Origin of the sequence: Streptococcus parasanguinis (genome assembly GCF_001073155.1) — a bacterium.
Taxonomy (GTDB): domain Bacteria; phylum Bacillota; class Bacilli; order Lactobacillales; family Streptococcaceae; genus Streptococcus; species Streptococcus parasanguinis_D.
On record NZ_JVEE01000052.1, the window covers coordinates 57,672 to 109,505 of the forward strand.

54 protein-coding genes (1 of these 54 cut by a window edge) are annotated in these 51,834 nt (G+C 43.2%); 46 read left to right on the plus strand and 8 right to left on the minus strand.

Annotated features, from left to right (window positions below):
- From lacB to proC, 13 genes are all read left to right on the plus strand, one after another.
- Nucleotides 1–90, plus strand: partial view of a galactose-6-phosphate isomerase subunit LacB gene (lacB, locus tag ADH92_RS09680; RefSeq protein ID WP_003002763.1) — the 3' end only. The gene continues 426 nt to the left of window position 1, outside the view; 90 of the gene's 516 nt are visible here — the last part of the coding sequence; its start codon lies off the left edge, out of view; the stop codon is at nt 88–90.
- A gap of 10 nt (nt 91–100) precedes the next feature.
- Complete coding sequence (locus ADH92_RS09685) at nt 101–1,030, plus strand: tagatose-6-phosphate kinase (protein ID WP_049498246.1); 930 nt, start codon at nt 101–103, stop codon at nt 1,028–1,030.
- Nucleotide 1,031: 1 nt separating this feature from the next.
- Nucleotides 1,032–2,012 (plus strand): tagatose-bisphosphate aldolase, encoded by a 981-nt coding sequence (gene lacD / locus ADH92_RS09690; protein WP_049498247.1) that lies wholly within the window; start codon nt 1,032–1,034, stop codon nt 2,010–2,012.
- A gap of 309 nt (nt 2,013–2,321) precedes the next feature.
- On the plus strand, nt 2,322–3,155 hold the full coding sequence (locus tag ADH92_RS09695) for a PRD domain-containing protein (RefSeq protein ID WP_049498248.1): 834 nt from the start codon (nt 2,322–2,324) through the stop codon (nt 3,153–3,155).
- Between the two features lie 34 nt (nt 3,156–3,189).
- Nucleotides 3,190–3,507 (plus strand): PTS lactose/cellobiose transporter subunit IIA, encoded by a 318-nt coding sequence (locus tag ADH92_RS09700; RefSeq protein WP_049498249.1) that lies wholly within the window; start codon nt 3,190–3,192, stop codon nt 3,505–3,507.
- Nucleotides 3,507–5,207: a lactose-specific PTS transporter subunit EIIC gene (locus ADH92_RS09705; protein WP_049498250.1), complete on the plus strand. Its 1,701-nt coding sequence runs from the start codon at nt 3,507–3,509 to the stop codon at nt 5,205–5,207. The genes ADH92_RS09700 and ADH92_RS09705 overlap by 1 nt, the downstream gene beginning before the upstream one ends.
- A gap of 213 nt (nt 5,208–5,420) precedes the next feature.
- Nucleotides 5,421–6,827 carry a 6-phospho-beta-galactosidase gene (gene lacG, locus ADH92_RS09710; protein WP_049498251.1) on the plus strand — a complete coding sequence of 469 codons (1,407 nt, stop codon included), beginning with the start codon at nt 5,421–5,423 and terminating at the stop codon, nt 6,825–6,827.
- A gap of 126 nt (nt 6,828–6,953) precedes the next feature.
- Nucleotides 6,954–7,856 carry a LysR family transcriptional regulator gene (locus tag ADH92_RS09715; protein WP_003011186.1) on the plus strand — a complete coding sequence of 301 codons (903 nt, stop codon included), beginning with the start codon at nt 6,954–6,956 and terminating at the stop codon, nt 7,854–7,856.
- Nucleotides 7,857–7,859: 3 nt separating this feature from the next.
- A complete protein-coding gene (gene lspA, locus ADH92_RS09720; protein WP_003001852.1) occupies nt 7,860–8,321 on the plus strand; it encodes a signal peptidase II in 462 nt (153 codons plus the stop codon).
- A complete protein-coding gene (locus ADH92_RS09725; RefSeq protein ID WP_003001835.1) occupies nt 8,311–9,201 on the plus strand; it encodes an RluA family pseudouridine synthase in 891 nt (296 codons plus the stop codon). The genes lspA and ADH92_RS09725 overlap by 11 nt, the downstream gene beginning before the upstream one ends.
- A gap of 73 nt (nt 9,202–9,274) precedes the next feature.
- Complete coding sequence (gene proB, locus ADH92_RS09730) at nt 9,275–10,384, plus strand: glutamate 5-kinase (RefSeq protein WP_049498252.1); 1,110 nt, start codon at nt 9,275–9,277, stop codon at nt 10,382–10,384.
- A 10-nt stretch (nt 10,385–10,394) separates the two neighbouring features.
- Nucleotides 10,395–11,642, plus strand: coding sequence for a glutamate-5-semialdehyde dehydrogenase (locus ADH92_RS09735; protein ID WP_049498253.1), 1,248 nt, complete (start codon nt 10,395–10,397; stop codon nt 11,640–11,642).
- Between the two features lie 3 nt (nt 11,643–11,645).
- Nucleotides 11,646–12,461: a pyrroline-5-carboxylate reductase gene (gene proC, locus ADH92_RS09740; RefSeq protein WP_049498254.1), complete on the plus strand. Its 816-nt coding sequence runs from the start codon at nt 11,646–11,648 to the stop codon at nt 12,459–12,461.
- A gap of 34 nt (nt 12,462–12,495) precedes the next feature.
- Here proC and ADH92_RS09745 read toward each other — a convergent pair whose 3' ends face one another.
- Nucleotides 12,496–14,019 (minus strand): ATP-binding cassette domain-containing protein, encoded by a 1,524-nt coding sequence (locus tag ADH92_RS09745; protein WP_049498255.1) that lies wholly within the window; start codon nt 14,017–14,019, stop codon nt 12,496–12,498.
- 319 nt (nt 14,020–14,338) lie between these two features.
- Between ADH92_RS09745 and hemW the strand changes: the two genes are divergently transcribed.
- The 16 genes from hemW to ldcB all read left to right on the plus strand — a co-directional run bounded on the left by hemW (nt 14,339) and on the right by ldcB (nt 29,795).
- Nucleotides 14,339–15,469 (plus strand): radical SAM family heme chaperone HemW, encoded by a 1,131-nt coding sequence (hemW, locus tag ADH92_RS09750; protein WP_024055621.1) that lies wholly within the window; start codon nt 14,339–14,341, stop codon nt 15,467–15,469.
- Between the two features lie 3 nt (nt 15,470–15,472).
- Complete coding sequence (locus ADH92_RS09755; protein WP_049491865.1) at nt 15,473–16,228, plus strand: acyl-ACP thioesterase domain-containing protein; 756 nt, start codon at nt 15,473–15,475, stop codon at nt 16,226–16,228.
- Nucleotides 16,218–16,904, plus strand: coding sequence for a hypothetical protein (locus tag ADH92_RS09760; protein WP_049474586.1), 687 nt, complete (start codon nt 16,218–16,220; stop codon nt 16,902–16,904). Before ADH92_RS09755 ends, ADH92_RS09760 begins: the two co-directional genes overlap by 11 nt.
- Nucleotides 16,905–17,675 (plus strand): TIGR01457 family HAD-type hydrolase, encoded by a 771-nt coding sequence (locus ADH92_RS09765; RefSeq protein ID WP_049498256.1) that lies wholly within the window; start codon nt 16,905–16,907, stop codon nt 17,673–17,675.
- Nucleotides 17,668–18,288, plus strand: a complete 621-nt coding sequence (locus tag ADH92_RS09770; protein ID WP_049498257.1) for a TIGR01906 family membrane protein — start codon at nt 17,668–17,670, stop codon at nt 18,286–18,288. The genes ADH92_RS09765 and ADH92_RS09770 overlap by 8 nt, the downstream gene beginning before the upstream one ends.
- Nucleotides 18,285–19,268 (plus strand): CPBP family intramembrane glutamic endopeptidase, encoded by a 984-nt coding sequence (locus ADH92_RS09775; RefSeq protein ID WP_049498258.1) that lies wholly within the window; start codon nt 18,285–18,287, stop codon nt 19,266–19,268. The genes ADH92_RS09770 and ADH92_RS09775 overlap by 4 nt, the downstream gene beginning before the upstream one ends.
- Before the next feature lie 201 nt (nt 19,269–19,469).
- A complete protein-coding gene (gene uvrC, locus ADH92_RS09780; protein WP_049498260.1) occupies nt 19,470–21,305 on the plus strand; it encodes an excinuclease ABC subunit UvrC in 1,836 nt (611 codons plus the stop codon).
- Nucleotides 21,306–21,315: 10 nt separating this feature from the next.
- Nucleotides 21,316–22,158 carry a metallophosphoesterase family protein gene (locus ADH92_RS09785; protein WP_049498262.1) on the plus strand — a complete coding sequence of 281 codons (843 nt, stop codon included), beginning with the start codon at nt 21,316–21,318 and terminating at the stop codon, nt 22,156–22,158.
- A 148-nt stretch (nt 22,159–22,306) separates the two neighbouring features.
- On the plus strand, nt 22,307–22,912 hold the full coding sequence (locus ADH92_RS09790; protein ID WP_003001591.1) for a nitroreductase family protein: 606 nt from the start codon (nt 22,307–22,309) through the stop codon (nt 22,910–22,912).
- Between the two features lie 34 nt (nt 22,913–22,946).
- Entirely contained in the window at nt 22,947–24,353 is a 1,407-nt protein-coding gene (gene pepV / locus ADH92_RS09795) for a dipeptidase PepV (protein ID WP_049498263.1), read from the plus strand.
- Between the two features lie 52 nt (nt 24,354–24,405).
- A complete protein-coding gene (locus tag ADH92_RS09800; RefSeq protein WP_049498265.1) occupies nt 24,406–24,990 on the plus strand; it encodes a uracil-DNA glycosylase family protein in 585 nt (194 codons plus the stop codon).
- Nucleotides 24,991–25,002: 12 nt separating this feature from the next.
- Nucleotides 25,003–25,494, plus strand: a complete 492-nt coding sequence (locus tag ADH92_RS09805; RefSeq protein ID WP_049498267.1) for a prolyl-tRNA synthetase associated domain-containing protein — start codon at nt 25,003–25,005, stop codon at nt 25,492–25,494.
- A 20-nt stretch (nt 25,495–25,514) separates the two neighbouring features.
- Complete coding sequence (locus ADH92_RS09810; protein WP_049498268.1) at nt 25,515–25,799, plus strand: rhodanese-like domain-containing protein; 285 nt, start codon at nt 25,515–25,517, stop codon at nt 25,797–25,799.
- Nucleotides 25,800–26,191: 392 nt separating this feature from the next.
- Nucleotides 26,192–27,151 carry a DUF6574 domain-containing protein gene (locus ADH92_RS09815; RefSeq protein ID WP_049498269.1) on the plus strand — a complete coding sequence of 320 codons (960 nt, stop codon included), beginning with the start codon at nt 26,192–26,194 and terminating at the stop codon, nt 27,149–27,151.
- 66 nt (nt 27,152–27,217) lie between these two features.
- Nucleotides 27,218–29,005, plus strand: a complete 1,788-nt coding sequence (locus ADH92_RS09820; RefSeq protein WP_186823071.1) for a TcaA second domain-containing protein — start codon at nt 27,218–27,220, stop codon at nt 29,003–29,005.
- A 10-nt stretch (nt 29,006–29,015) separates the two neighbouring features.
- Nucleotides 29,016–29,795 carry an LD-carboxypeptidase LdcB/DacB gene (ldcB, locus tag ADH92_RS09825; protein WP_003007645.1) on the plus strand — a complete coding sequence of 260 codons (780 nt, stop codon included), beginning with the start codon at nt 29,016–29,018 and terminating at the stop codon, nt 29,793–29,795.
- A gap of 314 nt (nt 29,796–30,109) precedes the next feature.
- Here the strand turns inward: ldcB and ADH92_RS09830 are convergent, their stop codons facing one another.
- The 3 genes from ADH92_RS09830 to coaA all read right to left on the minus strand — a co-directional run bounded on the left by ADH92_RS09830 (nt 30,110) and on the right by coaA (nt 31,951).
- Nucleotides 30,110–30,619 carry a DNA topology modulation protein gene (locus ADH92_RS09830; RefSeq protein WP_049498272.1) on the minus strand — a complete coding sequence of 170 codons (510 nt, stop codon included), beginning with the start codon at nt 30,617–30,619 and terminating at the stop codon, nt 30,110–30,112.
- Nucleotides 30,620–30,685: 66 nt separating this feature from the next.
- Nucleotides 30,686–30,934: a 30S ribosomal protein S20 gene (gene rpsT / locus ADH92_RS09835; protein ID WP_003007640.1), complete on the minus strand. Its 249-nt coding sequence runs from the start codon at nt 30,932–30,934 to the stop codon at nt 30,686–30,688.
- Nucleotides 30,935–31,030: 96 nt separating this feature from the next.
- Nucleotides 31,031–31,951, minus strand: a complete 921-nt coding sequence (gene coaA, locus ADH92_RS09840; RefSeq protein ID WP_049498274.1) for a type I pantothenate kinase — start codon at nt 31,949–31,951, stop codon at nt 31,031–31,033.
- Between the two features lie 90 nt (nt 31,952–32,041).
- Here coaA and ADH92_RS09845 point away from each other — a divergent pair, with 90 nt between their 5' ends.
- From ADH92_RS09845 to ADH92_RS09910, 14 genes are all read left to right on the plus strand, one after another.
- On the plus strand, nt 32,042–32,635 hold the full coding sequence (locus tag ADH92_RS09845; protein WP_049498275.1) for a class I SAM-dependent methyltransferase: 594 nt from the start codon (nt 32,042–32,044) through the stop codon (nt 32,633–32,635).
- Entirely contained in the window at nt 32,632–33,909 is a 1,278-nt protein-coding gene (locus tag ADH92_RS09850) for a pyrimidine-nucleoside phosphorylase (RefSeq protein ID WP_049498276.1), read from the plus strand. Before ADH92_RS09845 ends, ADH92_RS09850 begins: the two co-directional genes overlap by 4 nt.
- Nucleotides 33,910–33,926: 17 nt before the next feature.
- Nucleotides 33,927–34,589, plus strand: a complete 663-nt coding sequence (deoC, locus tag ADH92_RS09855; RefSeq protein ID WP_021153359.1) for a deoxyribose-phosphate aldolase — start codon at nt 33,927–33,929, stop codon at nt 34,587–34,589.
- Nucleotides 34,576–34,965: a cytidine deaminase gene (locus tag ADH92_RS09860; protein ID WP_049498278.1), complete on the plus strand. Its 390-nt coding sequence runs from the start codon at nt 34,576–34,578 to the stop codon at nt 34,963–34,965. The genes deoC and ADH92_RS09860 overlap by 14 nt, the downstream gene beginning before the upstream one ends.
- A 75-nt stretch (nt 34,966–35,040) precedes the next feature.
- Complete coding sequence (locus ADH92_RS09865; protein ID WP_023918305.1) at nt 35,041–36,102, plus strand: BMP family lipoprotein; 1,062 nt, start codon at nt 35,041–35,043, stop codon at nt 36,100–36,102.
- Nucleotides 36,103–36,237: 135 nt separating this feature from the next.
- On the plus strand, nt 36,238–37,773 hold the full coding sequence (locus tag ADH92_RS09870; RefSeq protein ID WP_023918304.1) for an ABC transporter ATP-binding protein: 1,536 nt from the start codon (nt 36,238–36,240) through the stop codon (nt 37,771–37,773).
- A complete protein-coding gene (locus ADH92_RS09875; protein ID WP_049489017.1) occupies nt 37,766–38,827 on the plus strand; it encodes an ABC transporter permease in 1,062 nt (353 codons plus the stop codon). The genes ADH92_RS09870 and ADH92_RS09875 overlap by 8 nt, the downstream gene beginning before the upstream one ends.
- Entirely contained in the window at nt 38,827–39,783 is a 957-nt protein-coding gene (locus ADH92_RS09880; RefSeq protein WP_021153355.1) for an ABC transporter permease, read from the plus strand. Before ADH92_RS09875 ends, ADH92_RS09880 begins: the two co-directional genes overlap by 1 nt.
- Nucleotides 39,784–40,058: 275 nt before the next feature.
- The gene (locus ADH92_RS09885; RefSeq protein WP_049498280.1) at nt 40,059–40,661 is read left to right on the plus strand and encodes a hypothetical protein; all 603 of its coding nucleotides are present in this window, start codon (nt 40,059–40,061) and stop codon (nt 40,659–40,661) included.
- Nucleotides 40,662–40,682: 21 nt separating this feature from the next.
- Nucleotides 40,683–41,318, plus strand: a complete 636-nt coding sequence (locus ADH92_RS09890) for a copper homeostasis protein CutC (protein ID WP_021153351.1) — start codon at nt 40,683–40,685, stop codon at nt 41,316–41,318.
- Nucleotides 41,319–41,421: 103 nt separating this feature from the next.
- Nucleotides 41,422–42,087 (plus strand): MmcQ/YjbR family DNA-binding protein, encoded by a 666-nt coding sequence (locus tag ADH92_RS09895; RefSeq protein ID WP_049498282.1) that lies wholly within the window; start codon nt 41,422–41,424, stop codon nt 42,085–42,087.
- A 1-nt stretch (nt 42,088) separates the two neighbouring features.
- Entirely contained in the window at nt 42,089–43,843 is a 1,755-nt protein-coding gene (locus tag ADH92_RS09900; protein ID WP_049498284.1) for an ABC transporter ATP-binding protein, read from the plus strand.
- Nucleotides 43,830–45,584: an ABC transporter ATP-binding protein gene (locus ADH92_RS09905; protein WP_049498286.1), complete on the plus strand. Its 1,755-nt coding sequence runs from the start codon at nt 43,830–43,832 to the stop codon at nt 45,582–45,584. The genes ADH92_RS09900 and ADH92_RS09905 overlap by 14 nt, the downstream gene beginning before the upstream one ends.
- A 247-nt stretch (nt 45,585–45,831) precedes the next feature.
- Nucleotides 45,832–46,080 (plus strand): hypothetical protein, encoded by a 249-nt coding sequence (locus tag ADH92_RS09910; protein WP_049498288.1) that lies wholly within the window; start codon nt 45,832–45,834, stop codon nt 46,078–46,080.
- An 18-nt stretch (nt 46,081–46,098) separates the two neighbouring features.
- Here ADH92_RS09910 and ADH92_RS09915 read toward each other — a convergent pair whose 3' ends face one another.
- The 3 genes from ADH92_RS09915 to ADH92_RS09925 all read right to left on the minus strand — a co-directional run bounded on the left by ADH92_RS09915 (nt 46,099) and on the right by ADH92_RS09925 (nt 48,589).
- Nucleotides 46,099–47,403, minus strand: coding sequence for an aminotransferase-like domain-containing protein (locus ADH92_RS09915; RefSeq protein WP_049498290.1), 1,305 nt, complete (start codon nt 47,401–47,403; stop codon nt 46,099–46,101).
- A 63-nt stretch (nt 47,404–47,466) separates the two neighbouring features.
- A complete protein-coding gene (gene trhA, locus ADH92_RS09920; protein ID WP_049498292.1) occupies nt 47,467–48,114 on the minus strand; it encodes a PAQR family membrane homeostasis protein TrhA in 648 nt (215 codons plus the stop codon).
- A complete protein-coding gene (locus ADH92_RS09925; RefSeq protein ID WP_049498294.1) occupies nt 48,089–48,589 on the minus strand; it encodes a DUF1836 domain-containing protein in 501 nt (166 codons plus the stop codon). The genes trhA and ADH92_RS09925 overlap by 26 nt, the downstream gene beginning before the upstream one ends.
- A gap of 66 nt (nt 48,590–48,655) precedes the next feature.
- On the opposite strand from ADH92_RS09925, the gene yaaA reads away from it, so the two are divergent.
- A complete protein-coding gene (gene yaaA, locus ADH92_RS09930) occupies nt 48,656–49,381 on the plus strand; it encodes a peroxide stress protein YaaA (protein ID WP_049498297.1) in 726 nt (241 codons plus the stop codon).
- A gap of 117 nt (nt 49,382–49,498) precedes the next feature.
- On the opposite strand, the gene ADH92_RS09935 is transcribed toward yaaA, so the two are convergent.
- On the minus strand, nt 49,499–49,945 hold the full coding sequence (locus tag ADH92_RS09935) for a MarR family winged helix-turn-helix transcriptional regulator (RefSeq protein WP_003001765.1): 447 nt from the start codon (nt 49,943–49,945) through the stop codon (nt 49,499–49,501).
- Nucleotides 49,946–50,302: 357 nt separating this feature from the next.
- On the opposite strand from ADH92_RS09935, the gene ADH92_RS09940 reads away from it, so the two are divergent.
- Together ADH92_RS09940 and ADH92_RS09945 are read left to right on the plus strand one after the other, a co-directional pair.
- Nucleotides 50,303–50,650: a cell wall elongation regulator TseB-like domain-containing protein gene (locus ADH92_RS09940; RefSeq protein WP_239681870.1), complete on the plus strand. Its 348-nt coding sequence runs from the start codon at nt 50,303–50,305 to the stop codon at nt 50,648–50,650.
- Between the two features lie 16 nt (nt 50,651–50,666).
- Nucleotides 50,667–51,834: pyridoxal phosphate-dependent aminotransferase (locus tag ADH92_RS09945; protein ID WP_049498298.1), on the plus strand; the 1,168-nt coding region annotated here is incomplete at its 3' end.

Consider the following 51,834-nt stretch of genomic DNA (forward strand, 5'->3'; position numbering starts at 1 on the left):
CATGTGGAAACACATAATGCTCATCAAGCGGATGCTGATTTCTTTACAGAATTCCTTGAAAAATGGGACCGTGGTGAATACCACGACTAAGAGGTGACGTATGATATTAACGGTCACGATGAACCCTTCGATTGATATTTCTTATCCTTTGGATGTACTCCAGTTGGATACAGTCAATCGTGTGGCTGAGGTGAGTAAGACAGCTGGTGGGAAAGGTCTTAACGTTACTCGTGTACTTTCTGAGATAAAGGATCCAGTGGCAGCGACTGGCCTACTTGGTGGTCGAACAGGGCAATTCATTCTCGATCATTTAGGAGAAGGGATAGAGGAACGTTTCTTTGAAATTGCTGGAGATACACGTAATTGTATCGCCATCCTTCACGAAGGCAAGCAAACAGAAATCTTAGAAAAAGGTCCAACCATTTCTGAGAAAGAAGGGAAAGACTTTCTAGACCATTATCGTCACTTGGTTGAACAAGTAGAGGTTGTTGCCATCTCTGGAAGTCTTCCTGCTGGTTTACCAGTGGACTACTATGCTAGCCTTGTCAAGATTGCAAGGGAAGCTGGGAAACCAGTCGTACTCGATTGCTCGGGAGCTTCTTTAGAAGCTGCCATTCAAGCAGCTGTCAAGCCTACGGTCATTAAACCAAACAATGAAGAATTATCACAGTTGTTAGGAAAAGAAGTGAGTAAGAATGTGGAAGACTTAAAAGAAGTTCTTCAGGATTCTCTCTTTGATGGCATCGAATGGGTGATTGTCTCCCTTGGTGCAAATGGCGCTTTCGCTAAGCATGGGGATGTCTTCTATAAGGTAGATATTCCTAAGATCGATGTCGTCAATCCAGTCGGATCTGGTGATTCGACTGTTGCAGGGATTGCATCTGGTCTCTATCATCATGAGAGTGACGCAGACTTGCTTAAGAAAGCAAATGTTCTTGGAATGTTAAATGCGCAAGAAGCGCAAACAGGACATGTCAACATGGGGCACTATGATGCCTTGTATCAACAATTAATCGTAAAAGAGGTATAAAATGGTATTAACAGAACAAAAACGCAACTATTTGGAACGTCTTAGTACAAAAGACGGTGTCATTTCAGCTTTGGCCTTCGACCAACGTGGAGCTTTGAAACGCTTGATGGCCAAATACCAAGACACTGAGCCAACTGTAGCACAAATGGAAGAATTAAAAGTCCTTGTAGCTGATGAATTGACAAAATATGCTTCATCTATGTTATTGGACCCAGAATATGGTCTACCTGCTACAAAAGCCTTGGACAAAGATGCAGGACTCTTGCTCGCATACGAAAAGACAGGCTACGATACTTCTAGCACCAAACGCTTGCCTGACTGCTTGAACCTTTGGTCAGCAAAACGCATCAAAGAACAAGGCGCAGATGCTGTGAAGTTCTTGCTCTACTATGATGTAGACAGTGCAGATGAACTCAACCAAGAAAAACAAGCTTATATCGAACGCATCGGTTCAGAATGTGTGGCAGAAGACATTCCATTCTTCCTTGAAATCTTGGCTTATGATGAAGGAATTGCAGATGCAACCTCTGCTGAATATGCAAAAGTGAAACCTCGTAAAGTCATTGAAGCTATGAAAGTCTTCTCAGATCCTCGTTTCAATATCGATGTATTGAAAGTAGAAGTTCCTGTCAATGTCAACTACGTGGAAGGTTTTGGAGAAGGTGAAGTTGTCTATAGTCGTGAAGAAGCTGCTGCCTTCTTTAAAGAACAAGAAGAAGCAACCAACCTTCCATACATCTACCTCAGTGCGGGTGTATCCGCAAAACTCTTCCAAGAAACTTTGGAATTTGCTCATGCATCAGGTGCTAACTTCAACGGTGTTCTTTGTGGACGTGCGACATGGGCAGGTTCAGTAGAAGCTTACATCAAAGATGGAGAAGCAGCTGCTCGTGAATGGCTTCGTACAGAAGGTCGTCAAAATATTGAAGAATTGAACGCAGTCTTGGCTAAAGTGGCAACACCTTGGACAGAACGCGTGTAAGAAACAAATTGTTATTGCCTCCTAAAGCAACATTTAGAACATTGGAAGGAAGAAATTCCTTCCAATGTTCTTCATTATTTTTAGGCTTTGTTTATTTTTTATAAAAAATGTTTAAAAATTTTCGCTGTAAGGGTTTACAAAATAAAAAACTTATGATAGAATAAGTTCATAAGTTAAATAGCAGTGAGCGTTACTAAGTTAGATTAGGCGTGACCACAAGTAGATTGAATGATTAGCATAGGCTAGTTTTTTCAGTTGCTTCGTGGTCATTTTTATTTGCTTTTAACAAATTTCACAAAGGAGAGCCTCATGTATCGTATTATCCATCCAATGAACAATAATGTTGCTTTGGTTCAAAATGAACTACAACAAGAGTTAATTGTTATTGGGAGTGGGATTGCTTTTGGGAAAAAGAAAAATGATCTAGTGGCTGATGATAAGGTCGAAAAAGTATTTCGTTTAAACACGGATGAGTCAAGAGAAAACTTTATGGCCCTTCTAAAGGATGTTCCTCTTGATTTCATTACAACCACTTATGAAGTGATTGATACCTTGTCTAAGAAATATGCTTATCCTGTTCAAGAATATATCTATGTGACACTAACAGATCACATCTTTTGTTCTTACCAGGCAGTTCAACAGGGAAGATATAAACACAGTGATCTTCCTGATGCGTCTGCTATGCATCCGATCCCCTATAAAATTGCAAAAGAAGCGATTGAAATCTTTCGAGAGCGGCTCTTGGATCAATTTCCTGATGACGAAGTGAATCGTATCGCCTATCACTTCATCAATGCACAAGGGGAAGTCATTCATGAGCAGGATCCTGATGTCCAAGATCGCCAAGCGATTTTGAAAGCTGTAGAGGAAAAATTAGCTCAAAATGGATTGAAACGAAAAGAAGAGAACAGTCATTTCTACGATCGCTTTATGATCCATCTTAATTATTTCCTTGACTCCCTAGATAAGGGAAGAGAGGATCCTGAAGGCTTGAGCGAGATGGAACAACTGATCCAGCTAAGTTATCCAAAGGCTTATGAGATTAGTCATCAGATCTACCAAACCATCGCTGAACAGACTGGAGCTAAGATATCTCCTAATGAAAAAGTCTATTTAGCCTTGCATATTCAACGTCTATTATAAAAATTTTCAAAAGGTATCATAAGGAGGAACCAACATGAATAAAGAAGAAGTCCAATTACTTGGGTTTGAAATTGTCGCTTATGCCGGTGACGCTCGATCAAAATTAATAGAAGCATTAAAAGCTGCTGAAAATGGTGATTTTGCGAAAGCAGAATCCTTAGTAGAAGAAGCAGGGTCCTGTATCGCTGAGGCTCACAAATCTCAAACGACCATGCTAGCGCAAGAAGCTGCAGGAGAAGAAATCCCCTATAGCATCACCATGATGCATGGTCAAGACCATCTCATGACAACGATCTTATTAAAAGACGTGATTCACCATCTGATTGAACTATATAAAAGAGGAGCAAAATAATGAATAAACTGATTGAACTAATTGAAAAAGGGAAACCTTTCTTTGAAAAGATTTCTCGTAATAAATATTTGCGAGCGATTCGGGATGGTTTCATTGCAGGGATGCCTGTGATCCTCTTCTCATCTATCTTCATCCTAATTGCGTATGTACCAAACGCTTGGGGGTTCCATTGGTCTAAAGATATTGAAACTTTATTGATGACTCCATATAGCTATTCTATGGGCATCTTGGCCTTCTTCGTTGGTGGGACAACGGCTAAGGCTTTGACAGATTCAATGAACCGTGACCTCCCAGCAACCAACCAAATAAACTTCATTTCAACAATGTTGGCTTCTATGGTTGGCTTCTTGCTCATGGCTGCTGAACCTGCTAAAGAAGGTGGATTCTTAACAGCATTCATGGGGACTAAAGGGTTGTTAACAGCCTTTATTGCTGCATTCATTACTGTTAATGTTTACAAAGTCTGTGTGAAAAACAATGTGACCATCCGCATGCCGGACGAGGTTCCACCAAATATTTCACAAGTATTTAAAGACTTGATTCCATTTACATTATCAGTTGTACTCTTGTACGCACTTGAATTAGTTGTTAAAGCAAGCCTTCATGTAACGGTTGCTGAATCAATCGGTACCCTTCTTGCTCCACTATTCTCAGCTGCTGACGGTTACCTTGGAATTACAATTATCTTTGGTGCTTATGCCTTCTTCTGGTTTGTAGGTATCCATGGTCCTTCAATTGTTGAGCCAGCTATCGCAGCGATTACTTATGCAAATGCTGAAGTAAACTTGAAATTGATTCAACAAGGAATGCACGCAGATAAGATTCTTACTTCAGGTACTCAAATGTTTATTGTTACTTTGGGTGGTACTGGTGCGACTCTTGTTGTTCCATTTATGTTCATGTGGTTAACGAAATCAAAACGTAACCGTGCAATTGGACGTGCATCTGTAGTCCCAACATTCTTTGGTGTTAACGAACCAATCTTGTTCGGTGCTCCATTGGTATTGAACCCAATCTTCTTCATTCCATTTATCTTTGCTCCAATTGCAAACGTTTGGATTTTCAAATTCTTTATCGATACACTTGGAATGAACTCATTTACTGCTAACCTACCATGGACAACTCCAGCCCCACTTGGTCTAGTTCTTGGTACTAACTTCCAAGTTCTTTCCTTCATCCTTGCTGTACTTCTTGTTGTAGTAGACGTGATCATTTACTACCCATTCGTAAAAGTTTACGATGAACAAATTCTTGAAGAAGAACGTTCTGGTAAAGCTAACGACAGCTTGAAAGAAAAAGTAGCTGCAAACTTCAATACAGCGAAAGCTGATGCTGTTCTTGAAAAAGCTGGTGTTGAAAATGAACCAGCTCAAAACAATATCACAAAAGAAACAAACGTATTGGTTCTTTGTGCAGGTGGTGGTACAAGTGGTCTTCTTGCAAATGCTTTGAATAAAGCTGCTAAAGAATACAATGTTCCTGTAAAGGCCGCTGCTGGTGGTTACGGTGCTCACCGTGAAATGTTGCCAGAATTTGACCTTGTTATCCTTGCCCCTCAAGTAGCTTCTAACTATGAAGACATGAGGGCAGAAACAGATAAACTAGGCATTAAATTGGCTAAGACAGAAGGTGCTCAATACATCAAATTGACACGTGATGGTAAAGGCGCTCTTGCATTCGTTCAAGCGCAATTCGATTAACGATAGGGACTGTGAAACAGTCTCCTATCGTAACGGAAATCGCTATGGCGATTTTCCTAATCGACTTGTTAATTCGTCGGTAAAAATATATCGTTTTTACCTCCTCATGTCACAATTCGGTGGCTTGGAACAAGAAGTGAGATGGAGATGGATGGCTCACTAACTCCTCTCCGCTCACTTTTCATTTGGTTCAATTAAGAAATAGGTGAAAAAATGACAAAAACACTTCCTAAAGATTTTATTTTTGGTGGGGCGACAGCTGCCTACCAGGCAGAAGGTGCGACTCATACAGATGGTAAAGGACCAGTTGCATGGGACAAATACTTAGCAGACAACTATTGGTATACTGCTGAACCAGCAAGTGATTTCTACCATAAATATCCAGTAGACTTACAGTTGGCTGAAGAATATGGCGTAAACGGAATTCGTATTTCTATTGCTTGGTCACGTATTTTCCCAACTGGTTATGGTGAAGTCAATCCAAAAGGGGTAGAATTCTATCATAAGTTATTTGCAGAATGCCATAAACGTCATGTAGAACCATTCGTAACTCTTCACCACTTTGATACTCCTGAAGCTCTTCACTCAAATGGAGACTTCTTGAATCGTGAAAATATCGAACACTTTGTAGATTATGCTGCCTTCTGTTTTGAAGAATTCCCAGAAGTCAACTACTGGACAACCTTCAATGAAATTGGCCCAATCGGTGATGGTCAATACTTAGTAGGTAAATTCCCACCAGGTATTCAATATGACCTTGCCAAAGTCTTCCAATCACACCACAATATGATGGTTTCTCATGCACGTGCTGTGAAATTGTACAAAGACAAAGGGTATACAGGTGAAATCGGGGTTGTTCATGCTCTTCCAACTAAGTATCCATTGGATCCTAAAAATCCTGCAGACGTACGTGCTGCTGAGTTGGAAGATATCATTCACAACAAATTTATCTTGGATGCTACTTACCTCGGTCATTATTCAGATGAAACCATGGAAGGGGTAAACCACATTCTTTCAGTTAATGGTGGTAGTCTGGATCTTCGGGACGAAGACTTTGCAGCACTTGAAGCAGCTAAAGATCTAAACGACTTCCTTGGAATTAACTACTACATGAGTGACTGGATGGAAGCCTTTGATGGTGAAACTGAAATCATCCACAACGGTAAAGGGGAAAAAGGAAGCTCTAAATACCAAATCAAAGGTGTTGGACGTCGTGTAGCTCCTGACTATGTACCTCGTACTGATTGGGACTGGATCATCTACCCTCAAGGTTTGTATGATCAAATCATGCGTGTCAAGAAAGATTATCCAAACTACAAGAAGATCTACATCACTGAAAACGGACTTGGATACAAAGATGAATTTGTGGACAACACTGTTTACGATGATGGCCGGATTGATTATGTGAAGCAACACTTGGAGGTCTTGTCTGATGCGATTGCAGATGGTGCTAATGTCAAAGGTTACTTCATCTGGTCTCTCATGGACGTCTTCTCTTGGTCTAATGGTTATGAAAAACGCTATGGTCTCTTTTATGTGGACTTTGAAACCCAAGAGCGCTATCCAAAGAAATCGGCTCATTGGTACAAGAAAGTAGCTGAAAGCCAAGTGATTGAATAAGTATCAACTGGAACTGTTTTAGTTCCAGTTTTTTATTTTCACTTGATGAGTGTCTCTTAAACGGATCTCTTCTTTCAGCCCCTAATTTATGGTATAATAGATCGATACTGTAATAAGGAAAATAGAATGAATATACAACAATTACGATATGTAGTGGCGATTGCCAACAGTGGTACTTTTCGTGAGGCTGCTGAAAAAATGTATGTGAGTCAGCCTAGCTTGTCCATCTCCGTCAGAGATCTGGAAAAAGAACTGGGGTTTAAGATTTTTCGTCGGACCAGTTCTGGGACTTTTTTGACCCGTCGGGGAATGGAATTTTATGAAAAAGCGCAGGACGTGGTCAAAGGGTTTGATGTGTTTCAAAATCAATATGCCAGTCCTGAAGAAGAGAAGAAAGAATTCTCTATTTCTAGTCAACACTATGACTTCTTGCCACCTTTGATGACGGAATTCTCGATCCGCTATCCGGAAAATAAAAACTTCCGCATCTTTGAATCAACGACGGTTCAAATTTTGGACGAAGTGGCTCAAGGGCATAGTGAGTTGGGGATTATTTATCTCAATCGTCAAAATACCAAGGGGATTATGCAACGGGTCGATAAATTAGGGCTTGAAGTAGTGGATTTGATTCCTTTTCAGACTCATATTTATCTTCGCAAAGGACATCCTTTGGCTAAGAAGAAAAAACTGGTTATGGAAGATCTAGCTCAGTTGCCAACTGTTCGTTTTACCCAAGAAAAAGATGAGTACCTCTATTATTCAGAGAACTTTGTCGATACCAGCTCGAGCTCACAAATGTTCAATGTGACCGACCGGGCTACCTTGAATGGAATCTTGGAGCGGACGGATGCTTATGCGACGGGATCTGGCTTTTTGGATAGCCAGTCCGTGAATGGCATTACCGTGATTCCTTTGGAAGACAACTTAGACAATAAAATGGTCTATGTCAAACGCGAAGAGATGGATCTCTCTCCTGTAGCAGAGAAGTTTGTCGAGGTCATGGTAGAATATTTTGATCAAAAGAGGTAAGAAATGAAGAGAAAAACAATGGTCCCAGTAGCGATCGTCCTTTTGGTCCTACTGGATCAGCTGGTCAAATGGTATGTGGTGAAGAACATTCCACTGGGTGTCGTCAAGTCTTTTATTCCCCATGTGGTCAGTCTGACTTATCTTCAAAACACAGGTGCAGCTTTTTCGCTTCTTGAAAATCAGCAATGGTTCTTTACCCTCATCACGCTAGTCGTGATGGTGGGGGCCTTTTACTATCTCTATAAGCACCTCAAGGGATCGCTTTGGATGGTGACAGGCTTGACCTTGGTGATTGCGGGTGGATTGGGGAATTTTATCGATCGCCTGCGTCAGGGCTTTGTAGTCGATATGTTCCACCTGGATTTTATGAATTTTGCCATTTTTAATGTAGCAGATAGTTATTTGACAGTTGGAGTTTTCTTGCTCCTGATCCTGATGTTGAAAGAGGAAACGCATGGAAATTAAAATCGAAGTAGCCGGTGCGCGACTGGATAAGGCTTTGGCGGATTTGACTCCCTTGTCACGAGCTGTGGCCAATGAGCAGATCAAAGAAGGAAAAGTTCTGGTCAATGGAACCGTGAAAAAAGCTAAGTATACGGTCAAAGAAGGAGATATCATCCAGTATGAAGTCCCAGAAGTGGAAGAGGTCAGCTATGAAGCAGAAGATCTGCCCTTAGACATCGTCTATGAGGACCAGGATGTTGTGGTGGTCAATAAGCCACAGGGTATGGTTGTTCACCCCAGTGCGGGTCATACCAGCGGGACCTTGGTCAATGCGCTCTTATACCATGTCAAGGACCTTTCAGGGATCAATGGAGAATTGCGTCCAGGGATCGTCCACCGGATTGACAAAGACACGTCAGGCCTCTTGATGGTCGCAAAAAATGACCAAGCCCACGTCGCCTTAGCAGAGGAACTCAAAGACAAAAAATCTCTCCGGAAGTATTGGGCCATTGTCCATGGCAATCTTCCGAACGATCGGGGCATGATCGAAGCACCAATTGGTCGCAGTGAAAAGGACCGGAAAAAACAAGCAGTGACGGCGAAAGGAAAACCTGCAGTGACCCGTTTTCAAGTCTTGGAGCGCTTTGGAAATTACACCTTGGTAGAGTTGCAACTGGAGACCGGTCGCACCCACCAAATTCGGGTGCACATGGCCTATATCGGCCATCCAGTAGCTGGAGATCCTGCTTATGGTCCTAAGAAGACACTCAAAGGACAAGGACAGTTTCTGCATGCGCGGACACTCGGCTTTACCCATCCTCGTACAGGAGAGACCTTGGAATTTACGGCAGAAGTGCCAGCGATCTTTGAGAAAACGCTGGAAGACCTTCGAAAAGGATAGTGAAGATGGCTGAATGGAGATTCAGTCACTTTCATTACATACGAAATAAATAGTATTAGAAAGAAAAATAGAGATGAAAGCAAAACGAATCGTCTTTAAAGTAGGGACCTCGTCTTTGACCAATCCCGATGGGAGTCTCTCCAGACAGAAGGTCAAGGTCATTACCCAGCAGTTGGCTCTCTTACACGAATCGGGCCATGAGTTGATCTTGGTCTCATCAGGGGCGGTTGCTGCTGGGTTTGGCGCCCTTGGTTTTAAGAAACGGCCGACTAAGGTGGCAGACAAGCAAGCCTCTGCGGCAGTTGGGCAAGGCTTACTGATGGAAGAATATACAGCCAACCTGCTCTTACGCAACATTGTTTCTGCGCAGATTTTGTTGACCCAGGATGACTTTGCGGATCAACGCCGCTATAAGAATGCCCACCAGGCCCTTTCTGTCTTGCTCAATCGTGGGGCCATTCCGATTATCAATGAAAACGATACGGTCTCGATTGCCGAGTTAAAAGTAGGTGACAATGATACCTTGAGTGCGCAGGTTGCAGCCATGGTTCAAGCTGATCTTTTGGTGCTTTTAACGGATGTCGATGGTCTCTATACAGCCAATCCTTCTCAGGATCCAACAGCTAAGCGCTTGGATCGAATCGAATACATTTCTCGCGAGATGATCGAGATGGCTGGTGGTGCTGGCAGTAGCAATGGAACTGGCGGTATGTTGACCAAACTCAAGGCAGCGACCCTTGCGACCGAGTCAGGGGTTCCTGTCTATATTTGCTCGTCTCTCAAGTCTGATGCCTTGATCGAAGCAGCAGAAGAGCAAGCGGATGGCAGTTACTTCCTTGCAGAGGACAAGGGCTTAAAAACCCAGAAACAATGGCTAGCCTTTTATGCAGAAAGTAAAGGAGCCGTTTGGGTGGATGCTGGAGCAGCGGAAGCCCTGTTGGATCATGGAAAGAGTCTATTGATTTCTGGTGTGACCAAGGCAGAAGGAGATTTTTCTTATCATGATATCGTCAGCGTCTATCATCAAGAGACTGGTCAATTACTAGGAAAAGGCAAGGTCCGTCTCGGCCAATCAGCTGTGCGCGATCTACTCCAATCTAAAAAAGCCAAGGGAATCCTCATCCACCGGGATGACTGGATCTCGGTAACTCCTGAAATTGACTTACTCTTTACAGAATTCTAGAGGACAACGTATGGGAACAACACAAGAACAATTAGCCTTAGCGAGATCAGCTAAGAAAAGCATCAATACAGCCAGTACAGCTCTTAAAAATCAGGCTTTGGAGGCCATGGCTAGCCAGCTTTTGAAAGCGACGGAAGCCATTTTAGTAGCCAATCAAATCGATATGGAAGCAGCACGCGGCAAGATTTCTGAAGTCATGCTGGATCGCCTCTTTCTTGATCAAGAGCGGATTGCCGGTATGGCACAAGGAATTCGTGCTTTAATAGACCTGCCAGATCCGATTGGGGAAGTGCTGGATACTGAAGTCTTGGAAAATGGCCTTGAAATCCAGAAAGTTCGAGTCGCCATGGGTGTTATTGGCATCATTTATGAAAGCCGTCCAAATGTAACGTCAGATGCTGCAGCGCTTGCCATCAAGAGTGGAAATGCAGTGGTCCTTCGTACTGGAAAGGACGCCTTTCATTCTGCTCAAGCGATCGTGACAGCCCTCAAGGCTGGATTGGAAGAAGGCGGACTCCATCCAGATCTTCTTCAACTGATCCAAGATACGAGTCGAGCTTCTAGCTTTGCTATGATGAAGGCTAAGGGCTATCTAGATTTGCTCATTCCACGTGGTGGTGCTGGATTGATCCAAGCGGTGGTTGAAAATGCCATTGTCCCCGTGATCGAGACAGGAACTGGGATCGTCCATGTCTATGTGGACAAGGAGGCTGACTTCCAGAAAGCCCTCGCCATTATTGAAAATGCTAAGACAAGCCGTCCATCCGTCTGCAATGCCATGGAGGTCCTCTTGGTCGATCGAGCGATCGCGTCTGATTTCTTGCCTTTGGTTAAAGAGCGTTTAGTGGATGCACGGGAAAGATCGGTTGAATTGCGTCTAGATGAGCAAGCACAGGCTATCATTTCTGGGACAGCAGCGCAGAAACAGGATTTTGATACCGAATTTTTAGATTATATTTTAGCTGTTAAGGTCGTTGATGGAGTCGCGGAAGCGGTGGACCACATTGAAGCGCATAGTACCCATCACTCAGATGCCATTGTGACTGAAAATCCTGAGACTGCTGCTTACTTCACCAAGCAGGTAGATTCTGCAGCTGTTTATGTCAATGCCTCGACACGATTTACAGATGGGGGTCAATTTGGCTTAGGTTGTGAAATGGGGATCTCAACCCAAAAACTCCATGCGCGTGGACCGATGGGACTCCGGGAAATGACCAGTTACAAATATATCGTCAGTGGAAATGGTCAAGTGAGGTAAGAAATGAAAGTAGCATTTATTGGACTAGGAAACATGGGAGCTAGTCTAGCCAAAGCAGTCGCAAAAGAAGTGGCTGCCACAGACTTGCTCTTGGTCAATCGTTCTCCACAAAAGGTGCAGGATTTTATCAGCCAGTATGGGGGAACGGCGTCTGAGCTTGAACAAGTCTTTCAAGAGGCTGAAGTAATCTTTTTAGGGGTCAAACCCTATCAGATTTGCCCACTTTTAGAAGAGTATAAAGGCATCTTGGCTCAACGCTCTAATTTCTTGCTGGTTTCCATGGCCGCAGGCTTGGAACTAGAAAAGATGGCTGACGTGTTCCAGAACGACCAGATGGGTATCATCCGCATCATGCCCAATACGCCTGTGGCCATTGGTCAAGGTGTTATCAGTCTGGCCCGTTCCCAAGCAGTGACAGACCAGCAGATAGCCCAGGTCAAGCAGCTCTTAGCAGGAGCGGGGGCTCTCTACGAGATCGAGGAAAAATTAATGGATCCTGCAACGGCTGTCGCAGGCTGTGGGCCAGCCTTTGTCTATCAGATGATTGAAGCCATGGCAGATGCAGGAGTAGGATTAGGACTTACACGAGAGCAAGCCTTGCAGATGGCGGCACAGACCTTCCAAGGAGCCAGTCAAATGGTCCTAGAGACAGGTGAGCACCCAGCCCGCTTGCGAGATGCAGTTTGTAGCCCAGGTGGCTCTACCATCGCAGGAGTCAACCGCTTAGAACAAGTCGGCCTACGGGGCGACATCATTGCAGGAGTGGAAGCAGCCTACAAACGCACCCAAGAAATGGTACAAGAGGCAGCGAAGAAATAGAAAAAAAGATTGGTTTTGGCCAATCTTTTTTACGTTAGAGCGACTCTATTTCTACCAAACCATTTTCGGTCAGACGATAGATCTTTTGGCAGACTTCTTTGAGGAAGGTCCGGTCGTGAGAGACCGTGACTAGTCCGCCTGGGTAGTCTGCGAATAGGCGTCGAATCTCTGGTTGAGAAGTGGGGGAAAAATTGCGAGTAGGCTCGTCCAAGAGTAGAAATTGGGGACTTGTGAGCACTAGTTGAAGGAGATAGAGTTTTCCTTGCTGGCCACCAGAAAGTTCAGAGATCGGATGGTGCATTTCAGAATAGGTAAAGTTGAGGGAGGCTAAATGCAATTGAATGGTGTTGATTTCTTCGCGATCGCCTGAATGCTGTAGAAATTGAACCGGTGTCTGAGTCAGAGGGAGGCCTTCAGTGTAATCTTGTGGCATATAGGCAGTGCGGATACTTTCATTCTTCTGTAGACTTTTCCATATCATTTTTAGGAAAGTGGATTTCCCCACACCGTTGGAACCGATAATCCCTATTTTATCCTGTCCTAGAAGAGTAAGGGAGAGGTTCTTGACCAGGACCCGATCACCAATGGCGAGTTCTTCCTGATCTAATAGAAGGACTCGTTTTTGAGGAGACAAGGGAGTGAGGGGAGGAAAATGCAGATTGATGACTTCCTCATCATAGGGTTGGGGAGTCATGGATTGGAATTCTCGCTCGTAGCGCTTTTCTTGTGAGAGGAGGGACTTCATTTTCTTTGCCAGGAGACGTCCAGCAGTGCTATCCTTAGTGTTTCGTAAGGATGTTTCAACTTGCTGACGGACGCGGCGATGCTTCTCCATTGTTTTTCGGTAGGTTCGTTGATCGTTGGCAGCTTGCTGAGTCTGTTGCTTGAATTGTTGCTCCCTCTGGCTACTGTAGTCTTGATAGCCTAGGTGCTCTACAATGGTTTCAGCCTCCTTGCGGTGTTTGATCTGTCTTAGATGAATAATGGTATCCGCCGTCTGCGTCAAAAAATCCTCATGATGGGAAATAAATAGGATGGTTTGGGGGCTCGTTTGGATCATCTGCTGGAGCCAGTCCAGGGTTTCCAAATCCAGATCGTTTGAAGGTTCATCTAAAAATAGCAATTCATGAGGACGGCAAAGTTCGTGAAGCAGTTGGACTTTGAGGGCTTCTCCTCCAGATAGACTTCCAATAGCTTGGTCGCTCGCAAAGCGGTCGCTATCAAATTGCAATTGATCAGCCAGTCTGTAGAGGGTGGCATAGTCTAGCTCATCCTCTCCAAAAAAATATTCTTCCAAGCTTTTTCCCTTCAAGGCTTCCGGCAAAGTCTGGGGAATATAGGCATAGGAGTGAAAAGAAGTGGTGATTTCACCTTCTATGGTCATATAATCTGGTAGGGATTTTGGGGACATAAGGACATGAAGCAAAGAAGACTTTCCATTTCCTTCTTCGCCAATAATGGCAACTTTTTCCCCTTCATGAATAGTTAGGGACAGATCGCGAACCAAATCGCGTAAATCTTTTGTGTGGCGGATGGTGAGGTGGGATAGTTTTAGCATAAGATTCCTTTCTACTGGGACAAAAAAACAGCTCTACCTATTTAGTAGAGCTGTATTCAAGTGAAACCCAAACAGAAAAAGACCTTATTAAGCCAACAAAAAGTTGGACAATAGGCGAGAGGGCACACGAAAAGAGATAGAACAAGCAGTCCACTAAATAAAGTATCTTATTTAACGAAACTTAGTTGTTCATATCTCCTTACCTCCGAATGTGATTAGTTTTATTCTATTCTTTTCATTCCTTCTTGTCAAGGAAATCCTTGCGTCATCCACCCTTTTCTTCTCGGACTTAGGGGGATTTTATGGTATAATTAAAGGTATGCATACAAAACCAACGTCCGCTTATGTCCACATCCCATTTTGTACCCAGATTTGTTTTTATTGTGATTTTTCGAAGGTTTTTATTAAGAACCAACCGGTCGATGCTTATTTGGATCATTTGATCCAAGAATTTCGTCGGGAAGAAATCACAAATTTACGGACTCTCTATATTGGGGGTGGGACACCGACAGCCTTAACTGCGGATCAGCTAGAGTATCTGCTCAAGGAGCTGACCAAGTCACTTGATCTTTCTCAGATGGAGGAGTTGACCATCGAGGCCAATCCTGGTGATTTGGATCCGGATAAGATTGCTGTTTTGAAGGATTCACCGGTTAATCGGGTTTCTTTAGGCGTACAGACCTTTGATAATCGCTTGCTCAAAAAGATTGGTCGGAGCCATCAAGAGCAGGATATCTATGACAATATCGATCGTCTGAAGCTGGCTGGTTTTGACAATATTTCGATCGACCTCATCTATGCCCTTCCGACGCAAACCATGGAGCAGGTCCAGGAAAATGTCGCTAAGGCTCTTGCCCTCGACATTCCCCATATGAGCCTCTATAGCTTGATTCTAGAGAATCACACCGTCTTTATGAATCGGATGAGACGGGGCAAGCTTCCTCTACCAAAAGAGGAGTTAGAAGCGGAGATGTTTGAATACATCATTCAGGAGTTGGAGCGTGCGGGCTTTGAGCATTACGAAATTTCCAATTTCTCCAAGCCTGGTTTTGAAAGTCGCCACAACCTCATGTATTGGGATAATGCAGAGTATTATGGCTTAGGAGCTGGTGCATCCGGCTATGTCAACGGTGTTCGCTACAAGAATCATGGGCCTATCCGTCACTATATGCAGGCGGTCGAAGAGGGAAATGCGCGTGTCCAGGAGGAACATCTGACTCAGACTGAAATGATGGAAGAAGAGATGTTTCTGGGACTGCGTAAGAAAACAGGCGTTTCCAAGAAACGTTTCGAAGAAAAGTTTGGTGTGAATTTTGACCAACAATATGGATCAGTGGTTGAGAAATTGATCCAGCAGGGCCTTTTGGTACCTGACAAGGACATTGTACGAATGACCAAGAAAGGTCTCTTTTTAGGAGACACTGTAGCAGAGAAGTTTATTTTGGAGTAGAAAATGGCAAAAACATTTGAATACAGCATGAAAATTCCGTTTGATATGAGCGATGTCAATGGATTTATAAAAATTCCGCAATTGATCTTGCTGTCTTTGCAGGTATCAGGCATGCAATCGATTGAGCTGGGCATGAGTGATATGTACATTCTAGAGAATTACAATCTAGTCTGGATTATCACGGATTACAATATGAAGATTGAGCGTCTCCCTGTTTTTGATGAGAAAATCACTATTGAAACCTATGCCAAGAGTCACAATCGACTTTTCTGCTACCGGGCCTTTAATATCAAGGATGAAGCAGGAAATACTATCATTGAGATGGTCGCGACCTTTGTCTTGATGGATCGTGATACACGCAAGGTTCATCCTGTTATGAGTGAAATCACGGATGCCTTTGACTCTGAATTTTCAAAAACCATGCTCCGCGGTCCCCGTTTCAAAGAATTAGAAGGTGGCGTGGAACAAGAATACCGAGTTCGGTTTTACGACTTGGATATGAACGGACATGTCAACAATAGCAAGTACTTGGACTGGGTTTTTGAGGTGATGGGAGCAGACTTCTTGACCCATCATATCCCTAAAAAAGTTCATCTAAAATATGTCAAAGAAGTGCTAGCAGGAGGTCTCATCACCTCTCAATATGAACAAGAGGGCTTGAAAACTCAGCACCAAATTACTTCAGATAGTCAGATCAATGCCCAAGCTGAAATTGAGTGGGAAGAAGTAGAAGAAAAGGGTTGGAATTATGGAAAGTAGAAGATTAAAAAATAAAAAACAGGAACTTGAAAGCTATCAAAAACGGGTTGTGGCCTATGCCAAGCGTCAAAAGAACCCTTTGTACATGTTGGGAGATTGGCTCTTGACTCTTTGTGCTTTGGGCATCATCCTGGTAGAGGAAATTTATAAATTTTTCCGCTATCGCTTGAATTTAGAGAGTTTTAATCGCTTTTTAAGAGAAGATATACGCTGGTATCGGGTCTGGATCCATTTCACCTTGGCCTTTCTTTTACCGGTCATGATCTTCTCGATTGGGATTACTAGCCAATCAGGATCCTTCTGGTCCAATTTCTATCACCGCTTGTCTCAAGGCGTGCTCTTTAGCACAACAGTCAGCCTCGCTGCGACCTTAGTGACGGATTTTGTCGAGAATTTGCAACCAGAAACTAAGTCTGACGGGAAAAATCGGAGCACTAAACGCACGGTTTATCAAATCAGTGTGGATCAGGCAACCGTGATAGGCTTGTTATTGACCATTGTCATCCTCATGGTAGCATCCTTCTTGTTCACCCAATCGGGAAGTCAAGGGATTAATTTTACAGGTTTGGTGTTACAATTTGTCCTCTATGCTGGAGCCTTGCTCTTATATGGTTCTGGTGGACGAGTCGATGCAGAGAAGTTACATGACGAAACGGAAACAGAAAAGGAAGAATAAATGCACTATAAGGGCTATTTGATTGATTTGGATGGCACTATTTACAAAGGAAAATCACGAATTCCTGCAGGAGAAGCTTTTGTTCATGAATTGCAGGCGCGTGAGATTCCCTATCTCTTTGTGACCAACAATACAACCCGCACACCAGAGACTGTTCGGGATATGCTGGCTACTCATTTCAATATAAAAACCCCAGTTTCGACTATCTATACAGCTACCCTTGCGACCATTGACTACATGAATGACCAAAATTTGGGCAAAAAGGTCTATGTGATCGGAGAAGCGGGGCTCAAAGACGCTATTGAAGAAGCTGGCTATATCATCGATGAAGAAGCACCTGATTATGTGGTGATTGGCCTGGATTGGCAAGTGGATTATGAGAAGTTTGCTATTGCGACCTTGGCGATTCAAAAAGGAGCACACTTTATTGGGACCAATCCGGACCTGAACATTCCAACAGAGCGTGGCTTGATGCCAGGTGCAGGATCCTTGATTGCGCTTGTAGAGGCTGCGACACGGGTCGAGCCTGTGATCATTGGAAAACCAAAGGCCATCATCATGGATAAGGCTATTGAACACTTGGGTCTTGAAAGAGAAGAAGTCGTTATGGTAGGAGATAATTATCTAACAGATATTCGTGCAGGTATTGACAATGGGATTCCAACCCTTTTGGTGACGACTGGTTTTACCAAACCAGAAGAAGTGCCAACCTTACCAATTGCACCGACACATGTTGTTTCCAGTTTAGCGGAGTGGGATTTTGATGCTTAAAAGTTTAAAATCAATCAACCAATTTTTCTTTATCTTGTCAGCTACAATCCTTCTCACCATTGGCCTAGCATGGGTCCTCTATCCCATGGAGATCCATTGGTTGGAGATTCAAAGCCGAACTGGTTTTTCGGCTTCAGTCATCATGAAGAATTTTAATGTCTTGATGAACTACTTGACCAATCCTTTTCAATGGGTGTTGAAGATGCCTCAATTCCCCTCTTCCAAAAATGGCTTGCACCATTTTGAGGCCGTCAAGTACCTGTTTCATTTGGTGACGGTCGTTTTCTTGGTCACTCTACCTGGTTTTATCCAGTTTATGCGGACAGTCGTCAAAAATGGCTACCTGGCCCTGTACCGTAGTCTCTTCTTTTGGATGATGGTTTTACCAGTAGTGCTTGCAGTGATGACTGTTATAATTGGCTTTGATCAATTCTTTACTCTCTTTCATCAAGTCTTATTTGCTGGGGACAATACTTGGCTCTTTGATCCGCGCGTGGATTCGATTATTCTTGCATTACCAGAAGACTACTTTATGCATGCCTTTTTGATTTTCTTTGTCTTATACGAAGGAGTCTGTGCGTGTTTTTATCTATTTTCTAGGAGGAAGAAATGAACCAATACAACCGATTATTAGACCCTAAAAAAGATATAGGAAGGTATTCTGGGACACTTGCTATTTATCTCTTGGTAATGACCTTAGTAACCGTCCTGTGGGAAGTCCTCCTTGGATTGACCATAGCAGGCTCTCTCAGAAAAGATCCAAGTCAAGTAACGGAGAAACTAAACGCCCTGAATGTTTGGGCTGGTATTCCCTACCTCATCTCTATTTCCATTGGACTCTTTCTTTTTAATGCCTATCGCAAGAAGGCCCTTTATAAATATGATCTTAAGCATAAGGGACGTAAGATGACACTTTCAGTCTTCTTTATTCTTCTCGCCTTTCTTGGCTTTTCTCAAGTCTTTTCATCTGTGATGACACAAGTGATTGAGCGCATGTTTGAGACCATTGGCCTTCATTCTCCAACACCAGATCTAGGAGATACGATTGAGCGATCTTGGACTATGCTCTTGTATGCTGGCTTTTTTGGTCCTATCACAGAGGAATTCTTCTTCCGTGGGGCTGGCTTGCGAGGCTTGGAACGGTATGGCAAAATCTTTGCCATTGTCATGACGGCTATTTTATTCGGCCTCTTCCATGCTAATTTTGACCAGCTCTTTTTCGCAGGTATCATTGGTCTAGGATTCGGCTACATTGCCTTTGAATACAATATCTGGTGGGCTATTTTCTATCACATTTTCAATAACTTTGTCATTTCCCAAGGCCTGCATTATGTAGCCTATCATGTGGATGAGGGACTAGCGAATTGGCTCCAAATCGGTGTTTTAGCTATTGGTTCCATTGTGATGATAGTGGTTCTTGCGACTAAATGGCCAACTATCAAGGCTTATATTCAAGCCAATAAACCTCAACCGGGAGTTTTCCAGCGTGCCCTCGCGTCCTTCTGGTTCTGGTTCTTCGTGTTATTTACTATCCTGATGTCTATTGTTCCTTATGTGATTCCGATCTTCCAGATGGCTAATCTCAAAGGATAAAGTTTATCGATTGCTAGTAAAGGGGGATCCTTTTAGACCCCTCTTTTTTGCTATGAAAAAGGGCAAGTGAAGATGAAGGATTGAGGATGAGGGTCTGATATACTATTTAATAATTATTTTTTACTTGGTGAAGGTGGATAACAATAATACAAACATACTAGAGAGAGGCTAACCCCTCCCTTTTTTGCTATAATAGAGAGTATGAATAACTTGATTAAATCCAAGCTCGAGCTCTTGCCGACGAGTCCGGGCTGTTACATTCACAAAGACAAGAACGGTACCATCATCTATGTGGGGAAGGCCAAGAATCTTCGCAATCGGGTGCGTTCCTATTTCAGAGGGAGCCACGATACCAAGACAGAAGCGCTGGTATCTGAGATTGTGGATTTTGAATTTATCGTCACCGAGTCCAATATTGAGGCCTTGCTTCTTGAGATCAACCTCATCAAGGAGAACAAGCCCAAATACAATATCATGCTCAAGGACGACAAGTCTTATCCCTTCATCAAGATTACCAATGAGCGCTATCCGCGCCTCATCATCACGCGCCAGGTCAAAAAGGATGGTGGGCTCTATTTCGGTCCTTATCCAGACGTAGGAGCGGCCAATGAGATCAAGCGGCTTTTGGATCGGATTTTCCCATTCCGCAAGTGTACCAATCCACCTTCCAAGGTCTGCTTTTACTACCATTTAGGGCAATGTATGGCCCACACAGTCTGCCACAAGGACGAGGCTTATTTTAAGGGCATGGCCCAGGAGGTTTCTGATTTCCTCAAGGGGCAGGATGACAAGATTATCGATGAGCTCAAGCTCAAGATGACTACCGCTGCGCAAAACATGGAATTTGAGCGGGCAGCCGAGTATCGGGATCTGATCCAGGCTATTGGGACCCTGCGGACCAAACAGCGGGTCATGGCCAAGGATTTGCAGAACCGGGATGTCTTTGGCTACTACGTGGACAAGGGCTGGATGTGTGTGCAGGTCTTCTTTGTCCGTCAGGGCAAGCTGATCGAGCGCGACGTCAATCTCTTCCCTTACTATAATGATCCGGACGAGGATTTCTTGACCTATGTGGGGCAGTTTTACCAGGAGAAATCTCACCTGATCCCCAATGAAATCTTGATCCCTCAAGACATCGATGAGGAAGCGGTCAAGGCCCTAGTAGATACCAAGGTCCTTAAGCCCCAGCGTGGGGAGAAGAAGCAGTTGGTCAATCTGGCCATTAAGAATGCACGTGTCAGTCTGGAGCAGAAGTTCAATCTCCTTGAAAAATCGATGGAAAAGACCCAAGGTGCCATTGAAAATCTTGGAAAACTCCTGCAAATTCCAACTCCTGTGCGCATTGAGTCCTTTGACAACTCCAACATCATGGGGACCAGTCCAGTTTCAGCCATGGTGGTCTTTGTCAATGGGAAGCCAAGCAAAAAGGACTACCGCAAGTACAAGATCAAGACCGTCGTCGGACCAGATGACTATGCCAGCATGCGGGAGGTCATTCGCAGACGCTACAGCCGTGTCATGCGGGATGGCCTGACGCCACCTGATCTGATCGTTATCGATGGGGGTCAGGGCCAGGTTAATATCGCTAAACAGGTGATCCAAGAAGAGTTGGGGCTGGATATTCCCATTGCAGGCCTACAAAAGAATGACAAGCACCAGACCCATGAATTGCTCTTTGGCGATCCTCTCCAAATCATTGAACTTTCGCGCACCTCACAGGAATTTTTCCTCCTCCAACGGATCCAAGATGAAGTCCACCGTTTCGCCATCACATTTCACCGCCAGCTAAGGTCTAAGAATTCCTTCTCCTCCCAGCTGGACGGCATCGAAGGCTTGGGACCAAAACGCAAGCAGTTGCTGATGAAACACTTCAAATCACTGACCAAGATCAAAGAAGCTACTGTAGATGAGATCGTCACGGTCGGTATCCCACGACCAGTCGCGGAGGCAGTGCAAGCCAAGCTCCATCAAGGAAAGCAAGAAGAAGCAAGTCCCTTGGTGGAAGTGGCGGAGGATTCTGAACCATACCAATCATAAGGAGTTTATAATGAACAATAGAATCGCTATTTTATCTGATATTCACGGAGATACAAGAGCCCTTAAGGCAGTGATTGCGGATGCGCGTGCTCTAGGCGCGACGGAATTCTGGCTTTTAGGGGACATTTTACTTCCGGGTCCTGGAAGAGATGACCTTTTTGAATTGCTGGATGCGATACCTATTACAGCGGCTGTTCGTGGAAATTGGGACGATTGTGTCTTAGAGGCTTTAGATGGCGAGTACGGGTTAGAGGATCCGCAGGAGATCCAACTTCTTCGCCTTACTCAGTACCTCATGGAAGGACTTGATACCAAGCGGATCGATTGGCTTCGCTCCCTTCCATTGATAGAGAAGAAGGAGGTCAATGGCATTCGCTTTTCACTGACACACAACTTGCCAGAAAAGAATTATGGTGGAGACTTGCGTCCAGCAAATGCGACGGAGAACTTTGACCAATTGCTGGATGATCAGACGGATATGGCGATCTACGGTCATGTCCACAAACAGTTGCTTCGCTATGGCAGTCAGGGCCAACAGATCCTTAATCCAGGAACTATTGGTATGCCTTATTTTGACTGGGAACCAATTCAAAACCACAGAGCACAGTATGCTCTGATCGATGTCGAAGAAGATGGGGTGACCAACCTGCAATTTCGTAAGGTGGCCTATGACTATGAAGCAGAGCTCCAAGATGCTAAGGACAAGGGCCTTCCCTTTATTGAGATGTACGAAGAATTGAGACGCGAGGATAACTATCGGGGCCATAACATCGAGCTTCTAACGAGCTTAATTGAGAAATACGGTTATGCCAAAGAAGTAGCTGCCTATTTCAATCTTTCCAATGAATCATAGGTGGATCTCTTGTGTATTCAACCTATAACAAAGAAGCGGATCTTCAAAATGTCCGCTTCTTTTTTCACAATCTTAGGCTGTAAAACCCTGCAAGCTCTTTCATTTTGTGTTAAAATAGAGGTAACAGAAATAGAAAAGGAAGTTGACTATGAAATTCCTAGAACTCAACAAAAAACGTCATGCGATCAAGCATTTCACTGACCAACCGGTCGATCCAAAGGATGTACGGACTGCCATTGAGATCGCAACCTTGGCCCCTAGTGCCCACAATAGCCAGCCTTGGAAATTTGTGGTCGTTCGTCAAAAAAATGCGGAATTGGCAAAATTAGCCTATGGTGCAAACTACGATCAAGTCATGGAAGCACCTGTGACCATCGCCCTCTTTACAGATACTGATTTGCAAAAACGGGCTCGCAAGATTGCACGTGTCGGTGGGGTGAAAAACTTCACAGACGAGCAGTTGCAATACTTTATGCAAAATCTTCCTGCTGAATTTGCACGCTATGATGCCCAACAAACAAGTGATTACTTGGCTTTGAATGCCGGTCTTGTGGCCATGAACTTGGTACTTGCTTTGACGGACCAAGGCATTGGAACCAATATTATCTTGGGATTTGATAAATCAAAAATCAATGAAGTATTGGACATCGAAGAGCGTTTCCGTCCGGAAGTCTTGATTACGGTTGGCTATGCGGCTGAAAAAGTAGAGCCAAGCTATCGCTTACCAGTGGACGAAATCATTGACAAACGCTAAGCCAATTAGCAAATAGAAGATCGAGGAGGAATTCATGACAACAGTTGACTTTAAAGCAGAAGTAGAAAAACGTCGCGATGAGATGATGGCTGACCTATACAGCCTCTTGGAAATCAATTCTGAACGCGATGACAGCAAGGCAGATGCAGAGCATCCTTTTGGACCTGGTCCTGTAAAAGCTCTTGAAAAATTCTTGGAAATTGCCAAACGTGATGGCTATGAAACCAAGAATGTCGACAATTATGCCGGTCACTTTACCTTTGGTGAAGGAGAAGAAGAGCTTGGGATCTTTGCCCATATGGACGTCGTGCCTGCAGGTAGTGGCTGGAAGACAGATCCATACAAACCAGAAATTATCGATGGTAAGCTCTATGCGCGTGGTTCGTCTGATGATAAAGGGCCTACAATGGCCTGCTACTATGGGTTGAAGATCATTAAAGACCTAGGACTCCCTGTTTCTAAGCGCGTGCGCTTTGTTGTCGGTACAGATGAAGAATCAGGCTGGGGCGACATGGATTACTATTTCAAACATGTCGGACTACCTGAGCCAGATTTTGGCTTCTCACCAGATGCGGAATTCCCAATCATCAATGGAGAAAAAGGAAACATCACTGAGTACCTTCATTTTGGAAATGACAACACAGGAAGTGCCCATCTTCATAGCTTTACAGGTGGCCTTCGTGAAAATATGGTACCAGAGTCAGCGACTGCAGTCGTTTCTGGACAACTACCAGATCTTGCTGGCCTCTTAGATGCCTTTGCCAAGGAACACCAACTCAAGTATGAAATCTCAACTGTTGATGAAGAAACCTATACCGTTACGATTGTTGGGAAATCTGCTCATGGATCAACTCCTGAAGATGGAATTAATGGTGCGACCTACTTGGCTCTCTTGTTGAACCAATTTGATTTTGGTGGTGCTGCTAAGGCTTACCTTCATGTGACAGCCTCACTTCTTCACGAAGATTTTGCTGGTGAAAAATTAGGTATTGCCCATACAGATGCCAAAATGGGACCATTGAGCATGAATGCAGGTGTCTTCCATTTTGATGACAGCCAAGCAGACAACACTATTGCCCTCAATATCCGTTACCCTCAAGGTACAGATCCTGAAACCATCAAATCCACCCTTGAAAAGATCGAAGGAGTGGCTACAGTAAGCTTGTCAGCCCATGGTCACACACCTCACTATGTTCCGATGGATGATGAATTGGTATCCACCCTCTTGCGTGTTTACGAAAAACAAACTGGCCTCAAAGGACATGAACAAGTGATCGGTGGAGGTACCTTTGGTCGCCTCTTGAAACGTGGGGTTGCCTTTGGTGCTATGTTCCCAGACTATGTCAATACCATGCACCAAGCTAATGAGTTCGCAGATGTTGAAGATCTCTATCGTGCAGCAGCTATTTACGCAGAAGCCATCTATGAACTAATCAAATAATCCACTACTCGGCCAGTTTTTCTGGCTGAGTTTTTCCATAGAAGGAGGACTTATGTCAAGGATTGAAAGCATTAAACAAGCCATTATGGCAGATCCTCAAAATAAAGCATATACAGATAAAGGAATCGAGCCACTCTTTGCAGCTCCAAAGACAGCTCGTATCAATATCATCGGACAGGCACCTGGATTGAAAACGCAAGAAGCAGGCATTTACTGGAAGGATAAGAGTGGTGACCGCCTGCGCGAATGGTTAGGAGTTGACGAAGACACCTTTTACCATTCTGGTTTGTTTGCGGTCATTCCTATGGATTTTTATTTCCCAGGGCATGGAAAATCTGGTGACCTTCCACCTCGCAAAGGCTTTGCGGAAAAGTGGCACCCTCAACTCCTCAAGGAGTGTCCGGATATTGAATTGACCCTCTTAATTGGACAATATGCCCAAGCATACTACCTTCATGAAAAGGTTAGTGGCAAAGTAACCGAACGCGTTCACCATTTTAAAGACTATTTGCCAACCTATTTTCCACTTGTTCACCCTTCCCCTCGCAATCAAATCTGGATGGCTAAAAATCCTTGGTTTGAGGCAGAGGTGGTGCCGGAATTGCAAACCTTAGTACAAGAGATCATTCAAAAATAAAGGAGAGCGACGATGGATCCTTATCAACAAGTTAAAGAAAAATTAGATGAGTTGGGAATTTCATTTGATGTGGTGGAACACCCACCTGCATTCACGACTGAGCAGGCGGATTCTTATATTGAAGGCTTAGAAGGTGTCCGGACCAAGACTATGTTTTTGACCAACAAAAAGAAAACTCAATACTATTTGCTCATCATGGATGACCAGAAACCATTGGATATGGATGATTTCAAAGAGCAAGTGGAAGCCAACCGGATCCGCATGGCTTCAGCAGATTCTTTAGCTGAAAAAATGCAATTACCGCCAGGAACGGTTTCTCCATTTGGTTTATTGAACAATGAAGAAAAAGATATTCGAGTCTATTTCGATAAAGACATTGTGTCAGAGGAGATCATGACCTTCCATCCCAATACCAACGAAAAAACGATCTTTATTAAAACCCAAGACTTGTTCCGATTTTTAGAGTCTATTGGCTTTAACTATGAAATACTATCCCTTACATAACATATCTTACAGGAGAAATCATGAAAGAAATTCCATTTTCAAGCTTTTACCAAGTTTATCAAAAAGGAAACATACACGTTCTTGATGTACGCGAGCAGGAAGAGTATGATGCCCTTCACTTAGATGGGGTTCGTCTTCTTCCCTTATCTGAGTTAGCAGATCGCTACCAGGAATTAGAGAAGGATCAGTCCTATTATGTCATCTGCAAGTCTGGTCGACGCTCAGCACGCGCTTGCCAATTTTTGGAAGAGCAAGGCTATGATGTGACCAACGTCCAAGGTGGCATGGATGCATTTGAATCCTAAGAAACGGGAGTAGGAAAGAACTCCGTAAAATAAAAAAAGTTGAAAAGGTTCCCCAAACCTTTTCAATCTTCCCACCTCCACAACCTTCAACAGTCTGGGAGACTGTTGAAGGTTGTGGATAAAGGAAACTTTGTTTCCCTCATTAGGTCATCTTTGGAGCTTAAAAGGCGAACAAAGATGCCAATCAACCACTGCGTCTTGCACTTATTCCTATCAAACATCAAAGGCTGGACAGTTTTTGCCCAGCCTCTTTTTCTTTACTAATTTCTAAAAATGAGTAGAATTTGTATGTTTTTCAAAAGATATTACAGGGATTTTCCAGTCTTTCATTGAAAATGGTTCAGAAATTTTGTATAATACCCTAGTATAAACAATAGTTAAGGAGATTCATTATGTCAAAACAAGATTGGCTGGATTATTTCGAAGCCGTAAATGGTCGTTCTGCTAGTGCAGAAGAAATTGCTCAAGCACTGGCTGCAGGAGAATTTCAAGAAGAAGTAGTGGTTCCAGAAACTCCACAAGCCCCAGAATTTGTCGCAGCACCAACTGCCCCTGTGGAAGAACCAGTAGCAGCTCCAGTTCAAGAGCCTGTCCCTCAAGCAGCTCCAACGAATGGGCCTGCTTTCCAACAAGCTCCACAACAAGCCTACCAACAACCTACTCAAGCAGCTTATCAACAAGCTCCTTACCAAGGTCAACCAGGACAAGCCTATCCTGCCCAACCAAGTCAATTTGGTGTAGCCGTTGGTGGTTACTGGAATTGGTTCCTTTCAGCTTTGAAACGTCCAACAGCTGTAGAAAATCCAAAAGCTCTTAACGGAATTTTACAGTATGTCTTAACTGCCTTTGTCTTGACCTTGGGGACATTCTTCACAGCTAGTGGATTTACAGGTGGTTATGGAATGGATTTCCGTGCCTTTATGTTGACATTGATTTCCCTATTCTTTAGCCTTTACGCCTTTCAAGTAGCTGGATTCTTTGTTCGTCGTGTGGTTCTTCAAGATAAGGAATACAGTTACGGTCGTTCATTTGAAGAGTTTGGACGTTTGTCTGTTTACACATTGCCACTTGCCCTCCTTGCTTTCTTAGTAGGTCTTGTAAAAGTTTATGAATTTTATGGCTTTGTAAACTTCCTTATTTTCTTCTTGTTCTTTGTTGGAACATGCTATGTCGTTCATCAAGGATTGAACAAGACAAGCTTTAAAGCAGATAAATTCTTGCTTCTAGTAGCATCATCTGTTGTCTTGCTTCTCATTGCCATCTTTGTCATTTATGTGAATGCTCGTATTTTAGAACAAGTAGCCGTAGGATTTATTCCTAGTGCTCCAAATTTCTCTAACTTTGGATTCTAACAATATCACAAAACGGAAGGTGGGGGAACCCACTTTCCCTATTTTATAATGAGGGAGAAGAGATCCATGCAAAAGAAATGGGTTGAATTATTTGAAAAAGTGATCGGTCGCAAACCGTCACCAGAAGAGTTTATGGCTGGGAAAGCTTGTGGATTTGATTTGAAACAAATTCAGTCTATCGCAGGAAATACCCCAGCAGAGGAAGTCGCTCCTGTTGAGGAACCGGTGCTTGAACCAGTTGAAGAAGTGAAGAATGTCGATCCACTTCTAGCAACTCGTCAGGCTTGGTTGCAACATTTTGAAGAAACCTATGGCCGCAAGCCAAGTGCAGAAGAATTTACCGCGGCAAAAAGTCAAAACTTTGAGTTTTTTGTAGGACCTGTGCCTGAAGCAGAATTTGCGAACCCAGATTCAACAGAAGTAACACAGGAATATGTGCCTCAACAGCCGACTCAAGAGTATACGGCTCCACTTGCTGCTGAGCAAACGCAGGTCTTTGCTGGTCCAAATGTTACAGAAGCAGGTCCAGCTCAGAAAAAACAAAAGGCCCCAAAAACGAAGAGTGGTAAGAAACTTTCCAAGAAGAAAATTGGGATTATTTCTGCTATCGCAGTCCTTGTGATCGCTTTGGTGGCAGCCTTCTTTTACTTCCAGTCTACAACACGTGTCGAAGTGACTGCAGATAAATTTATTAAGGCAGTGGACACCAAAGATTATCGCGAAGCAGCAGATCTGCTTTCAACTGATAACGATAAATGGACGAAGGATGAAGCCGAAAGCTTTATTACCAGCATGGAAGATCAAGGGGTCGATATCGGTACAGAGTTGAACAAGATCATTGATAATGGTGGAGAAGGCAGCTATACGGATAAATCTGGAAACAAGATTTTTGGTTTGGAGAAAGCGGACAAGAAATTTGGAATCTTCCAAGAATACCGTGTGGCCAGCTATCCAGTGCAAGTCAAGGTCAAGACCAATTTGGACCAAGCCAAACTCAAAGTGGCTGCCAATAAAACAGTGACCTTGAAGAAAGATGCAGTGACAGACCTTGGTTCTTTCCATTACAATACAAAAGAAATGGAATTGACTGCTAAAACTGAAGTAGGAAATGTTACTTCTAAGATCCATCTCAATCCTAAAAAAGCAACTAAGAACAACTTAGAATTGCAGTTGAATTCTGAAAAACGCAATTTAGAAGTTGGGTTCCCAGATGAGGTTGAAAACCCAACGGATGTGAAGGTTGTGGTCAACGGCAAAGAAGTCGGAACGAGCACGACCTTTGAAGTAGATAGTATTCCTTATCAAGAAATTGAAGTACATGCCGTCTTCAATATGAATGGTGAAACCTATACAACTGAGAAGGCTAAGGTGACGATTGAAGAGGGTGAGAACGATCCGATCGAACTCAAACTAGCCAAAGATACCTTAAAACGTATCAAGAGTGCGCAAGATGCTAAGAAAGCACAAGCAGCCAAAGAAGAACAAAATCGGACCTTGGCGGAAGAATTCTTGAAAGAGTACCGCGACGCTGTCTTTAGCTCCGTTTCAAATCGAAACAACACCTACTCTAAATACTATGACACACAAAGTCAAGCCTACAAGGACATGGTTGAATTCACAACTGGTGATGGTGTTCGAAAGGCAAAAATTGACTACTATACTCCAGGAGCTTTGGACATTCAAAGTGTCACGGAAGAAAATGGTGTGGTGACGATTAAGACTTATGAAGACTTTACCGTGCATTATACAGATAGTCATCCAGATTCACAAAACCGTAAGTACAAGACCTACACCTTGAAAAAAGTAGGTGCAAGTTATGTGATTACGGATATTGTCGTAACAAAAGAATCATAGGAGATTCCTCATGAAAGCAAGATTTTCCAAATTAACTTTGGTGACAGTTGCCTTGTTAACCTTGACAGCTTGCTCCCAATCTCAATCCACTAGTTCTAAATCTTCTGCAAAAGAAGAAAGCAAACAAACGCAAACCAAGTCTTCCAAAGAAACATCTTCTGCAAAGGATACGTCAAAAGAAACTGGCAAAGAAGAGTCGTCAAAAGCTGGTAAGTCAGATGTGAAAGTGGACTCTGGTGTCAGCTATAATGGTTCTTACTATAGTGTCAAAGGGAAATATGGTGAGGTCATGATCGCCAATAAACATTATCCCTTGTCGCCTGACTTTAACCCAGGGGAAGATCCTGAAGCTGTTTCAGCCCTTCATGAATTGATTGCAGCTATGCAGGCAGAAGGTTATCCGATCAGTGACCAATATAGTGGTTTTCGTAGCTACGACACCCAAGTTGGCCTCTATCAAAACTATGTCAATCAAGATGGTCAGGAAGCAGCAGATCGTTATTCCGCAAGACCGGGTTATAGTGAACACCAAACTGGTTTGACCTTTGATTTGATCGATACCAGTGGTAATCTGGTGACAGAACCTGGACCAAGTAAGTGGTTGCTTAAGAACGCCGCTAAATATGGCTTTGTGGTTCGTTACCAAGAAGGAAAAGAAAAAGTGACAGGCTACATGCCAGAAAGCTGGCATCTCCGCTATATCGGAAAAGAAGCACAAGATATCGCAGATTCAGGCTTGAGTCTGGAAGAATACTATGGCTTCACCGGTGGCGATTACGTTGATAAATAAGAAAAGGTTGGGGATTTTAACCCCAACCTCAGATTGAAGACAAAGTCATATAAAAAACTTTCCTTAGGTGAGTACGGACGTCAGCGAACTTCTACGAAGTTCCATGACTAATTATTGAGCCTAAGGTCTCAATAATTCCGAGTGCCTGAATCGTTATTGTTTCAGGCACTTTACTCACAGCGGAAAGTTTTGGTATTTTCTTGATTCATCTAAAAAATGGAACTCAATTTTATTTCTTATCAGAATCGCTTAATTTATTTTACTTTAAAATAGTTTGTCTACATTTTAAGGTTGGGATAGATATCCCAACCTTTTTATTGTATGTTTTTTATAAACTCATCCAGCTCTTTTTGGTTCTTGAGAGAGATAAATTTTTCGGGGTAGGTGGAGTGGATGTTTTGATACCTTTCTCTGGCACTTTTTGTTCGTCCATCCCAAAGGATCCAACGGATGAATTCCCAGTCAAAGCGTTCGGGGCAACCTGCCGCCATACTCTCACGGACGCGGCCTTTATAACGGCGGTATCGTTTCCAGCCTCTAAAGAGGCAGTTCCAACGAGAGAAGTTGAGAAAGATAATCTGGTCCGCTTGCTCCATTCTTTCCTCATAGCAGCACCAAGAGTAATTGCCATCAATGACCCAGTCTCTATGATCGCTGAGAAACTGTCTCATCTGTCCCTCCATCCAATCCCGGTCACTGTCTATCCAACCCGGTTGAAATTGAAGGGTGTCCATGTGGATCTTGGGAATGGAGTAGTGGCGGGATAAGTTTTCAGCCAAGGTGGATTTACCTGATCCAGAATAGCCGATAATAACAATTTTCATAAGCACCTCTCAAAATTTTAGGCACAAAAAAAGCTCCGGAGAGCTTGATTTTTATGCTGTTCTTGATTAACCAAGTTTCGCTGCAAGACGTGCTTTATCACGGCTAGCTTTGTTCTTGTGGATCAAACCTTTAGTTTCTGCTTTATCGATAGCTGAGCTAGCAGCGCGGTAAAGTTCTTCAGATGGGTTTGCTTCAAAAGCTTTGATTGCAGTACGCATAGCTGATTTTTGAGCTGAGTTTTTTTCGTTTTGTTTAACGTTCAATTCAGCGCGTTTGATAGCTGATTTAATGTTTGCCAAGTTATTCACCTCCATTGATAATCTAACTATCTCATTATATATGAAAAGTTAAGATTTGACAAGCCTAAAATAGCTTTTCCTTAAAAAAGTACCGTTAACAGGCCATTTTCTCTAGCGTTTGAGATAAATTTCGTCGATTTCATGGTTGGTTGCCTTATGGAGAATCAGATCAGCTCGGTTTCTAGTTGGTTGGATGTAATGTTGCAAGTTGACTAAATTAATGGATTCCCAGACCTGATGGGCCATGCTTAAAACTTCTTCTAGGGGTTGCTCTGTAAATCGATAGTAGTAGTTATTGGGATCATTCTGAGCTAATGCAAGGAGTTTTTGGAAGCGATCGATATACCAAGATTCAATATCGTCGACCGCGGCATCCACATAGATTGAAAAATCAAAGAAATCGGTCATATAGAGTGTGTCATTTTGCGGATTTTGAAAGACATTGATCCCTTCGACAATGACAAAATCAGCTGGTAAAATGGTTTGCTTCTCATCTGGGACAATATCGTATATTTCGTGAGAATAGACAGGGATTTCTACGCTCTTGTTGTTTTTGATTTGATTAAGAAAATCAAGGAGCAATTCCATATCATAGCTTTCCGGAAATCCTTTTCGATTGAGGATCTCTTGTTCTTTTAAGATAGCATTTGGATAGAGAAAGCCATCCGTTGTCACCAATTCTACTGTTGAGCCTTCAAAGGTTCGTGACAGCAGGATTTGAAGGAGACGGCTAGTGGTAGATTTTCCAACCGCAACGCTCCCTGAAACCCCAATGATAAAGGGTTGGCGTTCACTCGTTTTTTGAAGAAAAATACCTTTTGAGAAGGCCAAATCTTCTTTGGAACGCTTGTAGATTCCAATCAGGTTTGTCAAAGGCAGGTAGACGTCTCGTACATCTTGGAGGTTGATGCGGTCGTTAAAACTTTTAATAGAATTGAGCTCTGTTTGAGAGAGAGGTGGGGTGGTTTTGCGGTGCAAATTCTGCCAAGTTTCCCGATTAATTTTTTCAAAATGTAGAAATTCTTTGTCCATATGTCACTCCTATTGTAGTCTTTAGTATACCAATTTTTAGAGGTCGTGTAAACGATTTAAAAAAGGAATGAATTATGTTAAAATAACCTTATGAGTAAAATGTATTTCGATGTAAACCCAGATGCAGCCCATGATATTCATGATCTGGCTGTTGTTTTATTGGGACAAAAGATGAATTTCTATACAGATGCGGGCGTCTTTAGTAAAAAAATGATAGATTATGGAAGCCAGGTGCTCTTATCAACCCTGGATTTTCAAGAAGGGGAAAGTGTCCTCGATGTTGGCTGTGGCTATGGACCGGTCGGCCTTTCTCTAGCTAAAGCCCAGGGAGTTGCAGTGACAATGGTCGATGTCAATGAGCGGGCACTAGACTTGGCTAAGAAAAATGCTAGCCGAAACGGCGTGGAAGCTCAGATCTTTTCTTCGGATGTCTATGAAGCAGTCGAAGGGGTCTTTGACCATGTGATCAGTAATCCGCCGATCCGAGCCGGTAAAAAAGTGGTTCACCAAGTGATCACCGGTAGTTTTGAACATTTGAAACCAGGTGGAGACTTGACCATTGTCATTCAGAAAAAACAAGGGGCTCCAAGTGCTAAGGCCAAGATGGAAGAGACGTTTGGCAATTGTGAGACAGTAAAAAAAGACAAAGGCTATTATATTTTAAGAAGTGAGAAAGAATCATGAGAGCAGTAGATATCATTCAGAAAAAAAGAGATGGTCTTGCCTTAAACAAGGAAGAAATTGAATGGCTGATTGAGGGGTATGTGGCTGGAATAGTACCAGATTACCAAATGTCTGCTTTTGCTATGGCCGTTTATTTTAAAGGGATGACGACGGAAGAAATCTCTCATATGACCATGAAGATGGTCCAAACAGGGCAACAGTTTGATCTGTCAGCAATTCCAGGTATTAAGGTGGACAAACACTCGACTGGTGGTGTCGGAGATAAGGTGACCTTGGTCTTGGTGCCTTTGGTTGCGAGTTTCGGAGTGCCGGTTGCCAAAATGAGCGGTCGTGGGTTAGGACACACAGGTGGGACCATCGATAAGTTGGAATCCATTAAAGGTTTCCAGATTGAACGGACCCAAGAGGAATTTATCCAGCAGGTGCAGGAAATCGGCTTATCGGTCATTGGTCAATCCGATCAACTCGTAAAAGCAGATAAACTCTTGTATGCACTGCGTGATGTTACGGCGACAGTGGATACCATTCCTTTGATTGCTAGTTCCGTCATGAGTAAGAAAATCGCTGCTGGTGCGGATGCTATTCTTTTGGACGTGACGGTAGGCGAGGGTGCCTTCATGAAGAATATTGAGGATGCTCGTCGCTTAGCCCGTACCATGGTGGATCTTGGAAATGCAGTGGGTCGGAAAACCATCGCTGTCATTACAGATATGAGCCAACCTTTGGGAACCAGTATTGGTAATCGTTTAGAGATTTTGGAAGCCCTGGATATTCTGAAAGGACAGGGGCGCGCTGATGTTACAGAGTTTATTTGTGAATTAGCGCAAATCATGTTGAAATTGGCCAATGTAGATCAATCGATCGAGGCCATCCATGAACACTTGACCAATGGTCAAGCCTTAGCGAAGTTTGAAGAAATGGTCGCAGCTCAAGGTGGAGACTTAGAAGATTTGCACCGTCCCGTCAAAGTAGATCAGGTCCTTGAAGTAACAGCGGACCAAGATGGCGTCATTGCTGCTTTACCTGCCATGGAGTTTGGCTTGTTCGCCATGCGCTTGGGTGCTGGCCGTGCTGTCAAATCAGATCCCCTCGATTACGAAACAGGAATTGTGTTTGACAAAAAAGTGGGAGAGCACGTCAAAAAAGGGGAACGCATTGCCCGTATTTTCATGAATGAAAAAAATTCACAAGAAAGAGTTACAGAATTCAAAAAAAATGTTAAAATACTAGAAAGGGCTGAAAGCGTTAAAGAAATTATTGAAATAATATCTTAAGCAGCTCAGGAGATTGTATGAAGTTAAATAAATATATCGATCACACTCTTTTAAAACCAGATGCGCAACAAGAACAGATCGAAAAGCTGATCGAAGAAGCTAAGGCTTATGATTTTGCGAGTGTCTGTGTGAACCCGACATGGGTGAATTTTGCGGCTGAGGGCTTGCGCGATTCAGACGTTAAAGTTTGTACCGTCATTGGTTTTCCTTTGGGAGCAAATACCCCTTTTGTCAAAGCGTGTGAAACAAAAAATGCTATTCAAAATGGTGCCGATGAAATTGACATGGTCATTAATATCGGTGCTTTGAAGTCTAAGAATTTAGCACTAGTTGAAGAAGATATCCAAGCTGTTGTCGAAGCAAGCGGTGATAAGCTGGTCAAAGTCATCATTGAGACGTGTCTCTTAACAGACGATGAAAAGATCGTCGCTTGTCAGATTGCAAAGTCAGCTGGAGCTGACTTTGTGAAGACTTCAACTGGTTTCTCAACTGGAGGAGCGACGGTAGAAGATGTAGCCTTAATGCGTCAAACAGTTGGACCAGACATGGGTGTTAAAGCTTCTGGTGGAGCTCGCTCTTATGAAGATGCTCTTGCATTTATCGAAGCTGGTGCGACCCGTATCGGAACTTCCTCTGGTGTAGCAATCATGGAAGGAAAAGTGGCTCATGGCGACTACTGAATTGATCAACTTAGCAGTTGAAGTGAGTCAACAAGCCTATGTGCCCTACTCTCATTTCCCAATTGGAGCTGTACTGCTAACGAAGGATGGAGAAATCTATACAGGGGTCAATATCGAAAATGCCAGTTTTGGTTTAACCAACTGTGGGGAACGGACAGCTATTTTTAAAGCAGTTTCTGAAGGAGCTCGTGAGTTCAAAGAGCTGATTGTCTACGGGCAAACAGAAAAGCCCATCTCTCCATGTGGTGCTTGTCGCCAGGTCATGGCTGAATTTTTTGAGCCAGACCTTCCTGTAACCTTAGTATCTAAAGATAAATCGACGGTCGTGATGACGGTCAAGGAATTACTTCCATATTCCTTTACAGACCTGACTTAATAGGTCTGTGAGGCGGTCTTTTGACCCTTTCAATACTTCGCAACAATGTTGCACAATAATTTAGGAGGTTCAGTAATGAACAAGAAACAATGGCTAGGCCTTGGTCTAGTAACTGTCGCTGCTATCGGACTTGCAGCATGTGGAAATCGTGCGTCTAAAAAAGATAGCGCAAACTCAGAATCTAAAACAGATTTGAAAGCTGCTATCATTACCGATACTGGTGGTGTGGATGACAAATCATTCAACCAATCTGCTTGGGAAGGTTTGCAAGCTTGGGGTAAAGAAAACGGTCTTTCTAAAGGGAACGGATTTGACTACTTCCAATCAACAGATGAATCTCAATATGCGACAAACCTTGATGAAGCTGTTTCTAACGACTACAAATTGATCTTTGGTGTTGGTTTTGCCTTGAGCGACTCTGTTAAAAAAGCTGCAAAAGACAACCAAGATGTGAACTATGTCATCATCGATGACCGTATTGAAGGACAAAAGAACGTAGCATCTGCTGTTTATGCCGATAACGAAGCTGGTTACCTTGCTGGTATCGCTGCTGCGAAAACTACAAAAACTAAACAAGTTGGTTTTGTAGGTGGTATGGAAAGTGAAGTTATCACTCGTTTCCGCGCTGGATTTGAAGCTGGTGTTAAATCTGTTGACCCATCTATCAAAGTTCAAGTAGACTACGCTGGTTCATTCGGTGACTCTGCTAAAGGTAAAACAATTGCTGCTGCACAATATGCTGCAGGTGCAGACGTTATCTACCAAGTAGCTGGTGGTACTGGTGCAGGTGTCTTCTCTGAAGCTAAAGACTTGAACGAGAAGAAAAATGAAGACGAAAAAGTTTGGGTTCTTGGTGTTGACCGTGACCAAAAAGCTGAAGGTGAATACACTTCTAAAGATGGTAAAAAATCTAACTTTGTATTGGCTTCAAGCTTGAAGAAAGTCGGAGAATCTGTAAAAGACTTGGCTAAGAAAACTGCTGATGGTAAATTCCCTGGCGGTAAAGTGATTACTTATAGCTTGAAAGATGGTGGAGTTGACTTGACAACTGACAATCTTTCTGCAGAAGCTAAAAAAGCTGTCGAAGACGCTAAAGCTAAGATCCTTGACGGGTCACTTAAAGTTCCTGAAAAATAATCATTGATTGGATCGGCCCGACCTTCAAGGGCCGTTCCTTTTAATAAATTGAGACATTTTTGTCTCAGTAAAATCTATTAGCTGTCTTAATAGGTTTTATTGAAATAAAAATTGATTTGAAAGGAAACACCCCACATGACACACGAATATGTCATCGAAATGCGTGAGATTACCAAAAAATTTGGTGACTTTGTAGCAAATGACAAGATTAATCTTCAGTTGCGCAAAGGTGAAATCCATGCACTTCTTGGAGAAAATGGTGCAGGGAAATCTACCCTGATGAATATGTTGGCTGGTTTGTTGGAACCAACTAGCGGAGACATCGTGGTAAATGGAAAAACTGTTAACCTAGACTCACCTTCAAAAGCAGCTTCTTTAGGAATTGGAATGGTGCACCAACACTTTATGTTGGTTGAAGCCTTCACTGTTGCTGAAAATATCATCCTTGGGTCTGAAACCACTAAACATGGTATTTTGGATCTTAAGAAAGCCAGTCAAGATATCCTTGATTTGTCTAAAAAATATGGCTTAGCAGTGGATCCAAATGCTAAAGTTGAGGATATTTCCGTCGGTGCGCAGCAACGTGTGGAAATTTTAAAGACGCTTTATCGTGGAGCCGACATCCTAATCTTCGATGAACCAACTGCGGTGTTGACACCAGCTGAAATCGAAGAATTGATGACAATCATGAAGAACTTGGCAAATGAAGGAAAATCCATTATCTTGATTACGCACAAGTTGGATGAAATTCGTGCTGTTTCAGACCGGGTAACGGTTATCCGTCGTGGGAAATCAATTGAGACAGTCGAGATTGGTGGAGCTACCAACCAAGACTTGGCCGAAATGATGGTCGGTCGTTCTGTTTCCTTTAAAACGGAGAAAGGTCCTTCTCAACCGAAAGAAGTCGTCTTGTCGATCGAAAACTTGGTTGTAAACGAAAACCGGGGTGTCCCAGCTGTTAAGAATCTTTCACTGGAACTTCGTGCTGGTGAAGTCGTGGGGATCGCAGGGATTGACGGAAATGGTCAGTCTGAGTTGATCCAAGCGATTACAGGTCTACGGAAGGTAAAATCTGGTTCAATCAAGATTAAAGGCAAGGATGTTGTAGGACTTCGTCCACGTCAAATCACAGAAATGAAGGTAGGGCACGTCCCTGAAGACCGTCATCGGGATGGATTAGTCCTTGACATGATGATCTCTGAAAACATTGCCCTTCAAACCTACTATAAAGAACCTCTTAGCAAGAATGGTATTTTGAATTATCCAAATATTACCTCTTATGCCAAGAAGTTGATGGAAGAGTTTGACGTTCGTGCAGCCAGTGAAGTGGTACCTGCTAAGGCTCTCTCTGGAGGGAACCAGCAAAAAGCCATTATCGCTCGGGAAATCGATCGCGATCCAGATCTCTTGATCGTTAGCCAGCCGACTCGTGGATTGGATGTTGGAGCGATTGAATATATCCACAAACGTTTGATTCAAGAACGGGATAATGGAAAAGCCGTTCTGGTTGTCAGCTTTGAATTAGATGAAATTTTGAATGTTTCTGACCGTATTGCGGTTATTCATGATGGGAAGATCCAAGGGATCGTAACCCCTGAAACAACGAATAAGCAAGAACTTGGAATCCTCATGGCAGGTGGACAAGTAAAGGAGGGAGCATCAAATGAATAAGAATTTAAAACAAATTGCCGTTCCGTTGGTGTCTGTCCTTTTAGGATTGGTCTTGGGTGCCATTATTATGTGGGCCTTCAGCTATGATGCCCTTTGGGGATACGAATTGCTGTTTAAGAAAGCCTTTGGTTCGATTAAGAGTTGGGGAAATATTTCCCGTGCCATGGGGCCACTGATTTTGGTTGCTCTTGGGTTTTCAGTAGCCAGCCGGGCCGGCTTCTTTAACGTTGGACTTCCTGGTCAGGCTTTTGCTGGATGGATCATGGCGACTTGGTTTGCCCTTTCCTTCCCAAATATGCCTCGCTTACTGATGATTCCGATGACCGTTTTGATTGCGGCTGTCGCAGGTGGATTTATTGGAGCGATTCCTGGTTTCCTTCGTGCCTATCTCGGAACCAGTGAGGTCATCATCACCATTATGATGAACTACATTGTTCTCTATGGTGGGAATGCCTTGATTCATAGCTTCCCAGCTTCCTTGATGAAAAATAAGGACTCAACCATTGATGTGGGAGCCAATGCTGTCTACCAGACGGAGTGGTTGCGTAATTTGACGGACAAATCACAAATGAACATCGGGATCTTCTTTGCCATCATCGCAGTGGTGGTCATCTGGTTCTTGATGAAGAAAACAACACTTGGTTTTGAAATCCGTGCCGTTGGTCTCAATGCGAATGCGGCGGAATACGCAGGGATGTCTGCAAAACGGACCATTATCCTTTCTATGATCATTTCTGGTGCTCTTGCTGGTATTGGTGGGGTAGCAGAAGGTCTGGGTATTTACTCAAATGTCTACGTTCAAACCAGCTCGATGAGTGTTGGATTTAACGGAATGGCCGTAGCCCTTCTTGCGATGAATTCACCAATTGGTATTCCATTTGCTGCCTTCTTGTTTGGTGCACTTCAAATTGGGGGAGTTGGTATGAAGCCAGCTGCAATCCCTGAAGAAGTCGTTCAAATTGTGACAGCATCTATTATCTTCTTCGTATGTGCCCACTACATTATTGAAAAGATGATCTCGATGCGTTCAGCTAAAAAAGGAGGAGCAAACTAATGAGTATTGTAACAATTTTAAGTATTCTTGTTTCCTCTATGATTGTGTATGCAGCGCCGCTGATCTTCACAAGTATCGGAGGAGCATACTCAGAACACGCTGGGGTTGTTAACGTTGGTCTGGAAGGAATCATGGTTATGGGAGCCTTCTCAGGTATTATCTTTAACTTGACTTTTGAGCCTGAGTTAGGAAGTTTGACACCATGGTTGTCCTTGATCGTTGCTGCAGGGATTGGAGTACTCTTCTCCTTGATCCACGCGGTGGCAACGATTCATTTCCGTGCTGACCATATCGTCTCAGGTACAGTATTAAACTTGATGGCACCTCCATTGGCAGTCTTTCTTGTCAAAGCGATGTACAACAAGGGGCAAACTGATAATATCAAAGTTGCCTTTGGGAAAACATCGATTCCGGTCTTATCTAAAATTCCGGTCATTGGAGATATTTTCTTCAACAATGCCAGCATCATTGGTTGGGTTGCGATTCTCTTTTCATTCTTTGCTTGGTTTATCATGTTCAAGACGAAGTTTGGATTGCGTCTTCGTTCAGTTGGGGAACACCCACAAGCAGCAGATACATTGGGAATCAATGTATATAGAATGCGCTACTTAGGAGTGATGATCTCAGGTGCCCTTGCAGGAATCGGAGGAGCCATTTACGCTCAGTCAGTTTCTGTTAACTTCGCGGTGACGACTATTGTAGGTCCTGGATTTATCGCCCTTGCGGCTATGATCTTCGGGAAATGGAACCCAATCGGGGCTATGCTTGCTAGTCTCTTCTTTGGAGCTTCACAAAGTTTGGCTGTTATCGGGAATCAATTGCCTTTGCTTAAAGGTATCCCATCCATCTACTTGCAAATTGCGCCTTATGTCTTGACCATGGTTGTCTTGGCAGCCTTCTTCGGACAAGCAGTTGCGCCAAAAGCAGATGGTGTTAACTACATTAAATCGAAATAATGCACAGAGAGAGGTTGGGACAAAAGTCCTAGCCTCTCAATTGTTTTTGGATTGTCGAGTAAGACGCAGTGGTTGAGTGGGCTCTACTACGCTGATTTTATCAGCTTTTACAGCCCTACTCAACTGTGCGGAGGTGGGACGACGAAATCGAATTCTAACGAATTACCGATTTCTGTCCCACGCTCTCTTTTGCTTTGTAAAGGCCCCTCTTAGTCGCAATTTCTTTAGATTTAGGGTACAATAAGAATACAACTTTTCACGTATTGGAGGAGCAGATGTTTAAGTGGATGAAACGCCTGATTGGCATGGTGATCGTTTTATTTATTTTATTAGTGATCTTGTTGGTTCCTGGATCTATCCCTGAAGGGGAGCAACTGAGAAATGTGCAGGCAGGGAGTTCTTTCATTGAGTTGGCTCAAAATGCTGTTTCAAATGCCTCTGTGAGCACTGAAGGGCTCTCAACTGAGCTAAGTCTCAATTCAGTGCAATTGAGTCAGGTCGTAAAAACAAGTGCTGGATCCGCCCTTGACAATTCTGACTATCAAAAGATGGCACTAGGAATGGATGGCAATGACCTTCACGTCAAAGTTCCTGTTTCCTTAGGGCCAGTTGATAGCTATCTAGATTTAACCATGACCGGTCAAGTTGAAAACAATGTCATGAATTTGAATGTGACCGGTGCTAAATTAGGGAAAATGCCCATTCCAAAATTCTTGGTTCTCAACTATTTGAAGGATCAATCCAATCAAAATGGAGGCGGCTTTAAAGTGAATGGTGATCAAATCACCCTTGAGATTCCTCAAGCAGGCTATAGTATCTCAAAAGCGAGAGTGGAAAATGGCAATGCTAAGGTAACTGTTAGTATATCCTTGTTTTAAGTCTTTGTAATTGGAGTTGTCATGCTTGTCTTTGAATTTTGTGCAGAGAATTTAACTTATATTGATAAGGCGATTGCTGCTGGGGCAGGTCGCATTGAACTGTGCGACAACCTGGCAGTAGGCGGGACCACACCGAGTATAGGTGTGATCAATGAAGCAATCAAACTGACAAGAGCGAAGTCTGTGGATCTATGTGTGATCATTCGGCCCCGTGGTGGAGATTTTGTCTACACTGATCTGGAAGTCGAAGCTATGCTGACGGATATTCGTGCTGCGAAAGAAATAGGGGTTACTTGTTTTGTTCTGGGTGCGCTGACGAGCGATCGAAAGTTGGACCAGAAGGTCATGCAGCTTTTACTAGCAGCCTGTGGAGAGGCAGAGGTGGTCTTTCATATGGCCTTTGATGAGTTAGCTCATACAGATCAGCTAGAAGCGATTGAGTGGCTTTCTGATCAGGGTGTAGCCCGCATTTTAACACGAGCCGGAAGTCCAGGTGACCCACTAGAGCAACGTTTTGCCCACTATCATCGTTTATTAGATGCGGCTAAGGGAAAGATTCAGATCCTGCCAGGTGGAGGTGTGACCCTTGACAATCGTCAGCTCTTTTTGGAGCAATTGGGTGTTTGTCAACTGCATGGCACGCGCATTGTGTTTTAAAAAAGAAACGATCACTGCTTGAAGTAGTTTTGAAGATCCGTTATCAAGGTTGGGGACGTTGTTTCCAGCCTCTTCTAGTGTAAAAATGAATAAGGGAGAGGAAATGTTTTTAGAGCATTATTTTGACCGGTACACCTTTCAGCCAGAAAAGGGATTGGCTTACGGATTTGAGAAGAAAGGGGCAGGCTATGAGTACCAGTGTCCCGTCTTATCGGACACTTTTCTCTTAAATGTCCAGGTCTGCGACCGGAAGATTTCTTTTCAGGTCTATGATCAGGATACAGGGGACGAGTATATCCAGATCCATCTGGAACAGCTACAAGGAAATTTCGTTGGCCAAGTCAGAGAAGCTTGTCAGGAAAGTCTTGCAAGGATCCGCCAAGCTTGTTTTGAGGTAGAAGAATTTCTCTATCCTCAAGCCAAGCGTCTCATGGCCTATATCTCCCTGCACTATCAGGGAACGATTGAGTATTTGTGGGAAAGATCTCCGGAATCCGGCGCTATTCGCCACCGAGACACCCTCAAGTGGTATGGTGTCTTTATGACCATTGATTGGAAAAAACTGGATGCTGGCAAGTCTGGGAAAATAGAAGTTTTGAATGTTAAGTCTGATCAAGTAGCCCATTTCATCCAGCAGAAAGGGATTTATCCAGCTTTTCATATGAATAAAAAATATTGGGTGAGTATCCCCTTAGATGGAGCAATTGCTGATGAGGACTTGTTTGCTCTGGTGGATAGTAGCTGGCAACTCACCAAAAAGGGGAAATAAGATGAATCTGTTGAGGAAATTATCTTGGTTTTTTAATTTAGAGAAGAAGCGATACTTGATCGGGATAGGGTCCTTGATCTTGGTTAGTTTTTTAAACCTCATTCCTCCAAGAATCATGGGACTTGTGATCGATTTGATCGATAAAAGAAGGCTGACACTGGGGCAGTTAGTTGTGGATATCGCCCTTTTGGTCCTCGCAGCTCTAGCCATGTATGGTCTTCGTTTTGTCTGGAGACGCTATATTTTTGGGACGGCTAATAAGTTGGCTCGGATCTTGCGTTACCGTTTGTTTAAGCAATTTACGCTCATGTCTCCGTCTTTTTATCAGCGTTATCGGACAGGGAATCTCATGGCCCATGCTACTAATGATATCAATGCGGTAACCATGTTTGCTGGTGGCGGCGTTATGTCTGCAGTGGATGCTTCCGTGACGGCCTTGGTGACTCTAGTCAGCATGTTTTTCATGATTGATTGGCGCTTAACCCTCTTGGCTATTTTGCCCCTACCGGTTATGGTGGTAGTGACTTCCGCCATTGGACGCAAAAACCACAAAGCCTTCAAAGAAGCCCAAGAAGGCTTCTCAGAGCTGAACAACTTTGTTCAGGAATCAGTATCAGGAGTCAAGGTGACTAAATCATTTGGCTTTCAGGCAGATGAGATTCGGGCTTTTGAAAAAACCAATCAAATGGTTTTTTCAAAGAATATGACTTCAGCCGGTTACAATGCTTTGTTTGATCCGACCACTCTTCTTTTTGTCGGTCTCTCCTATGTTTTGACGCTCTACTTCGGGGGGCTATTTGTTCAGGAAGGGAGCCTGACGGTTGGACAAATCGTAACTTTTATTACCTACCTTAATATGCTCGTCTGGCCCCTTCAAGCCATGGGCTTCTTGTTTAATATTAGTCAGCGGGCTAGCGTCTCCTATGATCGGATTGAGACACTTTTAGCAGAAACACCTGATATCCAAGATCCAAGTCAACCAGTCACAGACATCCAAAACGGAGATCTAGAATATGACATTAAAGAATTTGCCTATGAGAAAGAGCCTGTCCTTGAGAAGGTTGCCTTTCATTTAGAAAAAGGGCAAACCCTTGGAATTGTAGGACCAACTGGATCTGGAAAGACCACCTTGTTGCGTCTCTTGCTCAGAGAGCATGACTTGGAGCAGGGAGATATTTTGTTAAATGGGATCTCCATCAAACATTATCGCTTAGAAGATCTTCGAAGCTTGATCGGTTACGTCCCTCAAGATCAGATCCTCTTTGCCATGACCATTCGCGAGAATGTAGCTTTTTCAGATCCACAGATCCAGGAAGAAGAGGTGATGAAGGCTCTGAGAACTTGTGGAGTCTATGAGGATATTCTGGCCATGCCAGACCAGATGGAGACAGTGCTGGGAGAGAGAGGGGTCTCTCTTTCTGGCGGGCAAAAGCAACGGATTGCCATGAGTCGTGCTTTGGTCATGAATCCTGAGATCTTGATCTTAGATGATTCCCTGTCTGCAGTAGATGCTAAAACGGAGCACCAAATCATTGAAAATATGAAGCAGGAACGCAAGGGGAAAACAACGATCATCACAGCCCATCGCCTATCAGCGATCGTTCATGCGGATTTGATTCTGGTAATGGAGAATGGACAGATCAAGGAGCGAGGAAATCACGAGGAATTAATGGCTCAAAAAGGTTGGTACTATGAAACCTATCAAGCCCAACAATTATCAGAAGAAATGGAGGGAAAGCTGAATGAAAACATCTGAAGCTCATGTGATGAAGCGGCTCTTGACTTACATGTGGCGTTATAAATGGTTAACGGCCCTAGCCTTAGCCTTTACCTTTCTAACTAGTCTGTTATTGACGGCGATCCCTCTTGCAGCTCGCTGGTATATTGACCACCTAGTGGATCCAACAGAAGCCGGCTCTCCAGTACTGACAGCTTTTCAGTTTCTCATTCTATACTATGGCTTATTCATTGGGCGCGTGCTGGCAACTTATCTGAGTCAGTTAACCTTTGCGCGTGTATCCAATTCTATCGTAAGAGATATCCGTTTAGATATTTTCCAAAATCTTCAAAGGCTGGGCATGTCCTTTTATGACCAGACAGCAGCAGGTTCGATTGTCTCGCGGGTGACCAATGATACACAGGCAGTCGCAGATATGTTTTCTACGGTCTTTTCAAGCCTGGTTTCATCCTTTTTACTCTTTCTAGTCACTCTAGTAACCATGTTTAGCTTGGACTGGCATTTGACCATTTGGATCCTGCCTTTTCTTCCCATCATTTGGTTTTCCATCCGTCTCTATCGCAAGTTATCCAATCGCTTGGTCAAGATGACCCGACAAAAATTATCAGATATCAATGTGAAATTATCGGAATCTATCGAAGGAATGCGGATCGTGCAGGCCTTTCGTCAAGAAAAGCGTTTGACGGATGAATTCGAACAGATTAATGGGGAACATTTGGATTACGCCAACCGATCTGTGGATGTCAATTCCCTCTTTTTGAGGCCAGCTATGACCCTGTTACAGGTCCTGGCTTATGCGGTCATTCTAACCTTTTTCGGCCTAAATTGGCAGTCCTCTGGCTTTACGGCAGGTCTTATCTATGCTTTTATCCAGTATGTTAGCCAGCTTTTCCAACCCTTGATTGATGTTACGCAGAACTTTGCAACCTTGCAGACCTCAACCATTTCTGCAGGTCGTGTCTTTGAGATGATGGATCGAGACGACTATGAGCCCAAGCAAGCTAGTAGCCTGAAAGAAATTGAGCGGGGGGATATTCGTTTTGAGCATGTATCTTTTTCTTATGATGGCAAACGGGATGTCCTAAAAGAGATCTCCTTTGAGGTCAAAAACGGACAAACCATCGCTTTTGTTGGCCATACTGGTTCTGGTAAATCCTCTATTATCAATCTCTTCATGCGCTTTTATGAATTTGATCGTGGCCAGATCTTGATTGATGGACAGGATATCAAGGACTACAGCCAGGAAGCCTTGCGCAAGTCCATTGGTCTAGTGTTGCAGGAACCCTTCCTCTATCATGGAACCATTGCTTCTAATATCCGAATGTATCATGAAGAACTGACAGATGAGGAAATCCGACAAGCAGCTGCATTTGTGGATGTAGCAGACTTTATTGAGAGTCTACCTGGTGGCTATGATCATCCGGTAACAGAGCGGGGTTCTACCTTATCGACCGGTCAGCGTCAGCTTCTGGCTTTTGCCCGGACCATTGCACCCCAGCCTAAGATCCTCATTTTGGATGAGGCAACTGCCAATATCGACCAAGAGACGGAAGAGATGATCCAAAACTCTCTGAAGAAGATGCGCCAAGGGCGGACAACCATTGCCATTGCTCATCGCCTTTCTACCATCCAAGATGCCGATTGCATCTATGTTCTCGATAAAGGAAAAATCATCGAATCGGGCAATCACGACCAACTCATTGCTCTAGGAGGAACGTATAAGAAAATGTATAACCTCCAGGCTGGGATGATGAAATAAGGACAAACAAGGAGAGTGGGACAGAAATCGGTAATTCGTTAGAATTCGATTTCGTCGTCCCACCTCCGCACAGTTGAGTAGGRMTGTAAAAGCTGATGAAATCAGCGTAGTAGAGCCCACTCAACCACTGCGTCTTGCTCGACAATCCAAAAACAATTGAAAGGCTAGGACTTTTGTCCCAGCCTCTTGTTTTTCTTTCTTGAAAGCTGTACAATAAAGAAAAGAACAGAAAAAGGGAGCATACACCATGTCAAACGATCTGATCATGATGGGAGTTGTGATTGTCTTATTTGGACTCTACTTCACCCTTCAAGTTGAGCTCAATAAAGTCAGAAATCAATTTACTCATTATCTTCTAAAACCAGGTAGTATTTCCAAGGAACAAAGAGAGAAGTACCTCAAAGAACCAGAGATGGAAGCGATTCGCCTGATCCGCCTCGATTATCGGATCGGCCTTCAAAATGCCAAACTTGTTTATGAGCAATTGAAGAAATAAGAAAGACCCTCGTATAGTCTATACGAGGGTTTCTCTTTCAAAAAAAGGCGTAAGCTTTGGTAAAACATTGCCCACATCTGCCGATTTGATCTTGGCGAGTTGATAAGGACAAGAAGTGATGTAGGCTGCTTCAAAGAAATCAAGCGGGAGTCCACTGTGTTTTAAGGCAGCAAGGGATTGAACTTGGCTGAGTCCTAGAAGGATCCCATCGTGGGTCAGGGTCAGATGGGGAAGAAGAGGAGACTGGGCCATCAAGGTCTTTAGACTGGCTTCTACCTCTCTTTTTCTGGCTAGGAGTCGCTTTTTATTGGTCAGATACATACCGTTATCAATGTAGAGACTCAAGGCCTTTTGCATGATGAGATTGCTATCATAGTCCAGAATCGTCTTATAGGTTAAGACCGGCTTTAGAAGGGCTTGGGGAAGGATCATGGAAGTGATGCGAAGAGCAGAAAAGAGATTGGTCGAAAAAGATTTGATATAGATGACACGGTTCTTTTGATCCAAATAATGAAAAGAAGGAGCATTGCTGCCATCAAGATCTCCAAGATAGTCGTCCTCAACAAGGTAAACATCATATTGGTCAGCTAGTTGCAAGATCGCTTCTTTCTGCTTGGTCGAATAGCTATGACCGAGCGGATAGTGAAAACGGGGGATCGTGTAGAAGAATTTGATATGGCCACTTTTGAAAATCTCTTCAAGTTCCTCGAGATCAATTCCCATTAAATTTCGTTGAATGGTACGGTAGGCAAGTTGCTGCGAATCTAAGAGTTGGTTCATCCGATGATAAGTCGGTTGCTCGATCAAGATCTGAGACTTTTTATTGGGAAAGTCAATCTGGCTGAGGATATTGAGCGCCTGCTGGGTACCAGCAGTCAAAACAATCTGATCCGCAGTCGTATAAATACCTTCTTCCTTCAATAAGTCTTGGATCGATTGGCGTACCTCTAGTAATCCTGCTTGGTCCGAAAAGTTATTAAAGAGATAATTCTCCCGACCAATCAAGGTTTCATTGATACAGGTCCGGAAGTCCTCGAAAGCCTGGTTGCGGTCTTTCTCTAATTTTAGTGGAAGATCCTCATGTCGATTAGGTTCTTGCTCCAAAACATAGTAGCCACTTTGAGGCTTAGCATAGAGGAAGTGCTGGTAAGTCAAGTCCAGCAAGGCTCGTTGCACCGTGTCCTTACTACAAGAAAATTGACTGGCTAACTGACGAACAGAAGGAATTTTCTGTCCAGTTTCCAGTTTTCCATCTTGAATGGCTTTTTTTAGAACATGAATAATTTGTTGGTATTTGCTCGTCTTCATCCTGACTGTCCCCATACAGTTTTTTACTATTGTACAGAAAAAATCACAAAAAAACCACTCCGAAGAGTGGTGGCAGTATTACATAAAGTAAACGATGGCTAAATACTGAAGAGCAGAAGCTGCCAGGATGAAGAGGTGCCAAATCATGTGGAAGTAAGGCTTTTTCTTAACATAAAAGCCAGCTCCAACTGTGTAGCACAGGCCGCCCATGAGCATGAGACCCCAGAAGATCGGATTGGTTTGGCTAACGATTTGGGGAATAATAAAGATGACCAACCAGCCCATGATCAAGTAAAGAGCGAGACTGAACTTTTCATTGACTTTTTTGGCAAAGATTTTGTAGAGAATACCAAAGATGGTGGTCCCCCATTGGATCAAGATAATGCTGTAGCCCATCCAGTTGTTCATCAAGGTAAGGACAACCGGTGTATAACTTCCTGCGATCGCAATGTAGATCATGGAATGATCGATAATACGAAGCACATACTTTTGAGGTGAATCGTAAGACATGGCATGGTAGACGGTCGAAGACAGAAACATCAAAAAGAGACTGATCACAAAGATAGAAGTCCCAAAAGCACTGAGCAGACCGTGTTGCTCAAAGCTATAGACTGCTGAGATTGGAAGCAAGATCAACATGAGAAGGGCGCCAACAGCATGGGTTACGCTATTAGCGATCTCTTCTCCAAAGGATAATTTTTTACTTAGTTTCATGGTGTAATTCATCAGTTTCTTCCTCCGTTTTTACTGGTTGAATATAAGAAAGGGTTTCAAGATAGAGTTGAACTGTCTGACAGGCAGAGCGAATGATGGGAGCGATCGGCTCTTTTTGCTCATTGAGATAAGCGACAAAGCTATTATAGAGAAGATCTGAGCTTGCCTGATCCTGCAAGAAATTTAAAGTAGAAGCGATCTCCTGAATAGAAAAGACCGTTTTTAAGGTTGTAATAGCGATCAAGCGAGCCACCTGTCTACGCTGGTATTTCTTCTTATCTGGTTTTTCGACATAGCCATGTTTTACGTAATTGTTGATCATGGCAGCCGTCAAGCCCTTGTCTGAAGAAGAGAGAACAGGTGCACAGGTTTTATTGACATAAAGAAGGACCTGATCGAGATAGAGGTCTAGCTCAGGCAGTTGCTCCCACGTTGGATAGGAAAAAGTGGACACGAAATCTTCACCTTTCTTTAATCTAGTTTTCATAACTAGATAATAACATTTATAAAAACTCTTGTCAAGAAAATTTGAAAAATATGGTACAATAGACCTATGAAACTATTAATTCCATCCGCCAAAGAACTGAACGAACAGGCTCGTATCGTCGAGCCCCAACCCTTGTCAGAGAACACAAAAACCATCCTTCAAGCTTTGAAGGCATTCTCCCTAGAAGAATTAGCGACCTTTTACGGCATCTCAGAAGAAAGAGCCCTAGTAGAAAAAGAAAGAATTGAGGCTCTGTTAGCTGGGAGTGCTAAAACCTATCCTGCTTTGGAACTGTTTGATGGCCTTATGTATCGTAGTATCGAGCGTCAAGACTTATCCGAAAAAGAGCAGGCTTATCTGCAGGAGCATTTGTTAATCACGACTGCTTTATATGGTGTGCTACCTGCCTATGAAGGGATTGCTCCCCATCGCTTGGATTTTATGATGAAGCTAAAACCAGCTGGAAAATCTCTAAAGGTACTCTGGAAAGAGGACTATGATCGGGCAGTAGAAGATGAAGAACAGATCTTATCTCTTTTGTCTTCTGAGTTTGAACAAGTCTTTTCAAAAGCCATTCGTGAGCGAATGATTCGGATCAAATTCATGGAGAATCGTGGTGGAACCCTGAAGATTCACTCGACGATTTCAAAAAAAGCACGTGGGGCCATGGTGACAGCTATGATGAAGGAAGAAATCACTCATCTAGAAGATTTGAAATCATTAGACGTAGCAGGTTTCTCTTATCATGAGGATTTATCGCAAGAGAAAGAATGGGTCTTTGTGAAAGAATAAATAAAAATATTCCTGAGAAGCGTCAGGAATATTTTTTGATCTGTTAGATAAAGAGAATGCACGATGAAAACTCCAAAATAGAGGATTTTGGAGTCAGAATCGTCTTGAGCAGTAGGCTTAGGCGATATGTTTGAATTTCTTCAAGAGTTCTGTCAACTCAGCTTGCTCACCACTATTAAAGACTTGCATCAAGCGTTGAATATTTTTGATATGATCTGGAAGAGCTTCTTCGATCTTTTTACGACCGGCATCTGTAATAGATACAAGATAAGCACGGCGGTCTTCTGGATCGGTTTCGCGTGTAATCCAACCATCGCGGACCATATTGCGAATAACCACAGTCATATTTCCAGAGGTCGCAAGAATGCTATCAATCAGATCTTGAATGCGAAGATCACCTTTGCTGTACAAGGTTTCAAGAACAGAGAATTGAGTTGGTGTCAACTGGTGCTTTTTAAAGATATGAGCCTCAGACGCACGGATCAATCGTTCTGCCTTGTGGAAGACGATCATGGTTTTTAAATCTACGTTTGCTTCTTTGAATAATCTCTTTAAATTTTCCATATCTATATTTTATCAATAAATAGTGTTTCTGTCGTTTAATTTTATTTTCAAATTAGTTACAAAATTGTGACAAATTTATTGAACTATGAACATAAAATATACAAGGTGTTAATTTTAGTTTGTTTATCAAACAATTTTATACTAAAACATTGTAACAGGTATGAAATATTAGTAACAATTCTTTCTTGAAAATCTATAGAATTCTATGTAGCTTTGGTGTATAATGAGGGAGTGAAACAGAAAAATTATCTTTTTATCATATGGCAACATATAATAGGAATCTGTGTCTTAGTTCTGACGGTGCTTTTTTCTTGGCTATTTCTTGCTGAAAAAACTTCTGATCGCTTGCAGGATCAAATGGCACAAGCAAGAAAAATAGCTCTGTCTCACTCTTCAATTGCTACTATTGAGACGGAGAGTTTCTTTCACGGCAAAGAAGCGTATCTTTCCTTTATTGGCAAGGACCAAGAGGGGCAAGAACTTGCGGTTTTGGTGGCGCAGGCGGATGATGCAGTCTACACCTACCCTTTGAAAGAAGGAGTTAGTTCTAAAGAGGCAGCTTCTGTCGTCAAAGAGAAGAGTCAGGACGCGATTGATCGTGTAACTTTTGGACGCTTTAAAGGCAAACCGATCTGGGAAGTCAAGGCTGGGAGCTCTTATTATGTGGTGGATTTCAAGACTGGGAAAGTCACCGGTGTTTTTTAAGATTTGAGGAGGAAATATGAAATTATCAAATCGTGTATTGGAAATGGAAGAAAGTGTGACCTTGGCTGCAAATGCGCGTGCCAAAGCTTTGGCAGCAGAAGGTCGTGATATCTTAAGTCTGACCCTGGGTCAACCTGACTTTGCGACTCCCAAAAATATTCAAGAAGCAGCAGTCGCATCCATTGAGGATGGTCGCGCTAGCTTTTATACGGTCGCATCTGGACTTCCAGAATTGAAGGATGCTATTAGCGACTATATGAAAGAGTTTTATGGTTATGCAGTGAACCGAAATGAGGTTGTGGTCGGTACTGGTGCCAAGTTTATCCTTTATGCCTTCTTTACTTCTGTCATCAATCCAGGTGATGAAGTCATCATTCCAACCCCTTGCTGGGTTTCTTATGTAGACCAGGTTAAGATGGTTGAAGGCACACCTGTTACTTTCCAAACAACAGAAGAAAATCACTTCAAGGCAACGGTTGAGCAACTGGAAGCAGCTCGGACAGACAAGACCAAAGTTGTCTTGCTGAATTCGCCATCCAATCCAACAGGGATGATCTACAGTAAAGAAGAACTCGAAGCAATCGGAAATTGGGCTGTCGAGCATGACATCTTGATTTTGGCAGACGATATCTATGGACGATTGGTCTACAATGGCAATACCTTTACGCCCATTTCTAGCTTATCAGAAGCGATTCGCAAGCAAACTATCGTGATAAATGGAGTTTCTAAAACCTATGCTATGACAGGTTGGCGGGTTGGTTTTGCTGTAGGAGATCCTGAGATTATCGGAGCTATGGCCAAGGTGATCAGCCAAACAACTTCCAACTTAACGACCGTTTCCCAATATGCCGCAATCGAAGCCCTCACAGGAGATCAATCTGCTATTGAGATTATGCGCCAAGCTTTTGAAGAGCGCTTGAATACTATTTATCCTTTGTTGAATGAAGTACCTGGTTTTGAAGCCATCAAACCTCAAGGAGCCTTCTATCTTTTCCCAAATGTCAAGAAGGCCATGGAGATGAAGGGGTATACAGATGTGACGGAATTTACTACAGCAATTTTAGAAGAAGCTGAGGTTGCTTTAGTAACGGGAGCTGGCTTTGGTGCCCCTGAAAATGTTCGCTTGTCTTATGCGACAGATTTGGATACCCTGAAAGAAGCTGTTCGCCGCCTCAAGGCCTTTA

Bases quoted from the DNA above. Each gene is read 5' to 3' on its own strand.
- ADH92_RS09685 (WP_049498246.1), top strand. From the start codon at position 101: ATGATATTAACGGTCACGATGAACCCTTCGATTGATATTTCTTATCCT.
- lacD (WP_049498247.1), top strand. From the start codon at position 1,032: ATGGTATTAACAGAACAAAAACGCAACTATTTGGAACGTCTTAGTACA.
- ADH92_RS09695 (WP_049498248.1), top strand. From the start codon at position 2,322: ATGTATCGTATTATCCATCCAATGAACAATAATGTTGCTTTGGTTCAA.
- ADH92_RS09700 (WP_049498249.1), top strand. From the start codon at position 3,190: ATGAATAAAGAAGAAGTCCAATTACTTGGGTTTGAAATTGTCGCTTAT.
- ADH92_RS09705 (WP_049498250.1), top strand. From the start codon at position 3,507: ATGAATAAACTGATTGAACTAATTGAAAAAGGGAAACCTTTCTTTGAA.
- lacG (WP_049498251.1), top strand. From the start codon at position 5,421: ATGACAAAAACACTTCCTAAAGATTTTATTTTTGGTGGGGCGACAGCT.
- ADH92_RS09715 (WP_003011186.1), top strand. From the start codon at position 6,954: ATGAATATACAACAATTACGATATGTAGTGGCGATTGCCAACAGTGGT.
- lspA (WP_003001852.1), top strand. From the start codon at position 7,860: ATGAAGAGAAAAACAATGGTCCCAGTAGCGATCGTCCTTTTGGTCCTA.
- ADH92_RS09725 (WP_003001835.1), top strand. From the start codon at position 8,311: ATGGAAATTAAAATCGAAGTAGCCGGTGCGCGACTGGATAAGGCTTTG.
- proB (WP_049498252.1), top strand. From the start codon at position 9,275: ATGAAAGCAAAACGAATCGTCTTTAAAGTAGGGACCTCGTCTTTGACC.
- ADH92_RS09735 (WP_049498253.1), top strand. From the start codon at position 10,395: ATGGGAACAACACAAGAACAATTAGCCTTAGCGAGATCAGCTAAGAAA.
- proC (WP_049498254.1), top strand. From the start codon at position 11,646: ATGAAAGTAGCATTTATTGGACTAGGAAACATGGGAGCTAGTCTAGCC.
- ADH92_RS09745 (WP_049498255.1), bottom strand. From the start codon at position 14,019: ATGCTAAAACTATCCCACCTCACCATCCGCCACACAAAAGATTTACGC.
- hemW (WP_024055621.1), top strand. From the start codon at position 14,339: ATGCATACAAAACCAACGTCCGCTTATGTCCACATCCCATTTTGTACC.
- ADH92_RS09755 (WP_049491865.1), top strand. From the start codon at position 15,473: ATGGCAAAAACATTTGAATACAGCATGAAAATTCCGTTTGATATGAGC.
- ADH92_RS09760 (WP_049474586.1), top strand. From the start codon at position 16,218: ATGGAAAGTAGAAGATTAAAAAATAAAAAACAGGAACTTGAAAGCTAT.
- ADH92_RS09765 (WP_049498256.1), top strand. From the start codon at position 16,905: ATGCACTATAAGGGCTATTTGATTGATTTGGATGGCACTATTTACAAA.
- ADH92_RS09770 (WP_049498257.1), top strand. From the start codon at position 17,668: ATGCTTAAAAGTTTAAAATCAATCAACCAATTTTTCTTTATCTTGTCA.
- ADH92_RS09775 (WP_049498258.1), top strand. From the start codon at position 18,285: ATGAACCAATACAACCGATTATTAGACCCTAAAAAAGATATAGGAAGG.
- uvrC (WP_049498260.1), top strand. From the start codon at position 19,470: ATGAATAACTTGATTAAATCCAAGCTCGAGCTCTTGCCGACGAGTCCG.
- ADH92_RS09785 (WP_049498262.1), top strand. From the start codon at position 21,316: ATGAACAATAGAATCGCTATTTTATCTGATATTCACGGAGATACAAGA.
- ADH92_RS09790 (WP_003001591.1), top strand. From the start codon at position 22,307: ATGAAATTCCTAGAACTCAACAAAAAACGTCATGCGATCAAGCATTTC.
- pepV (WP_049498263.1), top strand. From the start codon at position 22,947: ATGACAACAGTTGACTTTAAAGCAGAAGTAGAAAAACGTCGCGATGAG.
- ADH92_RS09800 (WP_049498265.1), top strand. From the start codon at position 24,406: ATGTCAAGGATTGAAAGCATTAAACAAGCCATTATGGCAGATCCTCAA.
- ADH92_RS09805 (WP_049498267.1), top strand. From the start codon at position 25,003: ATGGATCCTTATCAACAAGTTAAAGAAAAATTAGATGAGTTGGGAATT.
- ADH92_RS09810 (WP_049498268.1), top strand. From the start codon at position 25,515: ATGAAAGAAATTCCATTTTCAAGCTTTTACCAAGTTTATCAAAAAGGA.
- ADH92_RS09815 (WP_049498269.1), top strand. From the start codon at position 26,192: ATGTCAAAACAAGATTGGCTGGATTATTTCGAAGCCGTAAATGGTCGT.
- ADH92_RS09820 (WP_186823071.1), top strand. From the start codon at position 27,218: ATGCAAAAGAAATGGGTTGAATTATTTGAAAAAGTGATCGGTCGCAAA.
- ldcB (WP_003007645.1), top strand. From the start codon at position 29,016: ATGAAAGCAAGATTTTCCAAATTAACTTTGGTGACAGTTGCCTTGTTA.
- ADH92_RS09830 (WP_049498272.1), bottom strand. From the start codon at position 30,619: ATGAAAATTGTTATTATCGGCTATTCTGGATCAGGTAAATCCACCTTG.
- rpsT (WP_003007640.1), bottom strand. From the start codon at position 30,934: ATGGAGGTGAATAACTTGGCAAACATTAAATCAGCTATCAAACGCGCT.
- coaA (WP_049498274.1), bottom strand. From the start codon at position 31,951: ATGGACAAAGAATTTCTACATTTTGAAAAAATTAATCGGGAAACTTGG.
- ADH92_RS09845 (WP_049498275.1), top strand. From the start codon at position 32,042: ATGAGTAAAATGTATTTCGATGTAAACCCAGATGCAGCCCATGATATT.
- ADH92_RS09850 (WP_049498276.1), top strand. From the start codon at position 32,632: ATGAGAGCAGTAGATATCATTCAGAAAAAAAGAGATGGTCTTGCCTTA.
- deoC (WP_021153359.1), top strand. From the start codon at position 33,927: ATGAAGTTAAATAAATATATCGATCACACTCTTTTAAAACCAGATGCG.
- ADH92_RS09860 (WP_049498278.1), top strand. From the start codon at position 34,576: ATGGCGACTACTGAATTGATCAACTTAGCAGTTGAAGTGAGTCAACAA.
- ADH92_RS09865 (WP_023918305.1), top strand. From the start codon at position 35,041: ATGAACAAGAAACAATGGCTAGGCCTTGGTCTAGTAACTGTCGCTGCT.
- ADH92_RS09870 (WP_023918304.1), top strand. From the start codon at position 36,238: ATGACACACGAATATGTCATCGAAATGCGTGAGATTACCAAAAAATTT.
- ADH92_RS09875 (WP_049489017.1), top strand. From the start codon at position 37,766: ATGAATAAGAATTTAAAACAAATTGCCGTTCCGTTGGTGTCTGTCCTT.
- ADH92_RS09880 (WP_021153355.1), top strand. From the start codon at position 38,827: ATGAGTATTGTAACAATTTTAAGTATTCTTGTTTCCTCTATGATTGTG.
- ADH92_RS09885 (WP_049498280.1), top strand. From the start codon at position 40,059: ATGTTTAAGTGGATGAAACGCCTGATTGGCATGGTGATCGTTTTATTT.
- ADH92_RS09890 (WP_021153351.1), top strand. From the start codon at position 40,683: ATGCTTGTCTTTGAATTTTGTGCAGAGAATTTAACTTATATTGATAAG.
- ADH92_RS09895 (WP_049498282.1), top strand. From the start codon at position 41,422: ATGTTTTTAGAGCATTATTTTGACCGGTACACCTTTCAGCCAGAAAAG.
- ADH92_RS09900 (WP_049498284.1), top strand. From the start codon at position 42,089: ATGAATCTGTTGAGGAAATTATCTTGGTTTTTTAATTTAGAGAAGAAG.
- ADH92_RS09905 (WP_049498286.1), top strand. From the start codon at position 43,830: ATGAAAACATCTGAAGCTCATGTGATGAAGCGGCTCTTGACTTACATG.
- ADH92_RS09910 (WP_049498288.1), top strand. From the start codon at position 45,832: ATGTCAAACGATCTGATCATGATGGGAGTTGTGATTGTCTTATTTGGA.
- ADH92_RS09915 (WP_049498290.1), bottom strand. From the start codon at position 47,403: ATGGGGACAGTCAGGATGAAGACGAGCAAATACCAACAAATTATTCAT.
- trhA (WP_049498292.1), bottom strand. From the start codon at position 48,114: ATGAATTACACCATGAAACTAAGTAAAAAATTATCCTTTGGAGAAGAG.
- ADH92_RS09925 (WP_049498294.1), bottom strand. From the start codon at position 48,589: ATGAAAACTAGATTAAAGAAAGGTGAAGATTTCGTGTCCACTTTTTCC.
- yaaA (WP_049498297.1), top strand. From the start codon at position 48,656: ATGAAACTATTAATTCCATCCGCCAAAGAACTGAACGAACAGGCTCGT.
- ADH92_RS09935 (WP_003001765.1), bottom strand. From the start codon at position 49,945: ATGGAAAATTTAAAGAGATTATTCAAAGAAGCAAACGTAGATTTAAAA.
- ADH92_RS09940 (WP_239681870.1), top strand. From the start codon at position 50,303: ATGGCACAAGCAAGAAAAATAGCTCTGTCTCACTCTTCAATTGCTACT.